The organism is Microbacterium rhizosphaerae (genome assembly GCF_034120055.1).
Lineage (GTDB): Bacteria > Actinomycetota > Actinomycetes > Actinomycetales > Microbacteriaceae > Microbacterium > Microbacterium rhizosphaerae.
On the sequence record NZ_CP139368.1, the window covers coordinates 3,479,536 to 3,535,788 of the forward strand.

Genomic DNA, 56,253 nt, shown 5'->3' on the forward strand with positions numbered 1-56,253 from the left:
GCCGCGCCGATGCCGATCGACGTCGAGTTCGTCGCCGTGCCCTTCGCGGAGGACGAGGCATCCGTGTTGTTCGTCGTCGTCAGCAGCAGAGCGCCCGTCGTCACGATGTGCGCGCCGTCGGCGACGATGGCCGTCGTCCAGGACTTCACCAGGTCGAACGCGATCGCAGCGGCGACCGAGAGAGTCGCTCCGCTCTCGTCCTGCGCCTTGGGCGTGTCCGTGCCGCCGCCCGCGCCGCCCTTCGTCTTGCTCGACGCGTTCTTGAGCTTGTCGTCGGACTTCGTGTTCGCGTCCTTGCCCGTCGTGTCGCCGTTCGTGTCCGGCGCGCCCTGGGCACTCGCCTCGGCGGTCGTCGAGGTCGTCGAGGTGCCGTCGGCGCGCATCGAGATGTCGCCGCCGGCGGTGACGTCGCGGTTGAGCGACGAGTCGGATTCGTGGTCGGCGGAGGTCAGCGCGAACGAGATCGTCGCGGCGAGCGTCGCACCCGAACCAGCGGTCGTCGCGCCCTTGGCCGTGGTCGTCGCCTTCGCCGTCTGGTCGGCGTGGGCGGTCAGTCCGCCGCCGAGCGTCAGCGCGGTGGCTCCGGAGAGGACGGATGCCGTGGTCTTGACGTTGTGGATGGCGATGCTCGCGACGCCCGTGAGCGTCGCGGTGGTGCCGCCGTCGGCGCCACCCGTCGTCTCGGTGGTGGCCTCGTCGGCGCCGGTCGCGGTGAGGGTCAGTGCAGCGATGCCCGCCGGCGCCGCGTCCGCGTCGACATCGGCGTCGACCAGCGTCGTCACCAGCGTCAGGGCGACGGATGCGCCCGCGCCGACAGCACCGGTGCCATCCGACTTGGCCGTGGCCGACGCGTGGCTCTTGGAGCTGCCGCGTGCACTGAGGGCGACGTTCTTGCCGTGGTACTGGCCGGTGCCGCGCAGGTAGGCCTGCGTGGTCGAGTCGATCTTGTTGACGGCGAGGGACCCGGCGATCGTGACGGTTCCCGAGCCCTTCTTGCCGGAGGTGGCGGTGGCGTTGTAGGTCGAGTCCCCGGTCGCGGGGTTGGATGCCGAGATGTCGACGCCGCCGGTCGCGGCGATGTCGGCCGCTTGCGCGAAGGCCTGCGTGAGGGCCGAGATGATGTTGATCGCGATGCCGATGCCGAGCCCGAACCCGGTGCTGCCACCGGTGCCGTCGGTCGTCCCGCCGTCGGCGGTCGTCGCGACGGTGTTGGTGCCGGCCGCGTGGATCTGCACGGCCCCGGCGCTCGAGATGAGGGCGCCGACGATGCGGGCGATCGTGGTGGCCGTGAGGACCGCGACGGCGAGCGCGCCGGCTACGCCGATCGATCCGTCGGACGTGTTCGCCTGCCCGTTGGCACGGCTCGGGTCGTTCGCGTCCTTCTCGTTCTGCGTCGCACCGCCCTTGCCGGCAGTGGCGCCCGGCGTGATCGTCGACGACTGGGTCGCGGTCACGGCGACGGACGACCCGGTGGTCGCCGTCGTGCTGGTGCTGTCGACCGCGGCGGTCGTCGTCTGGTCGAGGTGCAGCACCGCGATGCCGGCACCGCTCGTCGCGTCCTTCGCATCCGCCATCCCGATGAGGGTCGCGGTGTTCGTCGCGAGGATCGACAGTGCCCCACCCGCTGCGATGCGGGCCGTGCCGGCCAGCGTGGCGAGGGCCCCCGCGGTGACGGTGACGATGGCGACGGCGGCGTCGAAGCTGCTCGCGCTGGTGTTGCCCCCGGTCGAGCCGCCTTCATCCTTGCTGCTGTCGGATCCGACGTTCGCCTCGGCATCCACCGTCGAGGTCGCCGATACGGTCGTCGCACCGCTCGAGGTGATGACCGCGTTCCCGTCGACGAGTGCCGAGGCCTCCGAGTCGACGATGGCGAGATCGCCGTACTTCTTGTTCAGAACGAACTTTCCGACCGTCGAGGACGCCGTCAGAGTCGCGTCCCCGTTGGTCGCGGTGATCACGGTGCCTGTGCCCGCGTGAACGCTGGCGTTCGATGTGACGTTCACGGCGTAGGCAGTCGCGTGGCCGGCGTCGGGAGTGACGGATGCCGCGGCATTCAACGTGACCGAATCGGCGGTGAGCGTCGAGCCCGTGACCTCGATGGTGGCGACCGCGCAGTGCGTGACCAGCGACGCCAGGCACGTCAGCGACGGGGCCCCGGTGATGTCCTCGGCGGCCTCGAGGTCGATGGCGCTTGCGGCGATCGTGATGCCCGGGGCGACGGTGATCTCCTCGAAGGAGGCGAAGAGCGCCGCCAGCGCGAGGGTCACGTTCGTCGTGATCGTGAGCTTGTCGTGGCCCTTGCCGCCGAGCAGGCGCAGGTGTGTTCCGGCCGCCGTCGGGCCGTTGAACGACGTCTGCTCGAACGTGGGGCTCGCGTCGGTGGAGCGCAGCCGCAGCTGCGCGCCGTCCGCCTCGAGCACCGCGTTGTCATCGCTGTCGCTGAGGGTGAACTCGACGTCGCCGCCGCTGCCCGTGTCCGTGATGGGCTCGATGTTGGCGTACGTGATCGCCGTCGCGCCGATGTTGAGGACTCCCGAGTGTCCGTCGGCCGGCTGGGACGACAGGCCCGAGCCTCCCTGCGTCTTCAGGGTGTCGAAGCCGTCGGCACCGTCGAACGAGATCGCGATCGCCGGCGCTGCGCCCTCGAACACGATCGTGAGGGTGTCATCGCCGCCGGTGCCCACGACGTCGATGCGCGTCACATCGACGAGGTTCCGGGTCTCGCCGTCGAACGTCGCCGTGCCGTCCGCGTGGACGACGAGCGTCGCGTTCGCGGAGGTCATCTGGATGACCCACGGCGCGGGCGCGGGAGCCGCCGGCGCCGGTGCGCTCGAGTCGACGGGAGCCGGTCCGGGGTCGGCCGGAGCGGGCGCAGGAGCCGGGTCCGACGGAGCAGGGGCGGGCGCGGGAGCCGGGTCCGACGGAGCGGGAGCCGGGTCGGTGGGAGCCGGAGCGGGGTCGGTCGGAGTCGGTGCGGGGTCGCTCGTCACGATCGTCGGATCGCTGGGCGCCGTGGGATCGGTCGGCGCGGCCGACGGGTCCGAGCCGACGTCGAACGGGTGGACGTCCAGGAAGGCGGCCTCGCCGACGACATCGCCGACGGGAGCGCCGTGCGGAGCCGCATCGGCGGCCGGAAGCGAGAGGTCCGGCTGCGCGGCCGCGGGTGCGGCCTGCGCGCTGACGGGGGTCGCGCCGAGAATCGTCGCGGTGTTGGGCGCCATCGCCGTCACGGCGAGCGCCACCGACGTGACCATGGTCACGGCGGCGAACCACCCCGTCCCACGGCCGCGTCCCCACACGGTCCCAGCGTTCAAAGTTCCTCACCCGTCGGTACGAGAATCCGAAAATCCGTACGACGACGCGAGAAGCATCTGACCAGGTCAGCTCCCCCAAGCTTCACGGTCGGCGTCTGCTCATACCCCCAGCGGACGGATGAGCGGAACGATCCGAGGCCGAAGGTAGCCCGCGCGTCACGCGGACGTCAAGGGCTTTCATCAGCGGATCTGGGTGAACACTCAGGAAAGAGCGACATGCCGAACCCGGCATACGGGCTCTGACCGGGGATTTACTGCAGGCCGCTGTAGACGTGCAGGCCCTTGAAGAACATGTTAACAATGGTGAAGTTGAACATGACGGCGGCGAAGCCGACGATCGACAGCCAGGCCGATCGGGTGCCCCGCCAGCCCCGGGTGGCACGGGCGTGGATGTAGCCCGCGTACAGCACCCAGATGACGAAGGTCCACACTTCCTTGGTGTCGAAGCCCCAGTACCGACCCCACGCGTCATTCGCCCAGATCGATCCGGCGATGAGCGTGAAGGTCCAGCCGATGAAGCCGATGATCGCGAAACGGTAGGCGAGCGATTCGAGCGCGTCCGCCCCGGGCAGGGTGCGGAGGAAGCCCGGGCCCGTCTTGACCGGCTTCGCGTCCGGTCCGGCCGCGGACTCCTCGATGATCTTGCGCTCCCGCCGCGCCTGCATGAGCTGCGCGACCGACAGGCCGAACGCGATCGCGAACAGGGCCGTCGACAGCGATGCGACGAACACGTGGATGACGAGCCACACGCTCTTGAGCGGGTCCATCAGCGGGGTGATCGGCACGTAGAAGCCGACCATCGCGCCGCCCATGAGCAGCACGACCAGACCCGTGATGAAAGCGCCGAGGAATCGCAGGTCGTAGCGGATCAGCACGATCAGATACACGAAGACGATCAGCATCGTCCCCGTGAGCGAGAACTCGTACATGTTCGACCACGGGACGCGTCCCGCGGCGATGCCGCGAGTGACATCGGCGCCGATGTGGAAGAGCAGGCCCAGGACGACCAGCGACGTGGCGATGCGGGCCCAGACCGGCCGCGAGCGCTCCGCGATGGGCGCGTGCAGCTCCTTCTCCGCGGCGCGCTCCTCGGCGCGCATGACGGATGCCGCGTCCCCGGAGGCGGTCGTCGAACCGCCGGCGGCGCCCGCGGCGACGAGTTCCCGGGCAGCCTCGCGCTCCGCCGCATCCTTCGCCTCGATCGCGAGCGCCGAGCGCTTCGACAGATCGATCGCGTATGCGATGAAGGCGAGGGCGTAGATCGCGACGGCCGTCCAGACGAGCAGGATCGAGATCGAGTCGAGCGAGGGCATGAGGTCAGTCTACGCCCGGTTTTCCGGGGCTCCGGAGGCGGTGGCGATCGTCCCCGCCGCCTCGGCGCGCAGCGCCTCGGCGTGCCTGTCCGCGACGGTGTCGACGGCCGCGCCGAGAGTCGGGTCCTCGCCGCGTGCGAGCCCCGCATACTCGAGCCGCACGGCTGCTGCATCCGGCCGGGCCTTCACCCACATGCGCCGGCGCGGCACGAACAGGGCGACCACGAGCCCCGCGACCGCGAAGGCGGCGAACAGCAGCACCCAGGGTCCTGCGGCGTCGTGGTGGATCGACAGCGACACGAAGCGCTTCACCGACTGGCTGCCGTCGCTCGAGCCCGCGGGCGACATGTCGTCGAACGTGATCGTGCCCATCCCCTTCGGCAGCGATGCCGTCTTGCCGGGCTCGAGCTCGATCGAGTCGACGCCGGTCTTCCCGCCGGTCAGCTGCGTCATGCCGGTCTGGTCGAGTGCGTAGACCGAGCGGGGCGTGCCGTTGTCGATGCCGAGGTCGCCGCCGTACACGTTGAGGGTCAGCACCGGATTCACGAGCGCGGGATAGGCCGACGTGAACGCCCCGGTGCTCATCTTGACGCTCGTCGGGTAGAAGAAGCCCACGAGCCCGAGCTGCTCGGGCAGACCGTCCGGGATCTTGATGACGCCGAGCGACGTCAGGTTCGCGTCCTGCGGCAGGAACGGGATCGAGTCGTGGAAGACGATGTCGCCCTTCGCGTTGCGCACCGTCACGGTCGGGGCATAGCCGTTTCCGAGCAGGTAGACGCGGTCGCCCGCGAGCTCGAGGGGGTGGTTCACGCGCACCTCGTCGCTGTGCGGCTGGCCGCCCTCCATCTGGGTCGTGACGTGGGCGACGAAGTCGCCGGCCTGCCCCGATCCGGGCTTGCCGTACGGCTGGTACGTGACGTCGAACTTCTTGAGCGACAGCGTGTAGGGGATCAGCGTGTCCGAGTTGACGAAGCGTCCCGGGTTGAACGAGTCGAAGTCGGTGAGTGCGTCGACGAAGGTCTGTCCCTCGACCACGACGCGCTGGCCGGTGTACGTGAGTCCGCCCCCGATGCCGACGGCCAGCAGCACGCCGACGAGGGATGCATGGAACACGAGGTTGCCGGTCTCGCGCAGGTAGCCGCGCTCGGCCGAGACCGAGAACACGCCCCGGCCGTCGTAGCGCTCGACCCGGTAGCCGGCGCGCCGCAGCTGCTGCTGCGCGACGTCGATCGCATGCTCGGCGGCGATCGCGGCATCCGTTCCCGGTGCGAGGTCGACGACCTCCTCGCGGTGATCGGCCAGCCGCGAGAGGCGCGCCGGCGTGCGCGGCGGCCGTGCGCGCAGAGCCTGCCAGTGGTGCCGAGTGCGCGGGATCACGCACCCGATGAGCGAAATGAACAGCAGGATGTAGATCGCCGAGAACCAGGCCGACGTGTACACGTCGAACATCTGCATGTGGTCGAGGATCGGGAAGAGCGTGGGGTTGTCCTGCTTCCACTGCACGACGCCGTTCGGGTCGGCGCTGCGCTGCGGCACGATCGATCCGGGCACCGCGGCGATGGCGAGCAGGAGCAGCAGCACGAGCGCGGTGCGCATGCTCGTGAGCTGACGCCAGCCCCACCGCATCCACCCCGCGAAGCCGAGCTTCGGGGAGGTCACCGAGTCGTCGATCTCGATGCCGTCGATCGCGTCGGACGGCCGGAGCGGGTCGGAGTCGGCGCCCGAGCTCGTCGACGGCTCGTCAGAGCGGAAGCGGGACACTGCCGATCACCCCTTGCAGTTGAGACATGAACGCGGTCCACACGCCGGTCACCATCAGTACGCCGAGGGCGACCAGAAGCGCACCCCCGATGAGGTTGACTGCGCGGATGTGACGGCGCAGGAAGGTCAGCGAGCGGGTCGCCCACCCGAATCCGAGCGCGATGAGGACGAACGGGATGCCGAGCCCCAGCGAGTAGGCGAGACCGAGGAGCGCACCGCGCAGCGGGTCGGCCGCGTTCCACGAGAGGGCCATGATGGCGCCCAGTGTGGGGCCGATGCAGGGGGTCCAGCCGATGCCGAGCGCGAGGCCGAGCAGCGGGGCGCCGACGAGGCCGATCTCGCCCCGCACCTGCGGGTGGACCGTCCGCTGCGCGAACCCGAACAGGCCGATGAACACGAGGCCGAGCACGATCACGGCGACGCCGAGGATGCGCGTGATGATGTCCGAGTACAGCTGGAGGAACTGGCCGACCGTCCCACCCAGGATCGTCATCGAGACGAACACGACCGTGAACCCGGCGATGAACAGCAGCACGCCGAGCAGCAGACGCCGGCGCGCAGGCATCCCCGTCTCGGTCGCCGCGTCCATGGTCCCCGAGCCTGTCGAGGGGCGGGTCTGGACTGCGCCGCCGATGTAGCCCAGGTACCCCGGAACGAGGGGCAGCACGCACGGCGAGAGGAACGAGAGCAGGCCCGCCGCGAGCGCGATCGGCAGGGCGAGCCACAGGGCCCCATCGGCGATGAGGCCGCTGATGTTCACGAATTCTCCGTGAGGACCGTGCTCACGATCGACGTCAGGATCGACGGATCCGGAAGCTCGCCGATGATACGGGCGGCCACGCGCCCGTGCTTGTCGAGCACGATCGTCGTCGGCGTCGCGCTGAGCGGCGTCGCCTGGGAGAAGTCGAACTTCACCTGGCCGTCATCCACCGCGATGATGCTCGGGTACGCGACCTTGTAGGTCTTCGCGAACGACGCGGAGGTCGCGGCCTGATCGCGCGTGTTGACGCCGAGGAACGACACCCTCTTGCCGCTCAGCTCCGTGAGCGCCTTGTCGAGACGCGGCGCCTCCGCGCGGCACGGGCCGCACGCGGCGTACCAGAAGTTGACGACCAGCACGTCGCCGCTGTAGTCGCCGCTGGAGACCCTCTTGCCCTCGTCGGTGGTGCCGGCGAAGACGACGGGCGCCCCGCGGTCCGCCGGTGCGATCTCCTTCGTCTGGAAGTCGCCGGCCACATAGCCCTTGTTGTCGCCGCTCTTGTACTGGGCCGCGAGCGGGTTGTCGGACGTGCACGCGGCCAGACCGCCGACCAGCAGGAGGGCGAGCGCGGCGGATGCCGCGACCCTCGCCCTGCGTGACCCGAACCTGCTCATACCGCCCCCACATCCACGGCACCCGCGGTGACCGCGGGTTCTGCGTAGCCGACCTCGACCCAGTGGTCGGGACCGCCTTCGAAACTCGTGACGCTCGAGAGCGCGCACCGCCTCTTCGCGGGATTGTGCTTGAGCGGCTCGCCGGCGATGGCGAGGTGGGTGATCCAGATGGGCAGCTGATGGGAGACGACGATCACGTCGCCGTGACGGGTGCGGGTCCACGCATCCGCCATCGCCGCGCGCATGCGGGCGACGACTTCGGCGTACGGCTCGCCCCAGCTCGGGACGGACGGCCGCAGGAGGTGATGCCAGTTGAGCGGGTTCGCGACGGCGAGCTTCATGCGCTTGCCCTCGAAGACGTTGGTGGGCTCGATCACCCGGTCGTCGACGACGGGCTCGATGCCGAAGATCTCGACGAAGGGCTCCATGGACTCCCGGGTACGCTGCAGCGGCGAGCAGACGAGAGCTCCGACAGGGCGCTCGAGGCTCTTCATGTAGTCGGCCGTCTGCCGGGCCATCCGTCGTCCCTCGACGCTCAGCCGGAACTCGGCGAGTCGCCCGTAGAGCACGCGGTCGGGGTTGTGGACCTCCCCATGACGCACGAGATGGAGGCGATCGGCGGGCACGACCCCAGTCTACGTGGGAGGGTTCTGTGGGCAGGCTGAGCGTGCACCGGTCCACGTGCTCCGGATGCGGCGGGGATCCCCTGAGCGTTGCCTGACCGGCCGCGTGCCGACGGGTTCCGCGGAGCCCGATCGCGCGCATAATGGCGCAGAGGGGTGCATCCCGAGGGCGCCGTCCCGGCTCGGGAGAGCCGTCGAGGAGAAGAGGTGATCGTCGTGCGGAGAATCGTCGGGTGGCTGACCGCGGTCGTCGGCGTCATCTTCCTCGGCGGAGTGGTCGCCGGGATCGTGCAGACCTCGGCGTCGGCCAATCCGTGCCCGGACGTGCCGCCGACGACGATCGGCGCGATCGACGTCCCCCGTGGGCCGGTGGCCGGCTACTGCCAGTCCGAGCTCGTGAACGCGGCCAAGATCATGACCGCGGCGCGCGACATGGGCATCGGCACGCGCACCCAGACCGTCGGGGTCATGACCGCGATCGGCGAGTCCAAGCTGCGGAACCTCGACTACGGCGACGCGGCGGGGCCCGACAGCCGCGGCGTGTTCCAGCAGCGCGACAACGGCGCGTGGGGCACGCTCTCGCAGCGCATGGACCCCTACATCGCGGCACGCACCTTCTTCACGAAGCTCACGAAGGTCCCGGGCTGGCAGACGATGGATCCGACGGCGCTCGCGCACACCGTTCAGGTGAACCAGGATGCCGGGTACTACAGCCAGTTCTGGAGCCAGGCGCAGCGGATCGTCGCGACGCTGGCGCCGTCCTCGCACTGACACGTCAGGAGCTGAAGCCCCCGTCGCTGTGGATCAGCTGCCCGGTGACCCATTCCGCCTCGTCGGACAGCAGGAAGCGGACGAGCCGCGCCGTGTCGCCCGGCACGCCGAGGCGACCGGTCGGCTGACGGGCGAGGAGGGCCTCGCGGGTCGACGCATCCATCCAGCCGGTGTCGACGGGGCCGGGATCGACGAGGTTCGCGGTGATCGCCTGCGGTCCGAGCTCGACCGCCGCCGCCCGCACGATGCGGTCGAGCGCGCCCTTGCTCGAGCCGTACGGGAGGTTGTGCGCGACGTGATCGCTCGTGAGCGCCACGATGCGGCCCCCGGATGACGGCACCTGCGCCGCGAACGCGCGGATCAGCAGCCACGCGGCACGCACGTTGACCGCGAAGTGCCGGTCGAAGCTCTCGACCGTCGTGTCGGCGATGGATGAGTCCACACTCTCCGAGTGCGAGAGCACGAGCCCGCGCACCGGACCGAGGGAGGCGGAGGCCTCGGCCAGCACCCGGTCGGGCGTCGCCGGGTCCGCGAGGTCGGTCTCGATGCGCAGCCAGCGCGCACCCCGATGTGCGAGCTGAGCCGCGAGGGCGTTCGCGCCTTCCTCGGGGTCCGCACCGAGCGGGACGCGCGTCTCGTACGCGGTCCATGTCGTGAAGGCGACATCCCACCCGTCGTCCGCCAGCGCGAGGGCGATCGCGTTCGCGATGCTGTTGGCGCGTCCGGCTCCGGTCAGGACGACAGCCCTGCGCTCCGCGGTCATCGGCTGCTGCTTCGCCGCGCGGTGGATCGAGCCGACGGGGAGGCTGACGTCATGCCCCCAGTCTGGCGCACGGACGGACTCCCGGCTCGGAGCGTCGAGGCGACCCGGGGGGCCTCTTGACACGTGACCAAATGGTCACCTATCCTGGCGGCAATGGACGACGACGCGGTGTTCAAGGCTCTCGCCGATCCGACCCGCCGCCACCTGCTCGACCGGCTGTTCGAGAAGGGCGGACGCACGCAGACCGAGCTCGAGTCCGACCTGCCGCTCACACGCTTCGGCGTCGCGAAGCACCTCCGGATCCTCGAGGCGGCCGGCCTCGTCGTCGTCCGCAGATCCGGAAGGGAGAAGCTGCACTACCTCAATCCCGTGCCGATCCGCGTCATCCACGACCGCTGGATCGACAAGTACACGGTCGGGCCCGCCTCCGCGCTCTCCGACCTCAGATCACGGCTGGAGGAATCCGAATGAGCAATGATGCGATGAGCATCCACCCCGACGCAGCCCGCGAGGCCGTCCAGGTCTACCAGATCTTCATCAAGGCGACGCCGCAGGCGATCTGGGATGCGATCACCAGACCCGAGTTCACCGCGCAGTACTTCTACGGCTCGCGCGTCGAGACGACCGCGGAGGTCGGCACGCCCTTCCGCTACCGCGCCCCGGACGGCGAGACGCTGTGGGGCGACGAGACCGTCTTCGAGTCGGATCCGCCGCGCCGGCTCGTCGTCGGCTGGCGGTCGCTGTACGACGAGCAGGCGGCGGCCGAGCCGGCGAGCCGCATCACGTGGGAGATCGAACCCCAGGACGGCGGGTTCTGCCTCCTGACCGCGACGCACGACCATCTCGAGCAGTCGCCGATCACCGCGCACAACGTCGCCGGGGCGGGCTGGATGATGGTGCTCAGCGGCCTCAAGTCCGTCCTCGAGACCGGCAGCGGACTGGCCGCCTGAAGGACGAGCGATGGATGCCGCGGGCACCGGCCCGCGGCATCCCGATCACTCCCGAGACGTCACGCCGACCGCAGCCCGGCGAAGAACGCGCGGATGTCGCCGGCGACCAGGTCGGGCCGCTCGAGGGCGGCGAAGTGGCCACCCTCCTCGAAGCGGCTCCAGTGGACGATGTCGTCGTTGTCCCGCTCGGCGAAGACGCGGATGGTCTGGAAGTCGTCCGCGAAGACGGCGACACCGGTGGGCGCGTGGTTCACCTGCGGCTCGGCGCCCGACCGCGCGTTGTCGAAGTAGCTGCGGCTCATGCCGGCCGCGGCGTTGGCGAACCAGTTCACCGAGACTTCGAGCAGGATCTTCTCCGGCGGCACGAGCGACGTCCCGTTGCCGAACGAGTTGAACAGCTCGCTGTACGCGAGAAGCCCCACCGGCGAGTCGCTCAGGCCGACGGCCACCGTCTGCGGCCGCGAGGCGTTCATCGTGTTATAGCCCCCGACCGACTGGAACCACTGCATGTGCTCGAGTCCGGCGTAGTCCTGCGGAGTCAGGCGCTCGAACTCGGCCGGGTCGCCCGACGGGAACGAGAACAGCTGCAGGACGTGCAGGCCGAGGAAGCCCTCGGGGTGCAGCAGCCCGAGTTCGCGGGCGACCATCGCGCCGTTGTCCGAGCCGTGGATGCCGTAGCGGTCGTACCCGAGCCCGCGCATCAGGGTGTCATAGGCCTGCGCCACGCGCCCCGTGGTCCATCCGCCGTCTGCCACCGGCTGGGAGAACCCGTAGCCAGGGGCATCGGGGATGACGACGTCGAACGCGTCCTCGGCGCGGCCGCCGTGCGCGACGGGATCGACGAGCCGGTCGATGACGTCGAGATAGTCCACCGACGAGCCCGGATACGTGTGGGCGAGCAGGAGGGGCGTCGCTTCGGGGTGGGCGGAGCGGACGTGGATGAAGTGGACCGGGCCGACCGCCCGTCGGCTCGCCCTCCTCGGCCTGCTGCAGACGGGTCGCGAGCGCTCCGGACGCGAGCTCGCCGAGCGGCTGGGCGTCACCGCGCGCACGATCCGCACCGATGTCGACCGGCTGCGCGAACTGGGCTATCCCGTGCACGGACTCCGCGGCAACGTCGGCGGGTACCGGCTCGGCGCGGGCGGAACGCTGCCCCCGCTCCTCCTGGACGACGAGGAGGCCGTCGCGGTCACGATCGGCCTGCAGGTCGCCGCCGGCATCGCCGGCATCGAGGACACCGGAGCACGCGCGCTCGCGAAGATCGAGCAGGTGCTCCCGGCCCACCTGCGCCCGATCGTCGACGCGCTCGGCTCGACCATCGATCGCGGGCAGGAGAACACCGGCACCGACGCTCCCGACCCGCAGGTCGATGCGGAGGTGCTGCGTGAGGTGGCCGCCGCGATCCGCGACGTCGAGTGGCTGCGCTTCGACTACGCCGACGTGCCGCGTCTCGTCGAGCCCTACCGCCTTCTCAGCTGGCAGCGGCGCTGGCACCTGGTCGCCCGAAATCCGCGGGACGACTCATGGGGCACGTACCGGGTGGACTGGATGTCGCTGCGGATGCCGACCCGCCGCAGGTTCTCGCCTCAGCCCCTCCCCGGCGGCGACTACACGGCGTTCGCCATGCGTACCATCGCCGCGAGCGGGTGGGCCGTGCACGCGCGGCTGCGGATCGACGCATCCGCCCAGACCGTGCTCGACCGCATCAACCCGAGCGTCGGCGTCGTCGAGCCCATCGACTCCGAGACGTGCGTGCTCGTCACCGGGGCGGACAGCCTCGACACCGTCGCCGCGTACATCGGGATGCTGATGATGGACTTCACCGTCGAGTCCCCGCCCGAGCTCGTCCCCCGACTGCAGGTGCTCTCGGAGCGGTATGCGAGAGCGGTCGCCGCATCCGCCGTCACCTGATGGCACGAGCCCGGGTCACGGCATCCCGCCGCCGCAAAGGGCCGCAAGCCCACACCGTAGACTGTTCCCTCGTGAGTCAACGCGTCCTCGTCAAGCAGCTGCAGGCCCGGGAAGACGGTGCCGTCTCGGTGTCCGGATGGGTCGAGACCGTCCGCGACCAGAAGAAGGTGCAGTTCGTCATCCTGCGCGACGAGACCGGCGCCGTGCAGCTCGTGAACCCTGCGACGCGTCCCGCCGCCGACGACGCCGCGGTCGCTGAGTCTGTCGAAGCGTCGGCGGCCCTCGCCCTCACGGACCTCATCTCGAACCTGACCACGGGCACGTTCCTGACGGCGACCGGCACTCTCAAGCACGACGAGCGCGTGAAGCTCGGCGGCGTCGAGATCAAGATCGACGACCTCGCCGTCGCCGGCGCCGCTCCCGCCGAGCTGCCCATCGCGGCCGACAGCAGCCTCGACAAGCGCATGGACTACCGCGTCGTCGACCTCCGCCAGCGCCGCAACAACCTCATCTTCCGCGTGCAGACGACGCTCGAACACGCGATGCGCACCTACTGGGTCGAGCGCGACTACATCGAGATCCACACGCCGAAGCTCATGTCGAGCCCGTCGGAGTCGCGCGCCGAGCTCTTCCAGCTCGAGTACTTCGGCGACCAGACGGCCTACCTCGCGCAGAGCCCGCAGCACTTCAAGCAGATGGCGCAGGCGGCGGGCTTCGGCAAGATCTTCGAGATCGCCGACGCGTTCCGCGCGGATCCCTCGTTCACGAGCCGCCACGCGACCGAGTTCACCTCGATCGATGCCGAGATCAGCTGGATCGACTCGCACGACGACGTCGCGAAGATGCAGGAGGAGCTCCTGCAGGTCGCCTTCACCGCTGTGAAGGACAAGCACGGCGCCGAGATCGAGGAGCTCTTCGGTATCGAGGTCGTCGTGCCCTCGATCCCCTTCCCGCGCATCCCGCTCGCCGAGGCTCGCGAGATCGTCGCGCGGCGCGGCTACGAGATCCCGCGCACCGACGGCGACCTCGACCCCGAGGGCGAGCGCCAGGTGTCCGCGTACGTCGAGGAGACGTACGGCCACCAGTTCGTCTTCGTGACCGACTACCACCCCGAGATCCGGCCGTACTACCACATGCGCGATCCCGAGACCGGGCTCACGAAGAGCTACGACCTGCTGTTCAAGGGCGTGGAGATCACGACAGGCGCACAGCGTGAGCACCGCGTCGAGGTGCTCGAGGAGCAGGCGATCGAGAAGGGCCTCGACCCCGCGGGCATCGAGCACTACGTCGACTTCTTCCGCTTCGGCGCTCCCCCGCACGGCGGCTTCGGGATGGGCCTCGCGCGCCTGCTGATGCTGATGCTCGGCGAGTCCTCGATCCGCGAGGTCACGTTCCTCTTCAGGGGCCCCACGCGCCTCGCACCCTGATCTCCGAGGACGCCCTCGCCGAAGGGTCCCTTCCGCCTGTCCCGGTCGATCGCTAGCGTGAGCGTCGGTGCGCGCACCGACGCATCGCAGCGACGAAGGGAAGAGCATGGCCGGTAAGTTCGAACTCTGGGTCGACAAGGGCGGCGACTGGCGTTTCAACCTGAAGGCGAGCAACGGCCAGGTGATCGCCACCAGCCAGGGCTACTCCTCGAAAGCCAGCGCCGTCAACGGCATCGAGTCGGTCAAGGCCAACGCGCCCGGAGCCGAGGTCGTCGAGATCGAGAAATAGGTTTCACAACGAACGGCCCCCGTCCTCGGGGGCCGTTCTCGTGTGCGACGGTCAGAGCTCGAAGTCGACGGCGACCCGGTCGCTGACCACGCTGCGAACGTACGCGACGACCTCCTGATGGACCGGATGCGTCTGATACGCGTCGAGGGCCTGGGCATCCTCGAAGTCGGCGACCAGGGCGACGTCCCAGTTGCCGTCGATCACGTTCGGACCGACGCTGAGCGCGCCGATCGAGGGGACCACTCCCACGAGCGCGCGCAGTCGATCCGAGATCTCGCGGGCGTGCGCGTCGCGGGTCTCCGGGTCGGATGCCGCGACCTTCCACGCGACGACGTGCCTCAGGGCCATGATGCCTCCTTCGGGGCGGAGAGGCGCGGGGCCTCCTCGAGCGCGGTGCGCAGGCGTGCCGCATCCAGTCGCCAGTGCGCGTGCAGGCGGTCGTCGATCAGGACGACCGGGATCTTCTCCCACCACAGGTCGTAGAGGGCGGGGTCGTCGAGGATCGACGTCTCGACGATCTCGACGTCGGCTTCCTCGGGAAGCTCCGCGACGACCTGCTCGACGATCTCGTGCGCGACATCGCAGAGGTGGCAGTCGGGTTTGCCGATCAGGGTGAGGGTCGTCACCGGTCCATCCTACGAGCGGCTCCGGGCTTCGGGTCAGTGCTCGACGGCGTAGCCGGCCTCGATCCACGCCCGCGTGCCGCCGTCGACGTTCACGGCCTCGTGACCGCGCGCCTCCAGCACCTGAGCGACGCGTGCCGAGCGGCCGCCGATCTCGCAGATGACGTCGAACTCGCCCTCGGGCAGCAAGTGCAGCTGCTCGCCCAGCGTGGACATCGGCAGGTTGACGGCGCCGGGGACGTGTCCGGCGCGGAACTCGTGCTCCTCGCGAACGTCGACGAGGGGGATGTCGGCGCGCTCACGCCGCTGCTGAACGGTGATCGACTTCATGGGTTCCTCCGGGATGCGAGTGGGAAACACGAAGCGCCCATCCGGACGGACAGGCGCTTGTGTCGGAGCCGCTTACTTCTTGTTGCGGCGCTGGTGGCGAGTCTTGCGAAGCAGCTTGCGGTGCTTCTTCTTCGCCATGCGCTTGCGGCGCTTCTTGATGACAGAACCCACGGAAAACCTCACAATGTCGGGGTCTGGACGCGACATCGGACGCGTCCGGGATCGGGCAAAGGAAAAAAATGCCTCGGACCAGTCTAGCCGACGTCGGCCCCGGCCTCAGCCGACATCGGCGATGGGCCGTTGGAGGGCCTCCGTGACGGCGGCCTCCGGCACCCGGTAGCTCCGCCCGAAGCGCACCGCGGGCAGCTCGCCCGCATGGATGAGGCGGTACACCGTCATCTTCGAGACGCGCATGAGCTCGGCGACTTCGGCGACCGTCAGAAAGCGCACGTCCGGCAGCTCGGCCATTGGTCCTCCGCGTATCCCCAGGCGATGTATCTCCATACTGTAGGGCCCGCGCGGGACGGGTGTAAACCCATGTGGCTTCTGTGATTGCCGTGACTATGCGCGCCCGCGCTCCTTGGCCTCGCGCTGCCGTGCGCGCTCGCGGGCCTCCCTCAGGCCGGCCCGCTCCTCGCGGCGTGCCGCGCGCAGCAGCTTCTCGGCCTCGCGCACCTTCTTCTGCGACTCGCGGTACCTCTTGTCGGCCAGCACCTCGGGCGCCTCGGGGGGCGGCGGCGGCTTCGGGGGGACGTACGTCCCTGCCGCGAGTGCATCCAGGTGCGCGGCGATGCCGTCCACGATGACGCCGAGCCCGAACCGGAAGGGATCCGTGCCGGACGACAGCACCCCGGCCGCGACCGCACGGTGCAGCGACGGGTACGCGTCGGCGGTGACGAGCCGGGCGAGCAGGTCGTCTTCGGCGTGGCTCACCTCGTCCAGATCGCGACCGGATGCCGCGGCCCGGCGGGACATCCCCGCGATCACGGTCGCATTCCAGTGCGCGTAGCCGGTGAGGAGCAGCGTGAGCGAGAGGCGGGCGTCGTCGTCGAGAGGCGTGCCGTCGAAGACCTGGATGCCGGCATCCATCCACGCGGCGGAATTCGGGGTCGCGGTGACCCCGGTGATCGGGATCTCGATGACCCACGTGTGGGCGAGGTAGGAGCGCATGAGCGCGTCGTGGAACGCGACGACCCGCTCCCGCCACCCCTCCCCCTCGATCGCCGGCGGAGCGCCGATGGCGGACTCCTGCATCAGCAGGATCAGGTCGTCCTTCGCGCTGATGTAGCGGTAGAGCGACATCGGCGTGTAGCCGAGGCGCGCGGCGACCGCGGCCATCGAGACGGCCCCGAGACCGTCGGCGTCGGCGAGCTCGACCGCCGCGTCCACGATGCCCTCCACGCTCATCTCGCGCTTGGGCCCGCGCTGCGGACTCGCAGCGACCCCCCACGCGAGGGCGATCCCGCGCGGAAGGTCGTCGGCATCGGACTCGGTCATGCTCGCCATCCTAGGGTTGTGTACGTCGTAAACAGTATGTTACCGTCATAAACAGTTTCGGTCGTATACAGAAAGGATGCCGAGATGACTCCCGCCATCGACGTGCGAGATCTGCATGTCTCCTACGGTGCGAACACCGTGCTCTCCGGACTCGACCTCACGGTCGCCCCCGGTGAGGTGTTCGCCCTCCTCGGCCCGAACGGGGCCGGCAAGACCACCACGATCTCCGTGCTCACGACGCTCTCGGCACCGACGGCCGGTTCCGCGACGGTCGCGGGCTTCGACGTCGCGACGGATGCGGTCGAGGTGCAGCGGCGCATCGCCCTCACCGGCCAGAGCGCGGCGGTCGACGACATGCTGACCGCCACCGAGAACCTCGTGATGCTCGGCCGCCTCTCGGGCCTCTCTCCGCGCGAGGCACGCGAGCGCGCCGGCGCGCTGCTCGAGCAGTTCTCGCTGACCGATGCCGCATCGCGGCGCGTCAAGACGTTCTCCGGCGGGATGCGGCGGCGCCTCGACCTGGCGCTCAGCTTCGTCGTGGTGCCCGAGGTGCTCTTCCTGGACGAGCCCACGACCGGCGTCGACCCGCGCAGCCGCCTCGAGCTGTGGGACGTGATCCGCGGGCTGGCCGACCTCGGCACCACGGTGTTCCTCACCACGCAGTACCTGGAGGAGGCCGACCTCCTCGCCGATCGCGTGGCGATCCTCGACGGCGGCCGGATCGTCGAGACGGGGACGCCCGCGCAGCTCAAGGCCCGGGTCGGCTCCGACACCCTCGTGCTGCTCGGCGCCGACGGCAAGCCCGTCGAGGAGTTCCCCACCGACGGCACGGTCGCGGACCTCCGCCGCGCCCTCGACGCGATCGACGCGCGGGATGCGGGCGCCTCCGTGGCGCTGCGCCGACCCACGCTCGACGATGTCTTCCTCGCCCTGACCGACACGCAGGCCCAGAGGGCCGACCGCATCCCGCAGGAGATCGCATGACCGCCGCAGTCGTCCCCGCCCCCGTCCCCGCATCCCTCACCCGGGCTCTGCCACGCCCGCGTCTGCGAGGTGTGACGGCGGAGCGCGTGTTCGTCCGGCGCAGCCTCACGCAGTGCCTGCGCGACACCGAGTCGCTGAGCATGTCGATCATGCTGCCCGTGATGCTCATGCTGCTGTTCACCTACGTGTTCGGCGGCGCCCTCGAGTCCGACGGCAGCTACGTCGACTACGTCGTGCCCGGCATCATCCTGCTGTGCGCCGGCTTCGGCGCCGCGACGACCGCCACCTACGTCGCGCAGGACATGACGACGGGCATCATCGACCGCTTCCGCACGATGCCGCTGCGCGCCGGAGCCGTGCTCACCGGGCACGTCGTCGCGAGCCTGGCGAGAAACCTGGTCGCCACCGCGGTGGTCATCGGGGTCGCTCTGCTCGTCGGCTTCCGCCCGACCGCGAACCTCTGGGAGTGGATCGCGGCCGCGGGCATGATCGTGCTCTACATCCTCGCCATCACGTACCTCTTCGCCGCGATCGGCCTCGCGGCCGGCAGCCCGGAGGCAGCGAGCGGATACGGGTTCATCCTGCTGTTCCTGCCCTACCTGTCGAGCGCGTTCGTGCCTGTGGACACGATGCCGTCGTGGCTGCAGTGGGTGGCGCAGAACCAGCCCATCACGCCGATCATCGAGACGCTCCGGGGACTGCTCATGGGCACGCACCTGGGCACCGAGCCGCTGTGGGCGATCGGCTGGACGGTGCTGATCATCGCCGTCTCGGCCGTGTGGGGCGCGTGGCTGTTCGGCAGGCGCCGCACGCACTGAGCGGCGCTGCCGACCGCCGGCTACGGTCGGCCGGGCAGCTTGCGGAAGGCGGACGCCACAGCGTGCTTCGCCGACGCGGCGGCCCGGCCGACCACTTCCGCGGCGTGCGCGGCCGGCTCGGGCAGGGTCGAGTCGAGCGCCGCGGCGACGACCTCCGCCTCGTCGACCACGAACGGCATCAGCCAGTCGTCCACCTCGTCGAGGGGTCCGGGCACGAGGCTGTACAGGCGGTGCTGGCCCTCCTCGCGCACCGACACGAGCTCGGCCTCGCGCAGCACCTTCAGATGCTTCGAGACCGTCGGCTGGCTGACCCCGAGTTCGAGCACGATGTGCGACACGCTCGTGCCGTCGTCGCCGGCGTTCGCACGTTCGAGAAGGTAGCGCAGGATGTCGCGCCGCGTACCGTCTGCGATCACGTCGAAGATGTCGGCCATGTGCTCAGACTAGCCGCGCACCCATCCGAGTACCATGACGGCGTGGCGCGTCCGGACAGCAGCGGGGCTCGGGGCGGGCGGCCCCGGCGCTGGGTCGTCACGGCCGGCGCCGGCATCCGGGATCTCGCCACGTCGTCTCCCTCGCGCTTCGCCGTGATCGTCTTCGCGCTCCTGATCGGAGTGTTCACCGTGCTGTTCTCGCTGCCGATCTCGGCGGCGGATCACCAGGTCACGCCGTTCGCGGATGCGCTGTTCACGGCCGTCTCGACGATCTGCGTGACGGGCCTGTCGACCGTCGACATGTACACGCACTGGTCGCCGTTCGGGCACGTCGTCACCTACATCGGCGTGAACGTCGGCGCCATGGGCGTCCTGACCCTCGCCTCGATCCTGGGTCTCGTCATCTCGAAGCGCCTCGGGCTGCGCGCCAAGCTCATCGCGGCCGGCGACACCAACCCGATGCGCGCGCACGGCGGTCCGGTCAACGAGGGTCAGGCCGTTCGGCTCGGCGAGGTCGGCCAGCTGCTGGTCACCGTCGCGCTGTCGACGCTCGTGATCGAGGCCGCCCTCACGGCCCTGCTGTATCCCGCGCTGCTCGTCGCCGGCGTCGATCCGATCGACTCGCTGTGGCAGGCGCCGTACTACGCCGCGATGGCCTTCACCAACACGGGCTTCACGCCGAACAGCGCAGGCCTCGCGCCGTACATCGACCAGTACTTCCTGCTGTCCGTGCTCATGATCGGCGTGTTCCTCGGACAGCTGGGCTTCCCCGTCATCCTCACCCTCTACCGGCGGCGCTGGCGCACCCGGCTGTGGTCGCTGCACGCGAAGCTCACGATCATCACGACGACGCTGCTGTTCGTCGCAGGCGGGCTCGCCTTCCTCGGGCTGGAGTACGACAACCCGGCGACCTTCGGTCCCATGAACCCGGTCGAGGCGGCGTTCCAGGCCTTCTTCCTGTCGGCCATGACGCGCTCGGGCGGCTTCTCGACGATCGACATCGGCCAGCTGCACGGCTCGTCGCTCGTCGTCGGATCGATGCTCATGTTCATCGGCGGCGGCTCGGCCTCGACGGCCGGCGGCATCAAGGTGACGACCTTCGCCGTGCTGGCGCTCGCCGTGTGGTCGGAGGCGAAGGGGCGGCCGTCCGTGCAGGCGTTCGGTCGCCGCATCCCGAGCGACGTCCAGCGCGTGGGTCTCTCCGTCGTCGCGTGGGGCGCCACGATCGTCGCCGTCTCGACGATCACGATCGCGCAGATCACGCAGGCGCCCATCCAGGACGTGATCTTCGACGTCATCTCCGGCTTCGGCACCGTCGGACTGTCGACCGGCCTCACGGCGAACATGCCCGATCTCGCCGTCTACGTCCTGGCCGCCACGATGTTCGCGGGGCGCGTTGGTACAGTGACACTCGCTGCGGCCGTGGCCGCGTCGAACCGAGCGCAGCTCTACTCGCTGCCCGTGGAAAGGCCGATCGTTGGTTGACCGTCTGCGCAGTGACGCGCCCGTCCTGGTGATCGGGCTCGGCCGCTTCGGCGCCGCGTGCGCGGGAGAGCTCGACCGCCTCGACCGCGAGGTGCTGGCGATCGACGACAGCCTCGAGCTCGTGCAGAAGTGGTCGGAGCGGGTGACCCACGCGGTGCAGGCCGACGCGCGCAACGTCGAGGCGCTCAAGCAGATCGGCGCCCAGGACTTCGAGGTCGCCGTCGTCGCGGTCGGCTCGATGATCGAGGCATCCATCCTCATCACGGCCAACCTGGTCGACCTGCGGGTGCCGCAGATCTGGGCGAAGGCGGTCAGCCAGTCGCACGGCAAGATCCTCGCGCGCATCGGCGCGAACCACGTCATCTACCCGGAACGCGAGGCGGGCGAGCGTGTCGCGCACCTGGTGAGCGGACGGATGCTGGACTTCATCCGGTTCGACGACGACTTCGCCCTCGCCAAGATGTATCCGCCGAAGTTCCTCCGCGGCGTGGGCCTCGGCCAGTCCGGCGTGCGCTCGAAGTACAACGTCACGATCGTCGGCGTGAAGAGCCCGGGCAGACCGTTCCGCTACGCGGAGGCCGACACGGTCGTGACCAACCACGACCTCATCATCGTGTCGGGCACCAACAGCGACATCGAGCGCTTCGCCGATCTCGACCGCTGACGGCCGGCCTCAGCCGCCGGCGGCCAGCTCCTTCGCGCGGGCCAGCGCCGCATCCGTCGCCTTCGCGAACACAGCGTCGAGCGTCGCCTCCTGCAGCACCGCGATGGCACGCTCCGTCGTGCCCTTCGGGCTCGTGACGCGGCGGCGCAGCTCCGCGGGGTCCTCCCCCGTCGCCTCGAGCAGGTAGGCGGCGCCGATGAAGGTCTGCTCCACCATCGTGCGCGCCTCCGAGGGCGCGAAGCCCTTGCCGATCGCGGCCTTCGTGAGCTCCTCCATGAGCAGGTAGACGTACGCGGGGCCCGAGCCCGAGATCGTCGAGAGGGCGTCGATCTGCGCCTCGGGCACCTCGACGACCGTCCCCACGGTCTCGAAGAGCCGCCGCACGAGCGCGACATCGTCCGCGGACGCCGTCGACCCGGCCGCGAGCCCGGTCACGGCGCGTCCGACGAGGGCCGGCGTGTTCGGCATCGACCGCAGCACCGGGATGCCCTCGCCGAGGATCCCCTCGAACGTCGCGATCGTCACGCCCGCGGCGATGCTCACGACGACCGTTCCCGGACGCAGGCGGGGCGCGATCTCGCGCAAGAGGTCGGGCACCATGACCGGCTTCACCCCGATGAGAACGACATCGGCGGATGCCGCGGCATCCCCGTTGGCACCCGGATCCGACTCGAGCGCCACGCTCGTGACCCCGTCCAGGCCGGAGAGGCCGTCGGCCTTGGCGGCCGTGCGGTTGGTCACGGTGACTCCGCCGCCGAGTCCGGAGGCGACGATCCCCTGGAGGATGGCGCCGCCCATCGAGCCGGCACCGAGGATCGCGACGGGAGGGAGGGTGTCTGCGGGCATGCCCGACATCCTACGGCGGGGGCGACAGAGGGATGCCGCGGCTTCCCTAGACTCGTTCCATGAGTGCTTCCGGCGGCGGCAAGGCGATCCTGGCAGCGTTCCTCGCGAACATCGGCATCGCGGTGGCGAAGATCATCGCGTGGCTCCTCTCCGGCTCCGCCGCGATGATGGCCGAGGCCATCCACTCGCTCGCGGACAGCGGCAACCAGGTGCTGCTCATGTTCGGCGGGCGCCGCTCGCGTCGTGCGGCCGACCGCGAGCACCCGTTCGGCTACGGCCGCGAGCGCTACATCTACGCGTTCCTCGTGTCGATCATCCTGTTCTCGGTCGGCGGTCTGTTCTCGATCTACGAAGGCATCGACAAGATCATCCACCCCCACTCGCTGGAGAACTGGTGGATCCCGATCGCGGTGCTCGTCGTCGCGATCATCCTCGAGTCGTTCTCGCTGCGCACGGCCGTGAAGGAATCCAACACGCATCGCGCCGACGGCGAGTCGTGGTTCGCGTTCATCCGCCACGCGAAGGCGCCGGAGCTGCCCGTCGTGCTGCTCGAGGACGTCGCCGCCCTCACCGGCCTCGTCTTCGCCTTCCTCGGCGTCGGGCTCACCGTCATCACCGGCAACTCGCTGTTCGACGCCCTCGGCACGCTCTTCATCGGCGCGCTGCTGGTTCTCGTCGCGATCGTCCTCGGCATCGAGACGAAGAGCCTGCTGGTCGGCGAGGGCGCCGGCGAGCAGGACCGCGCCCGCATCGAGGACGCCATCCTCGTCGGCGACGAGGTGCACAAGCTCATCCACATGAAGACGCTCTACCTGGGCCCCGACGAGTTGATGGTGGCCGCGAAGCTCGGCTTCGCCGCCGACCGCAGCCTCAGCGCGGTCGCTGCGGACATCGACGCGGCGGAGGCGCGCATCCGTGAAGCCGTCCCGGCCGCTCGTGTGATCTACCTCGAGCCGGACGTCTACCGTCCGGGCCTGGATCCCACCCCCTCGACCGACGCCTTCGTCGTGAAATCGGAGAACTGAGAGCCGATGGAGCACTGCCTGTTCACCGAGCCGCAGCAGGGATTCCGATACGACGAGCAGCTGGCTTTCGCGCGGGCGGGCGAGGATGCCGGGTTCCACGGCTTCTTCCGCTCCGACCACTACATGCGCATGGGTCCGGGCGACCCGCATCCGGGGCCCACCGATGCGTGGACGACGCTGGCGGGGCTCGCGCGCGAGACGTCGCGCATCCGCCTGGGCACGCTCGTCTCGTCGGTGACCTACCGGGTGCCGGGGATCCTCGCGATCCAGGTCGCGCAGGTCGACGCCATGTCCGGCGGTCGCGCCGAGCTGGGCCTGGGCACCGGCTGGTTCGAGCAGGAGCACCGGGCGTACGGCATCCCGTTCCCGTCGAGGCGGTTCGACATCCTCGAGGAGCAGCTGGCGATCGTCACCGGGCTGTGGGGCGCCGAGGGCACTTTCTCGTTCGAGGGCGAGCACTACACGCTCGAGGACTCCCCTGCGCTGCCCAAGCCCGTGCAGGAGCGCGTGCCGGTGATCGTCGGCGGCAACGGTCCGCAGCGGACTCCGGCCCTCGCTGCGCGCTACGCGACCGAGTACAACATCGGATTCCAGCCCGAGGAGGTCATCGCCGCGGCGTTCGACCGCGTGCGGGCCGCCTGCGCGGCGATCGGACGCGATCCCGAGACGCTCAAGCTCTCGGTCGCGCTGCCGACGCTCGCGGCGCCGGACGAGGCGATCCTGACGCGTCGTGCGGGCGCGCTGGGGAGGCCGCTCGACTCCTTCCGCAACGGCGTCAACATCGCCGGCGACGCCGACGTGATCCGCGAGAAGGTCGCGCGACTGGAGGCGCTCGGCGCACAGCGGGTGTACTTCCAGCTCATGGATGTCCGTGACCTCGAGCAGGTCGCCTACCTCGGCGAGGCGCTCGCCGGCTGAGCCCGGGTGGTCGCCCGCTGAACCCGGCGGCGGTCATCGGCGGTCGGTGAAGAACTCCTGCAGGAGCCTGGTCGCGGCCTCTTCGGCGACGCCGCCGACGACCTCGGCCCGATACGGCAGCCGGCGATCGCGGACCACGTCGTAGACGGAGCCGGCGGCGCCGGCCTTGTCGTCCCACGCGCCGAACACGAGCCGTGAGATGCGGGCCTGCAGGAGCGCACCCGCGCACATGAGGCAGGGTTCGAGCGTGACCACGAGCGTGCAGCCCTCGAGGTTCCAGGTGCCGAGGGATGCCGCGGCCTCCCGCAGCGCGACGACCTCCGCGTGCGCCGTGGGGTCGCCGGTGACCTCGCGCACGTTGCGACCCTCGCCGACGACGGCGCCGGCGGCATCCAGCACCACGGCGCCCACCGGCACATCCCCTGAGGCGCCGGCGTCGCGCGCGAGGGCGAGGGCGCGATCCATGGCAGTGGAATCGGTCACCATGCTCCGACCGTAGCGCCGATACCCTGTGCGTATGCGCGTCCACATCGCCGACCACCCCCTCATCACCCACAAGCTCACGGTGCTGCGCGACCAGCGCACGCCGTCGCCGGTGTTCCGCCAGCTCACCGAGGAGCTCGTGACCCTGCTCGCCTACGAGGCGACACGCAACGTGCGGGTCACGCCGGTGGACATCCAGACGCCCGTGACCGCGACGACCGGCGTGCGCATCGGGGAACCGCGGCCGCTGGTCGTCCCTATCCTGCGGGCGGGACTCGGGATGCTCGAGGGCATGGTCAAGCTCCTCCCGACCGCGGAGGTCGGCTTCCTCGGGATGGTGCGCAACGAGGAGACGCTCGAGCCGTCGACGTACGCGGAGCGCCTGCCCGACGATCTCAGCGACCGCCAGTGCTTCGTGCTCGACCCGATGCTGGCCACCGGCGGATCGCTCGGCGCCGCCATCGATTTCCTCTTCAAGCGAGGCGCTCAGGATGTCACGGCCATCTGCATCCTCGGCGCGCCCGAGGGTATCGCCGCCATCGAGCGGCAGGTCGGCGACCGCGACGTGACGCTCGTCCTGGGCGCTCGCGACGAGCGCCTCAACGAGAAGGGCTACATCGTGCCCGGGCTCGGCGACGCAGGCGACCGTCTCTACGGCACCGTCTGAGGCGGGGGCTGCAGCACCGGCGCGATCGGCACGGTCGCAACGGGCGCCGGCCGGTCGGCGAGCACGGCGATCGGCGTCGGCGGTCGGCCGTTGAACCGGGACGACGTGACGCTGGTGTACGCCCCCATCACCGGGCTGACGAGCAGGTCGCCGGGTGCGAGTTCCGGCAGGTCGAGCTCGCGACCGATGACGTCGGACGAGTCGCAGGTGGGCCCGGCGACGGTCGCGATCATGCGCGCTCCCGCGTCCCGAGCCGCGAGGTCGCGCACGGCGAACACCGGCGGGTGGACATCCTCGGTGAGCACGTTGGAGTACGAGCCGTACAGCCCGTCGTCCACGTAGTACCAGCGGCCGTCGGGCCGGTCGGCGACCCCGACGACGCTCGTGACGAGCGTCATGGCCTCGGCGACCATGATCCGCCCGGGTTCCGCGATGATGTCGAGCTCGTGGGCGCGGGGCTCGAGCAGCGGGCGGATGGCGGCGGCCACCTCCTCCAGTGTCGCGACCGGCGCGTCGTAGGCCACGGGGAACCCGCCGCCGATGTCGAGCACGTCGAAGCGCACCGGCAGGGCGCGCTCGAGCTCGTCCATCAGGTCGAGCGTCTGCGCCACGGCGCCGGCGAACCGCCGGGCGTCATCGAGCTGGCTGCCGACATGGAAGCTGAAGCCGGCGATCGGCACGCCGACTGTGAGCGCATGCTCGACGAGAGCGCGGGCCGCGGACGGCGCGACCCCGAACTTGCTCGACAGGTCGCTGCCCGCGTGCGGGCTGCGGTACGCGAGCCGGACCAGCAGCCGCACACCCTCGGCTCCGCGGAACTTCTCGAGCTCGCACACGCTGTCGACGACGAAGGTGCGGATGCCGGCATCCATCGCCCGTTCGATCTCCTCGGGCTTCTTGACCGGATGCGTGTCGATGATCTGCCCCGGCTCGACGCCGCGGGCCAGCACGCCGGCGAGCTCCTCGCTCGTGGCGATGTCGAATCCGCCGCCCTCGTCGCTCAGGGCGTCGATGACCGCGGGATGCGCGAGCGCCTTGACCGCGTAGTGGAAGCGCACGAACGGCAGGGCGGCACGCAGCCGGCGGTGCTGGAGGCGCACGCGCTGCGGATCCAGGACGAGCAGCGGCGTGCCGAACTCGGTGAGGGCCTGGGCCGACCTGTGGAGGACGGCGGCCGCCTCACGCCGGCGCACGGCGAGCAGGCACTCGTGGCCGTTCACGATGCCGCCTCCGCGGCGGGCGATGTGCGCATCGCGTCTCCTCTGATCGCGCCGACTCGCGGCGATATCGAGGAGAGTGGATGCGCGCACCCTCTGATACGGGTCAGGGAGTGGCGCGGCGGCCGGTCTCCTGCTCCCAGAACTCGAGCTGCTGCGTGAGCGCCTTCGCCAGCTCGAACACCTGCTCGGGCGGGATGCGGATGCGGCTCACGACCCGCGCCGGGACGACGGCGACCCGTTCGCCGTCGCTCGTGTCCTGCTCCCGCGGCGGCTGGGCCAGCGTGACGAAGTCCATCACGAAGACCGCAGGCGTGTGCCACACGTTCGCGAAGTCGGCGTAGTTCCCCGCCACCACCTCCGGCGGGAGGTCGATCTCGAACTGCGGGGGAAGCTCGTCTGGCATGGCCGCTCCTCGGGGCTGCGCTGCACGTGACCCAACGCCAATTCGGATCGTCGGTCTCGAGAGTCTACGCGGGAAGGGTGACGCCGAGGTGGAGCGATGTCGCGGCCTCCGCGGCCCCCGTGGCGTCCTCGTCGACGAGTCTCGCGAACCCGCTCAGGCGTGCCACGCCGTCGGGTGTGCGCGGCAGGTCGTCGAGGATCCCGGGCGCGTACACGACGTAGGCCGTGTGCTTCGCGCGTGAGATCGCGACGTTGATGCGATTGCGAAGGAGCAGGAACTCGAGGCCGCGCGGCGCATCCCGCCCGCTCGAGGCGGCGAGCGAGAGGATCGCGACCGCCGCCTCCTGTCCCTGGAATCGGTCGACCGTGCCGACCGGCACATCGCCGAATCCGGCGGCGGCGAGAGCCTGCTCCACGAGCACCTGCTGAGCGTTGTACGGCGTGACGACGATCACGTCGCTCGAGGCCAGCGGCCGCGGCGGCAACGCGCCGTCATCGGAGACGTCCGTCCAGGCGCGCCCGACGACCGAGCGCACGAGCTCGACGACGACGGCCGCCTCCTCCGGCGACGCGGTGGAGTTGCCGTGGTGGCGCACCGGCACCGGAATCACGCCCGGCTCGATGCCCTCGAGGCTCCGCAGGGCGGTGCACGGGTGCGCCTCGAGCTCGCCGTCGTATGACAGGCGCGACACGGCTTCGGCGACGGCGGGATGCATGCGGCGCGACTGCGGGAGGAAGAATCCTTCGTCCGGCGCGACCACGTCGGCGCCGTCCATCACCCAGCCGAGCGCCGACGTGTCGACGGGGGCCGGATGCGTCCCCTGGCTGACCTGTGGCAGCTGCTGCGGGTCTCCGAGCAGGAGCAGTCGCTTCGCGGCGAGCGAGACCGCGATCGTCGAGGCCAGCGAGAACTGCCCGGCCTCGTCGATCACGAGGAGGTCGAGACTTCCCCGCGGGATGCGACCCTCGTGCGCGAAGTCCCAGGCGGTGCCGCCGACGACGAACCCCGTCGCCGCACGCTCTTCGGCGAAGGCGCGGATGCCGTTCTTCTGCAGAGGGGTGAACGACAGCGGTGCGTCCCCCTCGGCCCGCGCCGATTTCGGCGCCTTGCCGACGAGCCCCGCGTCGAGGCCCGCCGCCACCACGCGGTCGAGGAGGTTCTCGACCACGGCGTGCGACTGCGCGACGACGCCGATGCGGTACTGCCGCTCGGCGACGAGCCGCGCGATCACGTGCGAGCCGACGTAGGTCTTGCCCGTGCCGGGAGGACCCTGCACCGGCAGGTAGCTGTGGTCGAGGTCGGCGACGGCCTCGACGATCGCATCGACTCCGGCCGTGCCGCCGTCGTACGCCGTGGCGCGGAAGCCGCCGCTTCGGGTTCGCGGAGGCCGGCGCAGGAGGATGTCGGTCGCCGGGTCGAACGGCAGCGCGGGCGCGGACTGGATGAGCGTGTCCGCCCACGCGTCGATGGCCTTCTGCTGGTTGAGCGCCTGGGGCGGGGCCGCGGGTGCGAGGGCGACGGGAAGGTCGCTCCACGTCTCGCCGTCGACGGCGAACTCCTCGACGACCGCCCCGTCGTCGAGCTCCTCGACCACGGTGACGCCGTGTGCCGCGTGGATCCAGCGGGGCGACGCATCCACGAAGAACGGCGCAGGAAGCTCGTAGACCGCGAACGGATTCACCCCCTCGCGCAGCTGCGTGCCCGGTGCGAGCTCGCCGCGCAGCTCGACGATCCGTCGCAGCGCGCGCGACCGGCCCTCGTCAGGAACGTGCCAGTCGGTCACCACGCGGCTGCGCGCCGCGTCCACGGCGAGCGTGTCGCGCGTCTCCTCCCACACCGACAGCGGCTCGCGGAGGCGCTGGAAGTGGCTCGCCCAGAACGTCTTCGCCTCGCGCGGGTAGTAGTCGATCGCGGCGGCCGCAAGCTTCAGCGCCTGCGCCTCGCGCTCATCCGCCGACAGCGCCATGGTCTCGAGGAAGCCGGCGTGCGGCGACGGCTCGTACACGCGCTCGGCCGCATCGACGTCTCCGGCGGGACGCAGGCCCGCCTCGCGGGCGCGATCGACGAGCCAGTCGCGCAGACGGCGGGTCGAGACGCAGTCGTAGCGGTTGTAGTCGGCCAGGTCGTCGAGGATCACCTGGGCCGCCGCATCCTGCCCGTTCTCGCCCAGAGCGCGCGCCTCGACGTAGCGCTCGATCGACACATCGCCCTTCTGGACGTCGCTCGTGCGCACCTCGTCGCCCATGTAGAGCGGCTCGAGCTTCTTGATCGAGTACGAACGCGATCCGACGCGCAGCGCGCGACGCACCACCGGGTAGAGGTCGACGAAGACCCCCTCGCGCAGCAGCCGGTCGATGTCGCGCTCGCACACCCCGTGCCGGGCGGCCATCGCCACCAGGTGTGCCGTCTCGTACGGCGCGTAGTGGTAGATGTGCATGCCGGGATGCTGCTGCCGCCGCAGATTCACGATCTCGACGAAGGTCTCGAGCGCCGTCTTCTCGTCGGCGAACGTGTGCGCCCACAGCGCCGTGTACTGCTCACGCATGTCGACCCACCCGAAGAGGTAGTCGATGCCCCACACCGCGGGGTCGCTCTCGGTGTAGAGCGGGTCGCCCTCGAAGTCGAAGAAGATGTCGCCGTGGTCGGGACGCGGCAGCGCGCCCAGGGCCTGCGGCAGCACGACCTCGTACGTGGGGGCGATCGCATCGGTCGCCTCGGACCGCAGCTGCAGGCGCGCCTGCGTCCGGAGCATCGCGAACGTGTCGGGGTTCATGCGCTCGGGTCCGGCGGGAGCGTCCGCGAGCGCGTCGATCGTCGTGATGCCCGCGTCGCGCAGGCGCGCGCGCTGCACCGGGCGCATGCCCGCCACGAGCAGGAGGTCACGGGATGCCTCGACCTCCGCCTCGCACGTCGCGCAGCGTCCGCACGCGACGACGCCCAGCTCGCCGCGCTCGTCGGCCCACGCGATCGGCGGGTAGTGCGCACCGAGGTCGATGCGGCGATCCGCGATGAGGGCGCGCAGACGGGCGCGCCGCAGCCGGAAGGTCGGCAGCAGGTCGTCGACCTCGTGGACGCTCGTGGTGCCGTCGCCGAGGAGGAGCTCGACCCTGTCGGCGCGTGGCACGCCGAGGCGATCGAGCTGGTCGACGTAGGCCGCGAGCTGCATCAGCGCCGTCACCCGCGCATGACGGGCGAGCTTGGAATCCTGGACCACCCACCGCGGCCCGGTCTGCGAGCCCGCCCCGGTCCCTGAGCCCGCCCCGGTCTGCGAGCCCGTCCCGGTCCCTGAGCCCACCCCGGTCCCTGAGCCCACCCCGGTCCCTGAGCCCACCCCGGTCCCTGAGCCCGTCGAAGGGTCGCGCACGAGGAAGTCGGCGAAGCCGACGAACTCCGGTGTCGCGAACGCCGCCTGGTAGACGACGGCGGCATCGGAGGCGAGCGCCGCATCCGTCAGACGCACCGCGAGGTCGAGGGCCTCGGCATCCGACGAGCGCGTCTGCGGGATCTCGATCACGCGGTCGCCGAACTCGGTCTCGTAGCGGGCGAGCACCCGCCGCTCGTGCGCGTCGCCGAGACGGCCGGCGCGGGCGAGCGTCGCATCCTCCGGATCCTCCACCGGGGCGACGCGCCCGAGCTTCGCGTCGATCGCGCGCAGCCAAGCGAACTCGCACTCCGCGGCGGCCTTGAGGTCGCTCGCGCTCCACACGATCCGGCGGTCGGCCTCGATGTATCTCACGCTTCGACAGTATCCGGGGTGGCGGACACGGTCGCCGCGCGGCGGTGCCCGGCGGGGCGTCCGGCGGGAATGCCAGACTGGACGGATGAGCCTCGCGTACGAGAGCGCCTACCGGCACGGGTTCGCCCGCGTCGCGGCCTGCACGATCCCCGTCGCGATCGCGGACCCCGCGACGAACGCCGACGCCGTGCTCGCGGTCGCGCGGGAGTGCGATGCGGATGCCGTGGCCGTCGCCGTGTTCCCGGAGCTGTGCCTGACCGGCTACTCGATCGAGGACCTCTTCCTGCAGGACGTCGTGATCGATGCCACGGTGGCCGCGATCGAGCGCCTGGTCGTCGCATCCACGGAACTGCTTCCGGTGCTCGTGGTCGGCGCCCCGCTGCGACATCGCAATCGCCTGTACAACTGCGCGGTCGTCATCCATCGCGGCGAGATCCTCGGCGTCGCGCCGAAGTCGTACCTGCCCACCTACCGGGAGTTCTACGAGCGGCGCTGGTTCGCGCCAGGAGACGACCTGGCGGGCGACGACATCACGATCGGCGAGCGGCAGGCGCCGTTCGGCCCCGACCTCCTGTTCCGTGCGCGGGATGTCCCGGGGCTCGTCGTCCACGTCGAGGTGTGCGAGGACATGTGGGTCCCGGTTCCGCCGTCCTCAACTGCGGCTCTCGCGGGCGCCACCGTGCTCGTGAACATCTCCGGCAGCCCCATCACGATCGCACGCGCCGACGACCGCGCCCTCCTGTGCCGCGCGCAGTCGCTTCGCGCGAACGCCGCCTATGTCTACGCGGCGGCGGGCCTCGGCGAATCGACGAACGACGTCTCGTGGGACGGCCAGACCATGGTCTTCGAGGCCGGCCGGCTGCTCGCCGAGTCGGAGCGCTTCCCCGACGGCCCGCGCCGCTCGGTCGCGGACGTGGATCTCGACCTGCTGCGGCAGGAGCGCATCCGCACGGGAACCTTCGACGACAACCGCCGCACGATCCGTCCCGAGACCCGCACCGTGCACTTCCGCCTCGACCCGCCCACGGGCGACGTCGGACTGCGGCGGCGCCTCGACCGGTTCCCGTTCGTGCCCGACGACCCGGCCCGTCTCGCGCAGGACTGCTACGAGGCGTTCAACATCCAGGTCTCGGGACTCCTGCAGCGCATGCGCGCGATCGGCAACCCGAAGCCCGTCATCGGAGTGTCCGGCGGCCTCGACTCGACCCACGCGCTGCTGGTCGTCGCCCGCGCGATGGACCGCCTCGGCCGGCCGCGCAGCGACATCCTGGCGTACACGATGCCCGGCTTCGCGACCTCGTCGCACACGAAGTCGAACGCCATCGCCCTGGCCGAGGCCATGGGAGCGACCATCGAGACGATCGACATCACGGAGCCGGCGACCGCGATCCTGCACGGCATCCACCATCCGTACGCCGGCGGCGAACCGGTGTACGACGTGACGTTCGAGAACGTGCAGGCCGGCGTGCGAACCGACCTGCTGTTCCGCCTGGCGAACCAGAACGGCGGGATCGTCATCGGCACGTCCGATCTCTCCGAGCTCGCGCTCGGGTGGGCGACCTACGGCGTCGGCGACCACATGAGCCACTACGGTGTGAACGCCGGCGTGCCGAAGACGCTGATCCAGCACATCATCCGGTGGGTCGTCGCGCATCGCGAGGGCGTCTCGGACGAGGCCGCCGCCGTGCTGCAGTCGGTGCTCGACACGGAGATCAGCCCCGAGCTCGTGCCCCCGGGTCCGGACGGCGCCGTGCAGTCCACGGAGCAGTCGATCGGTCCGTACGCACTGCACGACTTCACGCTGTTCCACGTGCTGCGCCGGGGCTACCGGCCGTCGAAGATCGCCTTCCTCGCCGAGCACGCGTGGCGGGATGCCACCTCCGGCGACTGGCCCCCCGGCTACCCGGAGAAGGACCACCGCGCGTACGACCGCGCCGAGATCGTCGAGTGGATGCGGGTCTTCCTCCGCCGCTTCTTCGGCTTCGCGCAGTTCAAGCGCTCAGCCGTGCCGAACGCCCCGAAGGTGTCGCCGGCCGGCTCGCTGTCGCCACGCGGCGACTGGCGTGCGCCCTCGGACGGCAACGCGCGGGCCTGGCTGGCCGAGCTCGACGGCATTCCCGCCGACGTCCCGACCGTCTGACCGGTAGCCGCTCGGCGCGGACCGCGCAAGACCCCGGGCGGCGACGGCGCGCGGGTGCAAGACTGGCCGCATGGCGCGGAGTGCGACGGTCGTCGGCAGCGGCCCCAACGGACTGGCCGCAGCGGTCGCCCTCGCCCGCGCCGGATACCGGGTGCGGGTGCTCGAGGCGCAGCAGACCGCAGGCGGCGGCGTGCTCACCAAGGGTCTGACGCTCCCCGGATTCCGGCACGACGTGTGCTCCGCCGTGCACCCCGCGGCGCACAGCTCGCCCTTCTTCCGCGCCTTCGGTCTCGACCGCATCGAGTGGATCCGGCCGGAGATATCGTTCGCACATCCGCTCGACGACGGCCGGGCGGCCATCGCGTGGCGCGACCTCGACCGCACCGCCGACGGCCTCGGCGCGGACGGCAGGGCATGGCGCTCCGTGATGCGCCCCCTGAACCGCGACCTCGAGGGAGTCGTCGATTTCACGGGCCATCAGCTGCTGCGGATGCCCCGGCATCCCCTCACGGCCGCGAGATTCGGGATGCGGGCACTCGAAGTGGGCACCCCCGCCATCCGGGGGACGTTCCGCACCGAAGAGGGCGCGGCCCTGTACGCCGGCGTGGCCGCGCACGCGAATACCCGACTGATCTCGCTGGCGGCCTCGGGAGCGGCGCTGCTGCTCCTCGCGCACGCCCACTCGACAGGCTGGCCGTACCCCCGCGGCGGCGCGCAGGCGATCGCCGACGCGCTGATCGCCGACCTGCGCGCACACGGCGGCGACGTCGAGACCGGCCGGGATGTGCGCTCGCTCGCCGAGGTGAGAGACGACCTCGTCCTGCTCGACACCTCGCCGCGACTCCTGCTCACCGACCCCGACCTGCCCTCCGACTACGCACGGTCGCTCAGCCGGTACCGCTACGGCCCGGCCGTCGCCAAGGTCGACTTCGCCCTGGACGGGCCGGTGCCGTGGTCGAATCCGGAGGTGGCGGCATCCCCCACCGTGCACGTCGGAGGCACGCTCGACGAGATCGAGGCGAGCGAGAGCGCGGTCGCCCACGGCCGCGTGACCGGGCAGCCGTACGTGCTCGTCGTGCAGCCATCCGTGCTGGACCCGACGCGCGCACCCGAGGGCTCGGCGACGCTGTGGGCGTACATCCACGTGCCGCTGAACTCCCGGCTCGACCCGACGGAGCTCGTACTGACGCAGCTGGAGCGGTTCGCGCCCGGCATCCGCGACCGGGTGATCGCGGTGCACGCGACGTCCGCGGCGGACCGCGCGCAGCGCAATCCCGGAGAGATCGGCGGCGACATCCTCGGCGGGTCGTTCACCCTCGCCCAGGCGCTGCGCCGTCCGGTCGTCTCGCGCACCCCGTGGCGCACCCCCCTGCCCGGCGTCTACCTGGCGTCGGCGTCCACGCCCCCCGGACCCGGCGTGAACGGACTCGCCGGCTGGCACGCGGCACGGCAGGCGCTGCACGACGCGGGCATCAAGGTCGAGCTCGGGGACCTCTTCGGGTGACGTCATGGACGGTTTCGCGGCAGTCGACTTCGGGTTCTCGCGCGAGGTGCTGCAGCGCGGCATCGCGGTGCTCTACATCGTCGCGTTCGTGTCGTCGTGGAACCAGTTCCCGGCGCTCCTGGGCGAGAAGGGTCTGCTGCCGGCGCCGCGCCTGCTGAGCTGGGTGCACTCCCGCACACGCGCCGGGAGGATCCTGAACCCCACCCTCTTCCGCTTCGTCCGGTTCACCGACCGCCGCCTGCGCGCGCTGTGCGCGGCCGGGGTGGTCATCGCGGCGGCGCTGGCTCTCGGCATCCCTCAGCTCGGACCCGCCTGGGTGCCGATGCTGTGCTTCCTCGCCATCTACCTCGGGTACATGTCGATCGTCTCGATCGGGCAGACGTTCTACGGCTTCGGCTGGGAGATGCTGCTGCTCGAGGCGGGATTCCTCGCCGCGTTCCTCGGCGGCCGCGAGCAGGCGCCGCCGACCGTGGTGATCGTGCTGTTCTGGTGGCTCGTCTTCCGGCTGGAGTTCGGCGCCGGGATGATCAAGATCCGCGGGGGCAGGGAATGGCGCGACCTCACGGCGCTCACCTACCATCACGAGACGCAGCCGATGCCCGGTCCCCTCAGCCGGCAGGCGCACCTGCTGCCGCGGTGGTTCCACCAGGGCGAGGTGCTCGGAAACCACGTCGCGCAGCTCGTCGTGCCGTGGTTCCTGTTCGCGCCGATCCTCGGCCTGGTGGTGCCGGGACCGTGGCCCGCGATCGTCGGGGATGTCGCCGCAGCCATCGTCATCGCCACCCAGCTGTGGCTCATCGTCACGGGCAACTTCGCGTGGCTGAACTGGACGACGGTCGTCCTCGCGTTCTCGGCCGTGTCGGCGCCGGTGCCGTTCTTCCGATCCGCGGGCGCGCTGCCGATCTGGTGGATCGTGGTGACCTCCGCGGTCTTCCTGCTGTACGCGGTGCTCAGCTGGTGGCCCGCGCGGAACCTGCTGTCGCGCCGGCAGCTCATGAACGCCAGCTTCAACCGCTGGCAGCTGGCCAACGCGTACGGCGCCTTCGGCACGGTCACGAAGGAGCGCGTCGAGATCGTCGTCGAGGGGACGCTCGACAGCGATCCGGATGCCGCGACCTGGGTCGAGTACGACTTCAAGGGCAAGCCCGGGGATGTGCGCCGCCTCCCGCCGCAGGTCGCCCCTTACCACCTGCGGCTGGACTGGCTCATGTGGTTCCTGCCGCTCGGCGGCTGGCGTCGGCTCGACGAGCCCTGGTTCGAGGCCTTCCTCGGCGCCCTGCTGGCGGCCGATGCGCCGACCCTCAGACTGCTCGCGCGGGATCCGTTCCACGGCGAGCGGCCGCAGCTCGTCCGCGCCGTCGCCTACCGGTATCGATTCACGACGCACGCCGAGTACCGTCGCGACCGGGTGCGGTGGGACCGCACGCGCCTAGGCACGGTGGTCGGGCCGGCGCGGCTGCGCTGACCCGGTTCAGGCCGGAGTCACGAAGCCCACTGGGAGGCGGCCCACGTGATCGCCGCGAGATGCCCCTGGCCGATCAGCGACGGGTGGAAGTAGTCGCGCGTGGAGATGTCGGACGACGTGAACGGGTAGTTGTAGACCGTGTTGGCGTCGAAGCGGCAGTTCGCGACCGCGGCGCACTCGGCGGCGAGGGCGGCGTTGTACGCCACGACCTGCGCCTCCACGGCATTGCGGCGGGCCACGTCTGCGGCTGCCGTGCTCGTCGGGTTGGCGAGCATCGACTTGCACGTGCCGAACAGCGCCCACCAGAAGCGGGCGGTCGCGTTGTTCTTGCTGAGGTTGTACATCCGCAGCAGGCTCGGAACGCTGGCGACGAAGATCTGCGGGTGCGCCGCGCTGTTCGCCAGCGTCGCGAGGGCGTTGTGGACGTTGGCCTGATAGGTCGCCGTCGGCGTCATGCCGGCGACGGTCGACGTGCACGCGTCGTTCGCGCCCATCTCGATCGTGACGTACTGCGCGCCCTGGCTCACCGCTTTGGCCGCCTGGCCGGGAAGCTGGGCGGACGCATTGCCCGACACCGCGTCGTTGTAGCCGACGAGCGCCGCGTTCCTCGCCTTCAGCCGCACGTAATGCGACTGCACCGATGCGGTGGTGCCGGTGGACCAGCTGTTGGCGGGACACGACGTCAGCGCGCTGCACGTCATGGCTGCCTGCGTGATGGAGTCGCCGAGCGCGGCCATCGTCGAGGGCGGCGGTGCGGTCGTCACCGTCGCGGAGGCGGACGAGGCCGCGAAGAGCGTCCCCGCCGCGAGGGCGGTGGCGGCGGTGAACGAAGCGACGACTCGCAAGATGCGCATGATGACTCCCCAGTGAGCGATGCGGACTGCGCCGCACAATACACCCGTGTATCGGCCGGCGACAGAGGGGATGCGAGCGTCCGTGCCGCCCGATCAGCCGGGGATGGCGACGCCTTGCAGGATGCGGCTCGGCCCCTGGGGCGTGGCCTCGACCTGCAGCTGCGCCGGGATCTGCTCCTTCATCGTCTCGACGTGGCTGATGATGCCGACCGTCCGGCCGCCCTGGCGCAGCTCGTCGAGGGTGCGCATCGCGAGGTCGAGGGTCTCGGTGTCGAGGGAGCCGAAGCCCTCGTCGATGAAGAGCGTGTCGAGACGGATGCCGCCGGCATTCGCGGTGACCGCCTCCGCGAGCCCCAGGGCGAGGGCGAGCGAGGCGAGGAACGTCTCGCCTCCCGACAGCGACTGCGGCGACCGCGCGTGCCCCGTGAACGAGTCCATGACCTCGAGCCCGAGGCCGGACGCCGTGCGCCGGCGGGCGAGCGCGTCGGTGTGCTGCAGCCGGTACCGTCCCGCCGACATCTCCGCGAGCCGCAGGTTGGCGCGCTCGACGATCTCCTCGAGCTCGGCGGCGAGCACGAACGTCTCGAGCGTCATGAGGTGCGTGTTCGGCGGACGACCGGCGACCGTGTGCGCCAGCCGCTGCACCACGGTGTGCCGCTCGGCGAGGTCGGCGGTGGCCGCGTGCGCGGCGTCCGCCCGCTGCACGAGATCGGTGAGCGCTGCCGCCGTCTGCTTCGCCTCGGCGGCCGCCGCGACGGCGAGATTCCACGCCTCGCGCGCATCCGCCACGGCCTGCGCGGACGCCGGCTCGTCGAGCTCGGAGCCGTCGTCGGCGGCGAGATCGAGCTCGAGCTGCAGCAGCCGCTCCTTCTCGGACGCGAGGGCGATCTCGTGGGCGCGGATGCGGGCGGCCAGGGCCGCTCGCACGGCCTCGTCGAGCAGCGCGGCCCGCACGGCGGCGGCCCGCTCCTGCGCGTCGGCACCGGAGCCGCCGAAGACGGATGCGTCGATCCGCCCGTCGCGCTCACGCGATGCGGCGGCGAGCTCGGCGGTCGCGAGCGCCCGCGCATCGAGCGCGGCGATGAGGGCGCGAGCCGCATCCCGCTCCGCCGTCGCGGCCGCGATCCGCTCGGAGACGCTCGGGGCGTCGCCGCGCGCGTCCTGCACCGTCTGCTCGGCGTGCTGCGCCCGCGACCGCGCAGTCGCCGCCTGCGCCGTCGCCTCGGTCATCAGCCGTGCGGCCTCCGCCCGCTCCGCCTCCGCCGCGGCGTCGCGCGTGACCAGGTCGGCGCGCTCGAGGACGAGGCGATCCCGCAGTTCTCGTGCCGCAACGGCGGCCTGGAGCGCCTGGATCCGGTCGGCCCGACGCAGCTCGAGCGCGGCGATCGGCTCGCCGCCCGCTCGCGCCGAGGCCTCGGCATGAGCCGCACGAGCCTCGCGCGCCGCCGTCGCGGCGACGCCCTCGGCGCGGGCCGCGGCATCCCTCGCCTCCTCGGCGCCGGCGATCTCGGCGTCGGTGACGGGCTCGGCGCCGGCCACCGGCACGGCAGGCTGCGGATGCTCGGGCGATCCGCACACCGCGCACGGCTCGCCGGCGACGAGGGCGCCGGCGAGCTCGGCCGCGTGCCCGGCGAGCCTGCGGCGCAGGAGGGCGGCGAGCGCCGCGGCGGCGCTCTGGGTCGCCTCGATGCGGGTCGTGTACGACCGCTCGGCCGCGAGCAGTGCGGTCGCGAGCGACTCGGCCTCCCGCGCAGCCGTCAGCCGCGCCTCGAGCTCGGCGAGGGCGGCCTCGGTCGGAGCCACTCCCGCGGCCGTCTCGGCGAGCCGGGCGATGCCGGCGTCGAGCTCGGCAAGGCGAGCCGGTACGGCGGCACGCCGCTCGTCGATCGCCGCGATGAGCGTCTCGCCTGCCGCGACCGCCTCGGCTGCCGCTCGTGCGTCCGCCCGGATGTCGTCGAGCTCGCGCTCCACTCCGAGCGCGGCGTCCCACAGGGCGATCCGACCCGTCAGCAGATCGGCGTGCGTACGGAGCCCGTCGGTGTCGGCGGTATTCAGCCCATCCGCCTCGACTCCCGCAGCGGCTTCCCAGACGCGGGATGCCTCGGCCAGCGCCGCCTCGGCGGCGCCGTGGGCGCGATCTGCCCGCCCGACGGCGGCGAGCACATCGCGCAGCTCCTCGGCGCGGTCGGCCCGTTCGAGCACGGACCGGTCAGCTGCGATCGCGGGCCCCTGCTCCTCGATCGACGCGAGCGCGGTGCGCGACCGATCGCGAGCGGCGCGCGACTGCAGCCGCAGTTGCAGGGCGGCGTGCGCAGCCGAGGCCCGTTCGAACGCCGCGCCGGCGGCATCCCGCGCGTGTGCGGCCGTCTCGGCGCGGTACGCCCCGCGAGCCACCGCCCGCAGCACGAGGTCCAGGCGCTCGGCCGGATCGGCGGGCGTCGACTCGTCGCCGTCCGAAGGCGGATCGCCGAGGCCCCGATCCGCGACGAGCCCCTCCACCTGATCCAGGAGCATGCCCACGAGAGCGCCGCCCTCGCCGAGCGCGCGCTCCGCGGCGCGGCGACGGTCCTCCAGCGCCTGCTGGTACTGCTCGTAGCGGCGCGTGCCGAAGAGGGTGCGCAGCAGAGTCTGCCGCTCGTCGTTCTTGGCCAGGAGGAACTGCTGGAACCGCCCCTGCGCCAGGAGGATGACCTGCAGGAACTGGTCACGGGTGAGGCCGAGGATCTCGTCCAGCGCGAGGCCCACGTCGCGCGGACCGGAGGCCCGCGTCATCCACTCCCCGCCGCCCCACTCGTCGAGTCGGGCGCGCTGTCCCTCGGTCGTGACGCCTTCGCCGCGGCGCTTCGGCCTCTGGTACTCCGGCGAGCGGGACACGCGCCACCGACCGCTCGCGACCTCGAAGTCGAGCACGACCTCGCTGGGGTCGTCGGGGTCGCAGTGGTCGCTGCGCAGGCGCTTGTCGCCGTCGGCGTACCGCGGCACCGACCCGTAGAGCGCGAAGCACACGCCGTCGAGGACGCTCGACTTCCCGGCGCCGGTGCGGCCGGTCAGCAGGAACAGGCCGTCGTCCGCGAACGCGTCGAAGTCGACGGTCTGACGCTCGCGGAAAGGCCCGAAGCCCTCGAGTTCGACGCGATGCAGCTTCACGCCGACGCCTCCGCGACCACGCGCTCATCGATGATCTCGCGGATGAGCTCGCGCTCGGCATCCGTGGCACCCTCGCCCGCTCGCACATGCTCGAGGAACGCCTCGACCAGGTCGGCATCGCTGCGGGCGCGGCTCACCCGCTCGGCGTACGAAGAGCGGCCGTCGGACGCCCGCGCCGGCGGCGTATGCGCGACCATCGCGCAGAACGGGAAGCGCTTCTGCAGCGCGCGCATGGGCTCGAGACGCGGCGTCGCATCCGTGTACTCCGCGGCCACCCACGCGGTCTCGTACTCGGCGTAGGCCGGGTCGGAGAGCAGGGCGTCGAAGGTGTCGTGCAGCGTCTTCAGCGGCCGCGGGACGGGAAGCTCGAGCCACTCCGCGGCCGCGAGGCCGGCGGCATCCAGCGTCACGAGCCACGACCCGCGCGGCTTGGACTGCTCGCCGAAGCTGTAGTGCAGCGGCGCGCCGGCGTACCGGACGCGTTCGGACAGCTGCTGCCGCCCGTGGATGTGTCCGAGGGCGACGTAGTCCGGTCCGTCGAAGACGCTCAGCGGGACGACATCCAGCGTGCCCTGGCGGATCTCGCGCTCGACGCCCGGGGTCGCCTCGACGCCCGCGGCGAAGCAGTGCGCGATCGCGACCGAGCGACCGGCGCGCGAGGCGAGGTCGGCGCGCACGAGTCCCATGGCGTGTGCCATCGTCTGCGCCTGCGTGCGCAGGCCTGCGTCGGGCCACACGCTCCGCACGATCGCGGGCTCGAGATACGGGATGCCGTAGAACCTGACCGGGCCGTCGGCATCCGAGATCTCGATCGCCTCGCCCACCGCACGGGCGTCGGTCAGGACGTGGATGCCGTCCCGCAGCAGCCTCGCCTGGAACCCGAGCCGCGCGGCGGAGTCGTGGTTGCCACTGGTCACGATGACGTGCGCGCCGGCGTCGCGCAGGGCCGCGAGGGTGTCGGTCAGGAGCGTGTAGCAGGCGGGCGCCGGAGCGGCCGAGTCGAAGACGTCGCCCGCGACGAGCACGACGTCGACGTCGTGCTGCCGGACCTGCGCCGTGAGCGCCTCGAGCACGCCGCGCAGCGCATCGAGCGTCGCGTGGCCGTGGAAGGTCCGCCCGATGTGCCAGTCGCCGGTATGCAGGATCCGCATGTGATCCACGGTATGGGCGGTGTCCGACATCGCCCCGGCGACAGGCGGGGAACCGCGAGAGCGCTACGCCTGGGCGGCCACCGGTCGCGGCGCGTAGCGGCCCGAGCGCTCCGCGCGGGCGCGCGCCTTCGCGGCCTCCTCCTCGCGGTTCTTCGGCGGTGCGACGGCCACGAGATCCTCGAGCAGATGGTGGGTCACATGCGCGATCTCGGCCACGGCGTGGTCGAAGGCGGCCTGGTTGGCCTTGGAGGGCTTGGTCGTCCCGGCGATCTTGCGGACGTACTGCAGAGCCGCCGCGTGGACCTCGTCATCGGTCGCTGCCGGCTCGAAATTGTGGAGTGTGTGGATGTTGCGGCACATGCGTCGAGGCTACGCTCGCGGCGGGCTGAAGGGGGCCTTGGAAGACCCTGGGAATGTCCGACCCCCCTCGTAGCTTGAGATACAGCAGATCACGCAAGATCCAGGGAGACATGATGTTCGAGCTGTACGGGGTCGACGTCCGATTCCACCGCGAGTCAGAGATCCGCGACCACGATTTCCACATCGCCGAGCAGCGCGCGCTGCGCCTCGTGCCGGAGATCGTCCGGCGCATGCACACGTGCGCCGGCGTCGTTCGCAGCGCGCTGCGCGCGAGCGAAGGTGCCTGGGCACGTCCCATCGGCATCAACTCCGGTCGCGCCCGTCGCTCCGTGATGTCGTAGGGCGCGGGAGGCTACGCCGTCCGGCGTTCGTGCAGGATGCCCGCCCGCTCCGGGTGGGCGTCGAACCAGTCGGAGACGTACCAGCACATGGGGATGATCTCGCGGTCGCCTGCCTCTTCGAGGTGGGCGACCGCGCGTTCCACCAGCTCACCGGCGTACCCGTGTCCGCGGAAGGTCGGGATGGTGAACGCGCGAGTCATGACGACGGTTCGCCCGTCGTCCCGGTAGTCGAGCACGCTGACCAGGTCGTCCCCGTCGTGCAGCGTGTAGCGCGACGCATCCTTCTCGTCCGTGAATCGAAACGGTGCCACGGCGTCAGACTAACCCGGCGCCGACGGCCCGCGGGCCGTTCACACCGGGAGCGCAGGTTCCAGTGAGCGGGTTCGGATGAGCTCGGCGTACCAGCGCGCGCTGTCCTTCGGCAGCCGCTCGAGCGTGTCGAAATCCACCCGCACGATGCCGAACCGCTTCGCGTAGCCATAGCCCCACTCGAAGTTGTCGAGCAGCGACCACACGAAGTATCCGCGCAGATCGACGCCGGCCTCCATCGCGGCGTGCGCCGCCGCGAAGTGCCGCCGCAGATAGTCGACGCGCAGCTCGTCGTGAACCTTGCCGTCCGCGGACACGTCGTCGTCGAAGGCCGCGCCGTTCTCGGTCACCATGAGAGTCTGCTCGGGAAACTGCTCCTTCAGAGAGACCAGCAACTCGGTGAGCCCTTCGGGTGCGATGTTCCACCCCATCGCCGTGTACGGCCCCGGCTGCTCGACGAACTCGACGACCGAGTCGCTGCCCGGCCAGGCCGTGCCGCCGGCGGCTTTGTGCCCATCGGCGTGCTGCATCTCGCCCGTGCCGTCCCACAGCCGGACGGTGGCCGTCGAGTAGTAGTTCACCCCCAGCACGTCGAGCGGCTGCCGGATGTCGCGCAGGTCGCCGTCCTCGACGAAGCCCCAGTCGGTGACGGATGCCGTGTCGGCGATGAGGTCCGCGGGATAGGCGCCGCGCAGCATCGGTCCGGTGAAGGCGCGGTTGGCCAGCGCGTCGATGCGGCGCACCGCATCCTCCGATCCCTCGCCGGCCCCGCGCAGCACGTGGAAGTTGAGCGTGACCGACACGTCCGCATCCGACGCGGCGCGCAGCGCCTGCACCGCACGACCGTGCGCGAGGTTGAGGTGGTGCACCGCCGCGAGTGCGGCCGCCGGCTCGGTGCGCCCGGGGGCGTGGCCGCCCTGGCCGTAGCCGAGGTAGGCCGAGCACCACGGCTCGTTGAGCGTGCCCCACATCGCGACGCGATCGCCGAGCGCCTCGGCGACGATCCGGGCGTAATCGGCGAACGCCGCCACGGTCCCCCGGGACGCCCAGCCGCCCTCGTCCTCCAGGACCTGCGGGAGGTCCCAGTGGTAGAGGGTCGCGACCGGCGCGATGCCGCGCTCGAGCATCCCATCGACCAGACGGGAGTAGAAGTCGAGCCCTGCCTGATTCACGGCGCCGCGCCCGGTCGGCACGATGCGCGGCCACGCGATCGAGAAGCGGTAGGCCTGGAGGCCGAGCCCGGCCATGAGGTCGATGTCGCTCTCCCACCGGTGGTAGTGGTCGCAGGCGATGTCGCCGGTGTCGCCGTTCCACGTCTTGCCGGGCGTGTGCGAGAACGTGTCCCAGATCGACGGGCCGCGCCCGTCGGCACCGGCCGCGCCCTCCACCTGATAGGCGGCCGTGGCCGATCCGAACAGGAACGATTCCGGGAACCTCATCCGGTGACCTCCGCACGGTCGATGTCGAACGTCTCCACGCGTCCGTCCGGCGTGGTCACCGTCACGGTAGCGGTGCCGGTGCCGCCGCGGAAGACCCGCATCCGGAGCCCGTCCAGGTAGTCGTAGTCGGGACGGTCGTCGCGCGCACCCCACGGGAGCACGGCTCCGGGGCGCGCATACAGGGGCAGCGAGTCGAACCCGTGCCGCTCCGTGCGCCATGCACCGCCGGTGACGACCTCACCGCTCAGCAGATGCGTCCACTCCCCCGCGGGCAGGTAGAACGACACGTCCCCGGTGGCCGAGAAGACCGGCGCGACCAGCAGGTCGGGGCCGAGCATGTACTGGCGGTCGAGGTGTCCGGTGGCCGGGTCATCCGGGAACTCCAGCACCATGGGCCGCATCAGCGGGATGCCGGTCCGGGATGCCTCGATCCCCTGCTGGTACAGGTACGGCATGAGCCGCATCTTCAGGTGCGTGAAGACGCGGGTGACCTCCACGGCCTCCTCGTCGAACTGCCACGGCACGCGGTACGACTGCGATCCGTGGAATCGGCTGTGGCTGGAGAGCAGGCCGAAGGCCGTCCACCGCTTGTACACACCGGCATCCGGGGTCCCCTCGAAGCCGCCGATGTCGTGGCTCCAGTGCGCGAACCCGCTGAGGGCGAGCGAGAGCCCGCCGCGCAGCGTCTCGGCCATGGACGGGAAGGTGGATGTCGAGTCCCCGCCCCAGTGCACCGGCATGGTCTGGCCGCCCGCCGTCGCCGAGCGCGCGAACAGCACGGCGTCGCCCTCGCCGCGGGCGTCGACCAGCACGTCGTGCACCGCCCGGTTGTAGAGCTGGGCGTACAGGTTGTGCATGCGAGCGGGGTCGGAGCCGTCGGCCCACACGACGTCGGTCGGGATCCGCTCGCCGAAGTCGGTCTTGAAGCAGTCCACGCCCTGGTCGAGGAGAGCCCGCAGCTGCGACTGGTACCACGCGGCGGCATCCGGGTTCGTGAAGTCGACGAGCCCCATGCCGGCCTGCCAGAGGTCCCACTGCCACACCGATCCGTCAGCGCGCTTCACGAGGAAGCCCTGCTCTGCCGCCCGGGCGAACAGCGGCGAGCGCTGCGCGATGTACGGGTTGATCCACACGCACACCCGAAGGTCCTTGGCGTGCAGGCGCGCCAGCATGCCGTCCGGGTCCGGGAAGACCCGCGGATCCCACTCGAAGTCGCACCAGTTGAACTCGCGCATCCAGAAGCAATCGAAGTGGAACACCGAGACCGGGAGCTCGCGGCGGGCCATCTCGTCGATGAACGACGTGACGGTCGCCTCGTCGTAGTCCGTCGTGAACGAGGTGGAGAGCCAGAGCCCGTACGACCACGCGGGGACGACCGGCGGCCGGCCGGTGAGCGCCGTGTAGCGCGACAGGACGTCCTTCGGCGTCGGTCCGGCGATGACGAAGTACTCCAGCACCTCGCCCGGCACCGAGAACTGCACGCGCTCGACGGCCTCGGATCCCACCTCGAACGAGACATGGCCCGGGTCGTTCACGAGCACGCCGTACCCGCGGGACGAGAGGTAGAACGGCACGCTTTTGTACGCCTGCTCGCTCGAGGTGCCGCCGTCCGCGTTCCAGATCTCGATGCTCTGGCCGTTCTTGACGAGCGGACCGAAGCGCTCGCCGAGCCCGTAGACGAGCTCGCCGACACCGAGATCCAGCTGCTCGTGGATGAACGTCGATTCCCGCGGGATGCCGTTGTCCGCGCGGTCGTTGCCGATCACGCCGTGGTCCACCGCGGCGTCGGGGTCGAGCCGCAGATAGCCCGCTGCGCGGGGGCCGCTGCCGGTGATCCGCTCACCGTCGACCTCGAACGACAGGTCCCAGGGAGCGCCGTCCGCGATCCGCGCCGTGAGGGGCCCGGTGCTCAGCATCCCACCGCCCTCCGTGAGGGATGCCGACCCGACCGGCCCCTCGTCGGCGACGGCGAAGCCGCCGTGCCAGGCACGGCCCTCGTGGTGCGCGATGCGCACCCGCACGACCCCCTCCACAGGCGACGACAGCGTCACGGTCAGGACCGGTCGGTTGAGGGTGTCGCCCCGGCCGCGGATGACGGCGGTGGGCGCGGTCACGCGGAGTACGGCATCCGTCGCCTCGACGTCGTGCGCCTCCTGCGCGTAGAGCGCCGTCACGCCCGGGCGGACCTGCCAGTATCCATCGGTGAACTTCATTACTTGACTGCTCCTGCGGTGATGCCGCGCGTGAGGGTGCGCTGGAAGATGAGGAAGAACAGCAGGGTCGGGATGACGCCGAGGAGCGCGGACGCGCTCGTCGTGGTGACGTCCATCAGCCGGTCGCCCTGCAGCACGCTGATCGCGACGGGGACGGTCTGGTTCGCGTTGGAGACCAGGAAGGTCAGTGGGATCAAGAACTCGTTCCACGTCCAGATGAAGAAGAAGATGAGCAGCACCGACAGCGTCGGACGGCTGATCGGGAAGATCACGCGCCACAGCGTCTGCCAGCGGCTCGCGCCGTCGATCGCCGCGGCCTCGAGCACCTCCTTCGGGAATGTGCCGTACACGCTCGAGAGCAGGTAGGTGCCGAAGGCGGCCTGGATGACGGTGAACACGATGATCACCGACCACACGTTGTTGTACAGACCGACCGCCTTGAACATGTAGTACAGGGGGTACAGCAGCGCCTCCTGCGGCAGCAGGTTCGCGAGGAGGAAGAGGAGCACGACCCACGTGCGGCCGCGCACGCGGCCGATCCCGATCGCGAAGGCGTTCAGCACCGACAGCAGCACCGCGAGGACCGCGACGGCGCCCGAGATGAACACCGAGTTCCACACCTTCTCGGGGAAGTTCACGCGCTCCCAGAACTTCTGGATGCCCTCGAAGTACAGGTGCGTGGGCGGCACGAGCGGGCCGCTCGCCGCGTACTCCGCCGGCGACTTGAACGAGTTGATGAGGATCAGGTAGAACGGCGCGACGATCACGACGCCGGCGGCGATCGCGAACAGGAGCATGAGCCAGTCGATCGTCCGGCGCTTGCCGCTCGCCCCGCCGGGACGCGGGCGGCGGATCTTCACGGGGGCCGCGACCGGCGGGGCGGTCCGTTCCACGGTGGCGGTGGCGGTCATCGCTGGCCCTCCCTCTCCTTGCGTTCTGCGTGGTTCTGCGCGACGACGAACAGGATCGCGACGGCCGCGATCACGATCGTGAGCGCCGTGGCGATGGTCGCGCCGTATCCGACCTGCTGCGCCTGGAAGAACTCGCTGTAGGCGTAGTACGCCGGCACGATCGTCGACGTGCCGGGGCCGCCGCGCGTCAGCACGTAGACCGGCCCGAAGACCTTCAGCGCGGCGATCGTGCAGGTCAGGGCGACGACGAAGATCTCGGGCCGGATGCTCGTCACCGTGATGGCGCGGAAACGCTGCCACCAGTTCGCGCCGTCGATCTCGGAGGCCTCGTACAGCTCGGGGTCGACCCGCTGCAGGGCGGCCATGAAGACGACGATGGGGTAGCCGATCTGCACCCACACCATGACGGCCATGATCGAGGGGAGCGCCGTCTGCGGGTTGCCGAGCCAGTCATGCGCGAGGAACCCGAGCCCGATGTTCTCGAGCATCGTGTTGAGGGCGCCGTCCTCCGGCCGCAGGATCCAGCCGATCACGATGCCGGCGATCGCCGCGGGCAGCAGCTGGGGCAGGTAGTACGTCGCGCGGAGGAAGCTCGCGGTGCGGCCGCCGAACCTGCGCCCGACGAGGTCGAACAGCAGGGCGGCCAGGATGAGGCCGATCACCGTCGGGATGATCACCATCGCGACGATCATCCACACGCTGTTCTGGAACGACGTCCAGAACTTCTCGTCCGCGAGCAGGTGCTGCCAGTTCTTCAAGCCGATCCAGCGAGGCGGACGGATGCCGCGCCACATCGTGAAGGTCAGGTAGACGTTCCACGCGAGCGGGACGATCACGATGAGCGTCAGCAGCACGAAGCCGGGAAGGAGGTACAGCCAGTAGCCGCGTGCGCCGTGACGGCCGCGGTGCGGGATGAGAGGCTCGTCGGCCGTTCGTGCGGCGCGTGCCGGGCGCCGCTCGCGGCGCACGAAGGGGACGGTGGTCATGTCGGTTCCTTGCGTCGATTCCTGTGTCGTGGGCCGTCCGGGGCGGGGTGAGGAGCACCCGCCCCGGACGGAGTCGTCACTTCAGGGTGGAGACGTACGACTCGTACTCGTCGCCGAGCGACTTCTGCACCTGGGCCGGCGTCGAGGTGCCGTTCACGAGGTTCTGGAACTGCGCGACGAGGGTGTCGTAGAAGGTCGGCGTGGGCCAGTCGGGGTAGAACGACAGGCCGTCCTGCTTCGTGATGTCGGTGAACGCGGAGATGAGCTCCTTGCTCTTGGCATCCGTGATGTCCGACGCGTCGGCCGCGACGGGAACGCCGCCGTTGTTGCCGATGACCGCCTGGATCTGCGGGCTCATCGTGACGTCGATGAACTTCTCCGCGAGGTCCTTGTTCTTCGAGTTCTCGGGGACGACCCAGAGGTTGCCCGACGAGCCGAGGCTCAGGGTGCTGCCCGGGAAGGGGAAGATGCCCCAGTCGTAGCCCTTGATCTCGTTGACGAAGCGGCCGTACCACCAGCTGCCGGAGACGAACATCGGGTACTTGCCCGCGATGAACGCCGTCCCGGCGTCCTCGGCCTTCATGCCGGCGACGTCCTTGGAGATGTAGCCCTTCTGCTCGTACTCCTTGAGCGTGTCGGTGGCGTACGAGATAGCCTCGCCCTTCCAGTCGACGGGCTTCTTGTACAGCTGGTAGTCGTTCACGAACTTCCGGTCGGCCTTGCTCAGGGCGAGCTGGTACCAGAGCTGTCCGAGCGGATACTCGGCTCCGGCCTCCGCGAGCGGCGTGACGCCCTTGGCGACGAACGCATCCATGACCTTGACGAAGTCGTCGTACGTCTTCGGGACCTCCAGTCCCGCATCCTGGAACATCTTCTTGTTGTAGTAGACGGTGACGAATTCGCCGTAGTTGGGGACGCCGTACCAGTCGCCGGAGCCCATGATGCCGTTCTCGTCGTACTTCGCCGTCGTCTGCAGCGACGGCGCGAGCTTCTTGTCCCACCCGTACTTCTTGACGGCGTCGTCGAGGTTCGCGAGCAGCCCCTGGCTGGCGAGCAGGCCCGCCGTGGCGTTGCCCTTGTTGTACTCGAGGATGTCGGGCGCCTGGTCGGAGTTCAGCACCTGGCTCGCCGTGGAGCGGATCTGCTCGAAGCCCTTGGCCTCGAAGCGGACCTTGGCGCCGGTCTCCTTCTCGAACGTCTTGATGGCCTGGTCCCACGCCTTGCCCATGGCGCCGTCGGCGCTCTCGTAGTGCCACAGCGTGAGGGTGCGGCCTTTGCCGCTCGTCGGCTCGGTGTCGCTCGCGTTCGCTCCGCCGGAGCAGGCGGCCAGCGCCACCGCTGCGACCGCGAGGGTGGCCGCGGCGAGGAGGCGCCGCTTCCTGGGGTGTTGCTGTGCCATCGTCGGCACTCCTTTCTGTTCCCGTCGGAACGGGGTGTTCAGGTGGGGGATGTGAAGTTGTCGAAGCGCTTCGATAAGCGTCGTGGCGAAACGCTTCCCGGGGCGGTTCGGATCAGCCCCCGGGCGGAGCTGCGACCGAGCCGCGGTCGAGGTAGTGCGGGGGGAGGAGGTGCAGGCCCGGCTGCTGAGCACCCTCCTCGACAGCTGCGAGCGCCAGCTCGACGGCGAGGTCGCAGGACTCCTGGGCGACGAGCGGGACGCTGTCGATCGGGGTCGGCAGCGTGTCGGGATCGAGCGAGTTCGCCAGCGCGATGATCGACACATTCGCCGGGACCCGCAGTCCGTGGCGTCCCAGCTCGTCCATGACCGTCGTGAGCACCTCGGCCGGCGAGTGCACCGCGATGGCGGTGACGCCGGAGGCGACGAGGTCGCGCACGATGCTGCGCACCCGCGCAAGGTCGGGCGTCTCGACGCCGCTCGCCCGGAAGGCGTGCGCGAGGCCTCGCTCCTCGGCGCGCCGGGCGTAGGCGGACCGGACGCGCGGCGGGAAGTTGGACTTCTCGTATCCGACGGCGGGGAAGCCGATGAGCGCGATCGAGCCGTGGCCGGCGTCCGCGAATCGATCGACGGCGAGGGATGCCGCGGCCTCGAAGTCGAGGTCGACGCAGACGAGTCCCTCGCGGTCGTCGGGAACGCCGATGAACACCGTCGGCAGGTCGATCTGTCGCGCGATCCCGACCCGCTCGTCGTCGGGCGCGACGTCGAGGACGAGCACGCCGTCGACGAGGCCGCTGGACGCGACGCGGCGCATGCCCGCGGACGCCTCCTCCTCCGTCAGCAGGAGGATGTCGTATTCGCTGCGCCGCGCGGCGATCGAGGTCGCGAGCACGAAGGCCATGTGCGTCGGCGCGTGCGTGTCGGGACGGAACGGCTCGGTGAGCGCGAAGATGTTCGTCCGCCGCCCCGCGAGCATGCGGGCGCCGGCGTTGGGCCGGTAATCGAGGTCGCGCACGGCGGCCTCGACGCGCTGACGCGTCGCGACAGACACCGGCCGCTTGCCGCTGAGGGCATACGACACGGTGCTGATGGAGACGCCGGCGGCCTTGGCCACCTCGTCGATCTTCGCCATCGGACTCCCTTGTCATTCCGCCGGATGTAGCTGTCGAAGCGCTTAGACGGAAACGCTTCGACACGAAGATAGATCAGGTTCCGGCGAAGCGCAAGCGATTTGTGGGACCAGCCAACAATTTCCCTCGACGGGCCATCCCGCGCACGATTTGCGCGGGATGTGGACGAATATGACGTCATCGTCATACTTCGTCATGGACACTCGACGTCTCCGTGTGCTATTTGACGCTCGCCGTCATGATCCGTCATAATCGGCTCCATGACTGACAACGCACGCCATCTGTCCGCCTGGGAGGCGAACGGGGCTGCCGGCTGCATGATGGCCGGCCGTGTTGTCATGTGCTGTCGAATGTGCAGCTGAGACGGTGACCACCGCCGGGCTCCCGCGCCGCGTCTGACCTGACGCTTCGAGCTACTCGGCGCCGAGCCCCCGAGACACCGGGATCCCGCGCTTACCCGCGCGCCCGCGTTGCCTCGCACCCGCCCTCGATTCCGATACCTCGAGGGCCGCGCTCACAGCACGCGAACCCGACAATCGGGTTCCGCCCTTAAGGACAGCACTCCAATGACTACCGTTCTCGACGCTCCCGTCCGCACCGCGACATCGCCCGCTCCCGCCAATCCGGCGGAGGGCCTGCGCGCCTACGCCGCCCTGACCGCTGCGACACAGGGACCCACCGCCGCCCAGCAGCTCGCCGCCGCACGCGCCGCTGCCGCTCAGGAGGCTGCCGCTCCGGCCGCTCCCCGCGCCGGCCGCACCCTCCCCGCGGGCACCGCCCCGCGCGGCTTCGCCCTCTACGTCGGCATCGACGAGGCCAAGGCCGCGGCATCCGGTGTCTCCCTCGGCGTCCTCGTCGACGCCCTGCGCCGTACGCTCGCCGAGCTCGCGCCCGCGGCCGAGACCTACGCGACGGTCGCCCTCGCCCCGGCCGGCGCCGGCGGACGCGACGTCGACGTCGTCCGCCTCGCCCTGCACGAGCCGAGCGCCGTGGCCCGCACGAAGCCCGAGCCGGAGCCGGAGATCGAGACCTCCCCTGGCGTCATCGTCGACATCTCGCGCAAGCGCGTCGTGATCGACGGCGAGTCGGCCGCCTTCACCTTCAAGGAGTTCGAGCTCCTGCAGTACCTGGTGCTGCGCGAGGGTCGCACGATCGAGCGGGCCGAGCTCGTTTCGTCGCTGTGGCAGGGCTCGACCGACGACGACGCTCCGGGCGAGCGCACCATCGACGTGCACGTGCGGCGCCTGCGCGCCAAGCTCGGCCGCTACGAGGACATCGTCCGCACCGTGCGCGGTGTCGGCTACCGCTTCGACCGGCACGCGGACGTCGTCATCCGCTACGGTCACGGCACGCCGTCGCCGGACCGCTTCTGACCTGCCGCCCTCCCCTTCGGGCCGGGCACGTCCGGTCCGGTCGCGTGTCGCGGCGCGCGCGTAGGGTGAGGGCATGACGTCGACACTCCCGCCGCGCGTGCCGCGACCGCTCGGCGCGCGGAGGGATGCGGTCGTCGTTCCGGCCGGGAAGCCCGTCGAGACGGGGTACCGGCCGACGGGACCCGTGGATGTGCGCAGCACGCTGCTGGCCCATCGACGAGGGCCCGGCGATCCGACGATGCTGGAGGATGCCGGCATCATCTGGCGCGCCGCACGGACTCCGGGCGGCATCGCCACGCTCGCGATCACGATGTCGAGCAGCTCGGTCCGCGCCGTCGCCTGGGGACCCGGGGCCGAGTGGACGATCGCTCAGGTGCCGGCGCTGTGCGGCGCCGACGACGATGCGACGGGCTTCGACGCGTCGCTGCATCCCCTGATCGCCGAGGCCCACCGCCGCAATCCGGGCCTGCGGATCGGGCGCACCGACCTCCTCTTCGACGCCCTCGCCGGCTCGATCATGGAGCAGAAGGTGACCGGGCTGCAGGCGTTCGGCGCGTGGCGGCGCATCCTGCAGTGGTGCGGCGAGCGCGCACCAGGACCGACGCCGCGTCCGATGTTCGCACCCCCGCCGATCGACGGCTGGCGCAGCATCCCCTCCTGGACCTGGCACCGCGCCGGGCTGGAACCGCCGCAGTCCCGCACGATCGTGGCCGCCGCCTCGCGCGGGCGGTCCATCGAGCGCGCGATGGCCGGAGTCACGGACGGCGACGATCGCGACCGCATCCTCACCAGCCTGCAGGGCGTCGGGCTGTGGACGGCTGCGGAGACGCGCATCCGTGCCTATGGCGACCCGGACGCGGTGAGCGTCGGCGACTACCATCTCGCCCACGAGGTCGGCTACGCGTTGACCGGATCGCGCACGGACGACGACGGGATGCTGGCGCTCCTGGCGCCCTGGGCGGGCCAGCGTCAACGGGTCATCCGCCTCATCGGGCGTGCCGGAGCGCGCGAGGCGCGACGCGGGCCGCGCCTGCATCCCGAGGATCACCGCAGCCGCTGAGCGCCGGAATCCGTCCCGTCACACGCCCCGTTGCGCATGTCGGAACCCCTCGGCACACTGGGCCATGCGCCCGTCGTACGGGTGCACCCTCCGACACTCAAGGAGCACTTCCGTGGCCATCCTCAACCCCTACCTCTCATTCAAGAACAACGCCCGCGAGGCGATGGAGTTCTACCAGTCGGTGTTCGGCGGCACGCTCGACGTGTCGACGTTCGGCGACATCCCCGGCATGGCCGAGGACCCGGCCGAGGCCGACCTCGTGATGCACTCGCAGCTCACAACGAGCGACGGCTTCACGATCATGGGCTCCGACACGCCAGACCGCATGCCCTACAGCGCGCCCGCGGGCGTGACGATGTCGATCAGCGGCGACGAGGAGTCGAAGCTCGAGGGCTTCTGGAACGCTCTCGCCGACGGTGGCCAGATCACGATGCCTCTGGACACCCCGCCCTGGGGCGGCAAGTTCGGCATGCTCGTCGACCGCTTCGGCGTGCCGTGGATGGTGAACGTCAACGCCGCGCCCGCGGCGTGAGCAGTGCCTGAGCGGCGTGGGCCGGGGTCTGGATAGTCTCGTCGTATGACGTACTCTCCGGGCTCCGGGCCCTCGCCGACCGGTTGGCCGCGCGGGCGCAAGCAGTGGATCTTCGGCACGATCGTGCTCATCGGCCTCGGAGCGCTCGTCGGGTTGCTGCTCGGGAACATCTGGATCGGGCTGCTGCTGGCCGCCGTCGTGTCGATCGGCTGGATCATGGCCTACGAGTCGTCGCGCGGCCGCAACGTCGGCATGCACGAGCACGGCGACGACGGCGACGACAACGGCGCGCGGCTGTGACGGCTCTCCGCATCGCCGTGGCCGGCGGTCGCGGCGAGATGGGCGGGCTCGTCTCGGCGATCGCGGCAGCGCGCGGGCACGAGGTCGTCTCGCTCAGCCGACGCGACGGCGTGGATCTGTTGACCGGCGCGGGTGCCGCGGAGGCCCTGGCGGGCGTCGACACGGTGGTCGACGTGCTCAACGGCGCGGGCACCGGCACGACCGAGGGGTCGCGGACCTTCTTCGGCACCACCACGAAGACGCTCCTGGCCGCCGAGAAGGCCGCTGGCGTCCGGCACCACCTCGCGATGTCGATCGTCGGCATCGACCGGGCGCCCTACGACCACTACGCGGGCAAGGTCCTGCAGGAACAGCTGATCGCCGACGGCGATGTGCCGTGGACGATCCAGCGCTCGACGCAGTGGCACTCGTTCCCGCGCTACATCTACCCCCGGCTGAAGATGGGGCCGATCCGGGTCGCCCCGCGCGCGCGCATGCAACCGGTCGATCCGGCGGAGGTGGCCGAGCGGCTCGTGGATGCGGTCGAGCACGGACCAGCGGGCCGCGCGACCGATCTCGGCGGTCCCGAGGAGTTGAACCTCGCCGACATGGTGCGCATCTACGCGCGCGCGATCGGCGACCGAGGGTGGATGCCGACCGTCTCGCAGCCCGGCGACATCGGCCGCGCCGCGCGCAGCGGCGTGCTGCTGCCGGGCCCGGACGCCGACCTCGGCACGCGAACCTACACCGAGTGGATCGCGGCGGTCGTCGCGCGCTGACGCCGGCTCACGACATCCATCGCGCCGCCGTCTGCAGCGGAAAGCGCAGCAGATCGCGGTAGGCGAGCTCGGCCGCGCCGACGAGCAGCCGGTCGACGCCGAGCATCGCGGGACGGATCTCGAGGTCCTCGCCGTTCGCCGGCATGGACTGGGCGCGCACCTGTTCGAGCAGGTCGCCGGGAGCCTCGGTGGCCAGCGTCGAGAGGAATCCGCCGAGCACGACGACGGACGGGTTGAGCACGTTGACGGCGTTCCCGAGCGCGTGGGCGAGGATACGCGACTGCCGCGCCAGCTCGGCCGCGACGGCGGGATCGTCGGAGGCGGCGATCGCCGCAGCCAGAGCGGGCTCGTCGACATGGGAGATGCCGAGCATCGCGAGGACGCGGTCGCGATTGACCTCGTCCTCGAGCACGCCGCCGGGAGCGCGGCGGTCGTCGTGCTCGCCCATGCCGGGGCGGTTCTGGCCGAACTCGCCCGCGTATCCCGCGGCGCCGGAGACCGGCATCCCGTGCACGATCAGTCCGCCGCCGATACCGCTCGCGCTGTCGAGGTACACCACGTCGTCGACGCCGCGGGCGGCGCCGTAGAGGTGCTCGGCGAGGGCGCCGAGACTCGCGTCGTTGCCGACATGGGCCGCCAGTCCGCTCGCTGCGGCGACGAGGTCGCGCAGCGGCGCGTCCCGCCAGCCGAGGTGCGGCGCCTGGCGTACGAGACCGTCCGCGGCCCGCACGAGTCCAGGCACCGCGATGCCGACCCCGACGATCCGGTGCCCGACGAGCTCGTCGGAGGCCCAGCTGCGCACCCGCTCGCCGATGAGGTCGGCGGTCGCCTGCGGGCTGAGCGGGCCGTCCACGGCGATGCGCTCGCGCACGGCGACGGTCTGGTCGAGCCGGATCGCGCCGAGGGTGATCGCATCCACCTCCGTGTTCGCCGCGATCGCGACGACCGTGGGGTTCACGGAGGCCATCGGCGAGGGGCGACCGACGCGCTTGGTGGGCTCGGGCGCGCTCTCGTCCACGAGCCCGAGGTCGAGCAGCTCTGCCACGAGGCTCGCCGTCGTCGAGCGGTTCAGACCGGTGCGCTCGGTGAGCGCGGCGCGCGATTGCGGACCGTCGAGGTGCACGATCTGCAGCACCCGGCCGAGGTTCGCCTCGCGCGCACCCAGCGCCGCATCCATCGTCCCCGTCATCCCCTCACTGTATCGAGATGCTGTACGACCGCACCATATATGTTGTATGCTTCAACAAATACTATTCGACGAGGAACAGGAAGACCATGCCCATCCCCATGCCCACACGCGACGACAAGTTCTCCTTCGGCCTCTGGACCATCGGCTACAACGGCGCCGACCCCTTCGGCGGCCCGACCCGCCCGCCGCTCGACGTCGTGCACGCGGTCGAGAAGCTCTCCGAGCTCGGCGCATACGGACTCACCTTCCACGACGACGACCTCTTCGCATTCGGATCGACGGATGCCGAGCGCCAGACGCAGATCGACCGGCTCAAGGGTGCGCTCGCCGACACCGGCCTCATCGTGCCGATGGTGACCACGAACCTCTTCTCCCCGCCGGTGTTCAAGGACGGCGGCTTCACCTCCAACGACCGTCAGGTGCGCCGCTTCGCGCTGCGCAAGGTCCTGCGCAACCTCGACCTCGCCGCCGAGCTCGGCGCCAAGACCTTCGTCATGTGGGGCGGCCGCGAGGGCGCAGAGTACGACGCGGCCAAGGACATCCGCGCCGCGCTCGAGCGCTACCGCGAGGCCGTGAACCTCCTCGGCCAGTACGTGACCGACAAGGGCTACGACATCCGCTTCGCGATCGAGCCGAAGCCGAACGAGCCCCGCGGCGACATCCTGCTGCCGACCGTGGGTCACGCCCTCGCCTTCATCGACTCGCTCGAGCGTCCCGAGCTGGTCGGACTGAACCCCGAGGTCGGCCACGAGCAGATGGCCGGTCTGAACTTCGCCGCCGGCATCGCCCAGGCGCTGTACCACGACAAGCTCTTCCACATCGACCTCAACGGACAGCGCGGCATCAAGTACGACCAGGACCTCGTGTTCGGCCACGGCGACCTGCACAACGCGTTCGCGCTCGTCGACCTGCTCGAGAACGGCGGCCCGGACGGCGGCCAGGCCTACACCGGCCCGCGCCACTTCGACTACAAGCCGTCGCGCACCGAGGACGAGAGCGGCGTGTGGGACTCCGCCGCCGCGAACATGCGGATGTACCTGCTGCTGAAGGAGCGCGCACAGGCCTT

The 56,253-nt window shown here is 70.7% G+C and carries 55 protein-coding genes (2 of these 55 cut by a window edge); 23 read left to right on the forward strand and 32 right to left on the reverse strand.

The features are described 5' to 3' along the window. The 6 genes from SM116_RS15755 to SM116_RS15780 form a co-directional block, all read right to left on the reverse strand. Positions 1–3,299, reverse strand: partial view of a hypothetical protein gene (locus SM116_RS15755; protein WP_320941914.1) — the start only. 28,282 nt of this gene lie to the left of the window's left edge; only the first 3,299 of its 31,581 coding nucleotides appear in the window; the start codon lies at positions 3,297–3,299; its stop codon lies beyond the left edge, outside the window. 266 nt (positions 3,300–3,565) lie between these two features. Further along, positions 3,566–4,627 (reverse strand): c-type cytochrome biogenesis protein CcsB, encoded by a 1,062-nt coding sequence (ccsB, locus tag SM116_RS15760; RefSeq protein WP_320941915.1) that lies wholly within the window; start codon positions 4,625–4,627, stop codon positions 3,566–3,568. A gap of 9 nt (positions 4,628–4,636) precedes the next feature. Next, a complete protein-coding gene (gene resB, locus SM116_RS15765) occupies positions 4,637–6,388 on the reverse strand; it encodes a cytochrome c biogenesis protein ResB (protein ID WP_320941916.1) in 1,752 nt (583 codons plus the stop codon). Then, complete coding sequence (locus tag SM116_RS15770; RefSeq protein WP_320941917.1) at positions 6,369–7,148, reverse strand: cytochrome c biogenesis CcdA family protein; 780 nt, start codon at positions 7,146–7,148, stop codon at positions 6,369–6,371. The genes resB and SM116_RS15770 overlap by 20 nt, the downstream gene beginning before the upstream one ends. Beyond that, positions 7,145–7,762 (reverse strand): TlpA family protein disulfide reductase, encoded by a 618-nt coding sequence (locus SM116_RS15775; RefSeq protein WP_320941918.1) that lies wholly within the window; start codon positions 7,760–7,762, stop codon positions 7,145–7,147. Before SM116_RS15775 ends, SM116_RS15770 begins: the two co-directional genes overlap by 4 nt. Then, on the reverse strand, positions 7,759–8,388 hold the full coding sequence (locus SM116_RS15780; protein ID WP_320941919.1) for a histidine phosphatase family protein: 630 nt from the start codon (positions 8,386–8,388) through the stop codon (positions 7,759–7,761). The genes SM116_RS15775 and SM116_RS15780 overlap by 4 nt, the downstream gene beginning before the upstream one ends. 213 nt (positions 8,389–8,601) lie before the next feature. Between SM116_RS15780 and SM116_RS15785 the strand changes: the two genes are divergently transcribed. Next, positions 8,602–9,156: a hypothetical protein gene (locus tag SM116_RS15785; protein WP_320941920.1), complete on the forward strand. Its 555-nt coding sequence runs from the start codon at positions 8,602–8,604 to the stop codon at positions 9,154–9,156. A 4-nt stretch (positions 9,157–9,160) separates the two neighbouring features. On the opposite strand, the gene SM116_RS15790 is transcribed toward SM116_RS15785, so the two are convergent. After that, positions 9,161–9,919, reverse strand: coding sequence for an SDR family oxidoreductase (locus tag SM116_RS15790; protein WP_320941921.1), 759 nt, complete (start codon positions 9,917–9,919; stop codon positions 9,161–9,163). Between the two features lie 153 nt (positions 9,920–10,072). On the opposite strand from SM116_RS15790, the gene SM116_RS15795 reads away from it, so the two are divergent. Both SM116_RS15795 and SM116_RS15800 read left to right on the forward strand, forming a co-directional pair. Further along, positions 10,073–10,390 (forward strand): ArsR/SmtB family transcription factor, encoded by a 318-nt coding sequence (locus tag SM116_RS15795; RefSeq protein ID WP_320941922.1) that lies wholly within the window; start codon positions 10,073–10,075, stop codon positions 10,388–10,390. Next, positions 10,387–10,869, forward strand: coding sequence for an SRPBCC family protein (locus SM116_RS15800; RefSeq protein WP_320941923.1), 483 nt, complete (start codon positions 10,387–10,389; stop codon positions 10,867–10,869). Before SM116_RS15795 ends, SM116_RS15800 begins: the two co-directional genes overlap by 4 nt. 59 nt (positions 10,870–10,928) lie before the next feature. Here the strand turns inward: SM116_RS15800 and SM116_RS15805 are convergent, their stop codons facing one another. After that, a complete protein-coding gene (locus SM116_RS15805; RefSeq protein ID WP_425563204.1) occupies positions 10,929–11,741 on the reverse strand; it encodes an alpha/beta fold hydrolase in 813 nt (270 codons plus the stop codon). A gap of 67 nt (positions 11,742–11,808) precedes the next feature. Here SM116_RS15805 and SM116_RS15810 point away from each other — a divergent pair, with 67 nt between their 5' ends. The 3 genes from SM116_RS15810 to SM116_RS15820 all read left to right on the forward strand — a co-directional run bounded on the left by SM116_RS15810 (position 11,809) and on the right by SM116_RS15820 (position 14,496). Further along, positions 11,809–12,780, forward strand: coding sequence for a helix-turn-helix transcriptional regulator (locus SM116_RS15810; RefSeq protein ID WP_320941924.1), 972 nt, complete (start codon positions 11,809–11,811; stop codon positions 12,778–12,780). A 71-nt stretch (positions 12,781–12,851) separates the two neighbouring features. Then, on the forward strand, positions 12,852–14,207 hold the full coding sequence (gene aspS / locus SM116_RS15815) for an aspartate--tRNA(Asn) ligase (RefSeq protein WP_320941925.1): 1,356 nt from the start codon (positions 12,852–12,854) through the stop codon (positions 14,205–14,207). Between the two features lie 67 nt (positions 14,208–14,274). After that, positions 14,275–14,496 carry a YegP family protein gene (locus SM116_RS15820; protein ID WP_320941926.1) on the forward strand — a complete coding sequence of 74 codons (222 nt, stop codon included), beginning with the start codon at positions 14,275–14,277 and terminating at the stop codon, positions 14,494–14,496. Positions 14,497–14,547: 51 nt separating this feature from the next. Here the strand turns inward: SM116_RS15820 and SM116_RS15825 are convergent, their stop codons facing one another. From SM116_RS15825 to SM116_RS15850, 6 genes are all read right to left on the reverse strand, one after another. Then, positions 14,548–14,844: a Dabb family protein gene (locus SM116_RS15825; protein ID WP_320941927.1), complete on the reverse strand. Its 297-nt coding sequence runs from the start codon at positions 14,842–14,844 to the stop codon at positions 14,548–14,550. Further along, positions 14,835–15,122, reverse strand: coding sequence for a glutaredoxin family protein (locus SM116_RS15830; protein WP_320941928.1), 288 nt, complete (start codon positions 15,120–15,122; stop codon positions 14,835–14,837). Before SM116_RS15830 ends, SM116_RS15825 begins: the two co-directional genes overlap by 10 nt. 33 nt (positions 15,123–15,155) lie before the next feature. After that, positions 15,156–15,449: a rhodanese-like domain-containing protein gene (locus SM116_RS15835; RefSeq protein ID WP_320941929.1), complete on the reverse strand. Its 294-nt coding sequence runs from the start codon at positions 15,447–15,449 to the stop codon at positions 15,156–15,158. A gap of 72 nt (positions 15,450–15,521) precedes the next feature. Then, on the reverse strand, positions 15,522–15,620 hold the full coding sequence (locus SM116_RS15840) for a 30S ribosomal protein bS22 (RefSeq protein WP_003792170.1): 99 nt from the start codon (positions 15,618–15,620) through the stop codon (positions 15,522–15,524). 105 nt (positions 15,621–15,725) lie between these two features. Beyond that, positions 15,726–15,917 carry a helix-turn-helix domain-containing protein gene (locus SM116_RS15845; RefSeq protein ID WP_320941930.1) on the reverse strand — a complete coding sequence of 64 codons (192 nt, stop codon included), beginning with the start codon at positions 15,915–15,917 and terminating at the stop codon, positions 15,726–15,728. A 93-nt stretch (positions 15,918–16,010) separates the two neighbouring features. Then, positions 16,011–16,946 (reverse strand): TetR/AcrR family transcriptional regulator, encoded by a 936-nt coding sequence (locus SM116_RS15850; protein WP_320941931.1) that lies wholly within the window; start codon positions 16,944–16,946, stop codon positions 16,011–16,013. A gap of 84 nt (positions 16,947–17,030) precedes the next feature. Between SM116_RS15850 and SM116_RS15855 the strand changes: the two genes are divergently transcribed. Together SM116_RS15855 and SM116_RS15860 are read left to right on the forward strand one after the other, a co-directional pair. Further along, positions 17,031–17,930, forward strand: a complete 900-nt coding sequence (locus tag SM116_RS15855) for an ATP-binding cassette domain-containing protein (protein ID WP_320941932.1) — start codon at positions 17,031–17,033, stop codon at positions 17,928–17,930. Next, complete coding sequence (locus SM116_RS15860) at positions 17,927–18,748, forward strand: ABC transporter permease (RefSeq protein WP_320941933.1); 822 nt, start codon at positions 17,927–17,929, stop codon at positions 18,746–18,748. The genes SM116_RS15855 and SM116_RS15860 overlap by 4 nt, the downstream gene beginning before the upstream one ends. 20 nt (positions 18,749–18,768) lie before the next feature. Here the strand turns inward: SM116_RS15860 and SM116_RS15865 are convergent, their stop codons facing one another. Beyond that, positions 18,769–19,182: an ArsR/SmtB family transcription factor gene (locus tag SM116_RS15865; protein WP_320941934.1), complete on the reverse strand. Its 414-nt coding sequence runs from the start codon at positions 19,180–19,182 to the stop codon at positions 18,769–18,771. Between the two features lie 114 nt (positions 19,183–19,296). Between SM116_RS15865 and SM116_RS15870 the strand changes: the two genes are divergently transcribed. Together SM116_RS15870 and SM116_RS15875 are read left to right on the forward strand one after the other, a co-directional pair. Continuing rightward, complete coding sequence (locus SM116_RS15870) at positions 19,297–20,667, forward strand: TrkH family potassium uptake protein (RefSeq protein ID WP_320944197.1); 1,371 nt, start codon at positions 19,297–19,299, stop codon at positions 20,665–20,667. Then, entirely contained in the window at positions 20,660–21,331 is a 672-nt protein-coding gene (locus SM116_RS15875; RefSeq protein WP_320941935.1) for a potassium channel family protein, read from the forward strand. Before SM116_RS15870 ends, SM116_RS15875 begins: the two co-directional genes overlap by 8 nt. A 9-nt stretch (positions 21,332–21,340) precedes the next feature. Here the strand turns inward: SM116_RS15875 and proC are convergent, their stop codons facing one another. Further along, a complete protein-coding gene (gene proC / locus SM116_RS15880; protein WP_320941936.1) occupies positions 21,341–22,177 on the reverse strand; it encodes a pyrroline-5-carboxylate reductase in 837 nt (278 codons plus the stop codon). 59 nt (positions 22,178–22,236) lie between these two features. On the opposite strand from proC, the gene SM116_RS15885 reads away from it, so the two are divergent. Both SM116_RS15885 and SM116_RS15890 read left to right on the forward strand, forming a co-directional pair. Further along, positions 22,237–23,202: a cation diffusion facilitator family transporter gene (locus SM116_RS15885; protein ID WP_320941937.1), complete on the forward strand. Its 966-nt coding sequence runs from the start codon at positions 22,237–22,239 to the stop codon at positions 23,200–23,202. A gap of 6 nt (positions 23,203–23,208) precedes the next feature. Continuing rightward, the gene (locus SM116_RS15890; RefSeq protein WP_320941938.1) at positions 23,209–24,120 is read left to right on the forward strand and encodes an LLM class F420-dependent oxidoreductase; all 912 of its coding nucleotides are present in this window, start codon (positions 23,209–23,211) and stop codon (positions 24,118–24,120) included. Between the two features lie 33 nt (positions 24,121–24,153). Here SM116_RS15890 and SM116_RS15895 read toward each other — a convergent pair whose 3' ends face one another. Next, on the reverse strand, positions 24,154–24,606 hold the full coding sequence (locus SM116_RS15895; protein ID WP_320941939.1) for a nucleoside deaminase: 453 nt from the start codon (positions 24,604–24,606) through the stop codon (positions 24,154–24,156). A 31-nt stretch (positions 24,607–24,637) separates the two neighbouring features. Here SM116_RS15895 and upp point away from each other — a divergent pair, with 31 nt between their 5' ends. Then, positions 24,638–25,270 carry a uracil phosphoribosyltransferase gene (gene upp / locus SM116_RS15900; RefSeq protein ID WP_320941940.1) on the forward strand — a complete coding sequence of 211 codons (633 nt, stop codon included), beginning with the start codon at positions 24,638–24,640 and terminating at the stop codon, positions 25,268–25,270. Here upp and SM116_RS15905 read toward each other — a convergent pair. The 3 genes from SM116_RS15905 to SM116_RS15915 all read right to left on the reverse strand — a co-directional run bounded on the left by SM116_RS15905 (position 25,255) and on the right by SM116_RS15915 (position 30,629). Beyond that, positions 25,255–26,580, reverse strand: coding sequence for a type III PLP-dependent enzyme (locus SM116_RS15905; RefSeq protein WP_320941941.1), 1,326 nt, complete (start codon positions 26,578–26,580; stop codon positions 25,255–25,257). The genes upp and SM116_RS15905 overlap by 16 nt on opposite strands. Before the next feature lie 13 nt (positions 26,581–26,593). Next, the gene (locus SM116_RS15910; RefSeq protein WP_320941942.1) at positions 26,594–26,893 is read right to left on the reverse strand and encodes a DUF3467 domain-containing protein; all 300 of its coding nucleotides are present in this window, start codon (positions 26,891–26,893) and stop codon (positions 26,594–26,596) included. A 64-nt stretch (positions 26,894–26,957) separates the two neighbouring features. Beyond that, positions 26,958–30,629, reverse strand: a complete 3,672-nt coding sequence (locus SM116_RS15915; RefSeq protein WP_320941943.1) for a TM0106 family RecB-like putative nuclease — start codon at positions 30,627–30,629, stop codon at positions 26,958–26,960. A gap of 85 nt (positions 30,630–30,714) precedes the next feature. On the opposite strand from SM116_RS15915, the gene SM116_RS15920 reads away from it, so the two are divergent. The 3 genes from SM116_RS15920 (at position 30,715) to SM116_RS15930 (ending at position 35,738) form a co-directional block, all read left to right on the forward strand. Further along, positions 30,715–32,769: an NAD(+) synthase gene (locus SM116_RS15920; RefSeq protein ID WP_320941944.1), complete on the forward strand. Its 2,055-nt coding sequence runs from the start codon at positions 30,715–30,717 to the stop codon at positions 32,767–32,769. A 70-nt stretch (positions 32,770–32,839) separates the two neighbouring features. Further along, positions 32,840–34,273, forward strand: coding sequence for a phytoene desaturase family protein (locus SM116_RS15925; RefSeq protein ID WP_320941945.1), 1,434 nt, complete (start codon positions 32,840–32,842; stop codon positions 34,271–34,273). A gap of 4 nt (positions 34,274–34,277) precedes the next feature. Continuing rightward, the gene (locus tag SM116_RS15930) at positions 34,278–35,738 is read left to right on the forward strand and encodes a lipase maturation factor family protein (RefSeq protein WP_320941946.1); all 1,461 of its coding nucleotides are present in this window, start codon (positions 34,278–34,280) and stop codon (positions 35,736–35,738) included. A 17-nt stretch (positions 35,739–35,755) separates the two neighbouring features. Here the strand turns inward: SM116_RS15930 and SM116_RS15935 are convergent, their stop codons facing one another. From SM116_RS15935 to SM116_RS15950, 4 genes are all read right to left on the reverse strand, one after another. Then, a complete protein-coding gene (locus SM116_RS15935; RefSeq protein WP_320941947.1) occupies positions 35,756–36,592 on the reverse strand; it encodes an SGNH/GDSL hydrolase family protein in 837 nt (278 codons plus the stop codon). Positions 36,593–36,685: 93 nt separating this feature from the next. Beyond that, positions 36,686–39,739, reverse strand: a complete 3,054-nt coding sequence (locus SM116_RS15940; RefSeq protein ID WP_320941948.1) for an SMC family ATPase — start codon at positions 39,737–39,739, stop codon at positions 36,686–36,688. Next, entirely contained in the window at positions 39,736–40,890 is a 1,155-nt protein-coding gene (locus tag SM116_RS15945; protein ID WP_320941949.1) for an exonuclease SbcCD subunit D, read from the reverse strand. Before SM116_RS15945 ends, SM116_RS15940 begins: the two co-directional genes overlap by 4 nt. 63 nt (positions 40,891–40,953) lie before the next feature. Beyond that, a complete protein-coding gene (locus SM116_RS15950) occupies positions 40,954–41,250 on the reverse strand; it encodes a DUF2277 domain-containing protein (protein WP_320941950.1) in 297 nt (98 codons plus the stop codon). 110 nt (positions 41,251–41,360) lie between these two features. Here SM116_RS15950 and SM116_RS15955 point away from each other — a divergent pair, with 110 nt between their 5' ends. Then, complete coding sequence (locus SM116_RS15955; protein ID WP_320941951.1) at positions 41,361–41,591, forward strand: hypothetical protein; 231 nt, start codon at positions 41,361–41,363, stop codon at positions 41,589–41,591. An 11-nt stretch (positions 41,592–41,602) separates the two neighbouring features. On the opposite strand, the gene SM116_RS15960 is transcribed toward SM116_RS15955, so the two are convergent. The 7 genes from SM116_RS15960 to SM116_RS15990 form a co-directional block, all read right to left on the reverse strand. After that, the gene (locus SM116_RS15960) at positions 41,603–41,902 is read right to left on the reverse strand and encodes a GNAT family N-acetyltransferase (protein WP_320941952.1); all 300 of its coding nucleotides are present in this window, start codon (positions 41,900–41,902) and stop codon (positions 41,603–41,605) included. A gap of 39 nt (positions 41,903–41,941) precedes the next feature. Continuing rightward, complete coding sequence (locus SM116_RS15965) at positions 41,942–43,339, reverse strand: GH1 family beta-glucosidase (RefSeq protein WP_320941953.1); 1,398 nt, start codon at positions 43,337–43,339, stop codon at positions 41,942–41,944. After that, positions 43,336–45,552, reverse strand: a complete 2,217-nt coding sequence (gene yicI / locus SM116_RS15970) for an alpha-xylosidase (protein ID WP_320941954.1) — start codon at positions 45,550–45,552, stop codon at positions 43,336–43,338. The genes SM116_RS15965 and yicI overlap by 4 nt, the downstream gene beginning before the upstream one ends. Then, positions 45,552–46,463 carry a carbohydrate ABC transporter permease gene (locus SM116_RS15975; RefSeq protein WP_320941955.1) on the reverse strand — a complete coding sequence of 304 codons (912 nt, stop codon included), beginning with the start codon at positions 46,461–46,463 and terminating at the stop codon, positions 45,552–45,554. The genes yicI and SM116_RS15975 overlap by 1 nt, the downstream gene beginning before the upstream one ends. Beyond that, positions 46,460–47,449, reverse strand: a complete 990-nt coding sequence (locus SM116_RS15980; RefSeq protein WP_320941956.1) for a carbohydrate ABC transporter permease — start codon at positions 47,447–47,449, stop codon at positions 46,460–46,462. The genes SM116_RS15975 and SM116_RS15980 overlap by 4 nt, the downstream gene beginning before the upstream one ends. Before the next feature lie 76 nt (positions 47,450–47,525). Continuing rightward, a complete protein-coding gene (locus SM116_RS15985; RefSeq protein WP_320941957.1) occupies positions 47,526–48,848 on the reverse strand; it encodes an ABC transporter substrate-binding protein in 1,323 nt (440 codons plus the stop codon). Positions 48,849–48,960: 112 nt separating this feature from the next. After that, on the reverse strand, positions 48,961–49,977 hold the full coding sequence (locus SM116_RS15990; RefSeq protein WP_320941958.1) for a LacI family DNA-binding transcriptional regulator: 1,017 nt from the start codon (positions 49,975–49,977) through the stop codon (positions 48,961–48,963). 564 nt (positions 49,978–50,541) lie between these two features. On the opposite strand from SM116_RS15990, the gene SM116_RS15995 reads away from it, so the two are divergent. From SM116_RS15995 to SM116_RS16015, 5 genes are all read left to right on the forward strand, one after another. Continuing rightward, positions 50,542–51,348 (forward strand): winged helix-turn-helix domain-containing protein, encoded by an 807-nt coding sequence (locus tag SM116_RS15995; RefSeq protein WP_320941959.1) that lies wholly within the window; start codon positions 50,542–50,544, stop codon positions 51,346–51,348. A 73-nt stretch (positions 51,349–51,421) separates the two neighbouring features. After that, positions 51,422–52,408: a DNA-3-methyladenine glycosylase family protein gene (locus SM116_RS16000; RefSeq protein ID WP_320941960.1), complete on the forward strand. Its 987-nt coding sequence runs from the start codon at positions 51,422–51,424 to the stop codon at positions 52,406–52,408. 112 nt (positions 52,409–52,520) lie between these two features. After that, a complete protein-coding gene (locus SM116_RS16005; protein WP_320941961.1) occupies positions 52,521–52,940 on the forward strand; it encodes a VOC family protein in 420 nt (139 codons plus the stop codon). Between the two features lie 45 nt (positions 52,941–52,985). Beyond that, a complete protein-coding gene (locus tag SM116_RS16010) occupies positions 52,986–53,240 on the forward strand; it encodes a hypothetical protein (protein WP_320941962.1) in 255 nt (84 codons plus the stop codon). Then, positions 53,237–53,998: an SDR family oxidoreductase gene (locus tag SM116_RS16015; protein WP_320941963.1), complete on the forward strand. Its 762-nt coding sequence runs from the start codon at positions 53,237–53,239 to the stop codon at positions 53,996–53,998. The genes SM116_RS16010 and SM116_RS16015 overlap by 4 nt, the downstream gene beginning before the upstream one ends. 7 nt (positions 53,999–54,005) lie before the next feature. On the opposite strand, the gene SM116_RS16020 is transcribed toward SM116_RS16015, so the two are convergent. Next, a complete protein-coding gene (locus SM116_RS16020) occupies positions 54,006–55,187 on the reverse strand; it encodes an ROK family transcriptional regulator (RefSeq protein ID WP_320941964.1) in 1,182 nt (393 codons plus the stop codon). A gap of 86 nt (positions 55,188–55,273) precedes the next feature. On the opposite strand from SM116_RS16020, the gene xylA reads away from it, so the two are divergent. Next, positions 55,274–56,253 carry the 5' portion of a xylose isomerase gene (gene xylA, locus SM116_RS16025; protein WP_320941965.1) on the forward strand. Its footprint extends 214 nt past the window's final position, so only the first 980 of its 1,194 coding nucleotides appear in the window; its start codon is at positions 55,274–55,276; its stop codon lies off the right edge, out of view.

Excerpts from the sequence above, each read along its gene's own strand:
- ccsB (WP_320941915.1), bottom strand. The coding sequence starts at position 4,627 with ATGCCCTCGCTCGACTCGATCTCGATCCTGCTCGTCTGGACGGCCGTC.
- SM116_RS15775 (WP_320941918.1), bottom strand. The coding sequence starts at position 7,762 with ATGAGCAGGTTCGGGTCACGCAGGGCGAGGGTCGCGGCATCCGCCGCG.
- SM116_RS15790 (WP_320941921.1), bottom strand. The coding sequence starts at position 9,919 with ATGACCGCGGAGCGCAGGGCTGTCGTCCTGACCGGAGCCGGACGCGCC.
- SM116_RS15795 (WP_320941922.1), top strand. The coding sequence starts at position 10,073 with ATGGACGACGACGCGGTGTTCAAGGCTCTCGCCGATCCGACCCGCCGC.
- SM116_RS15800 (WP_320941923.1), top strand. The coding sequence starts at position 10,387 with ATGAGCAATGATGCGATGAGCATCCACCCCGACGCAGCCCGCGAGGCC.
- SM116_RS15810 (WP_320941924.1), top strand. The coding sequence starts at position 11,809 with ATGAAGTGGACCGGGCCGACCGCCCGTCGGCTCGCCCTCCTCGGCCTG.
- SM116_RS15825 (WP_320941927.1), bottom strand. The coding sequence starts at position 14,844 with ATGGCCCTGAGGCACGTCGTCGCGTGGAAGGTCGCGGCATCCGACCCG.
- SM116_RS15835 (WP_320941929.1), bottom strand. The coding sequence starts at position 15,449 with ATGAAGTCGATCACCGTTCAGCAGCGGCGTGAGCGCGCCGACATCCCC.
- SM116_RS15845 (WP_320941930.1), bottom strand. The coding sequence starts at position 15,917 with ATGGCCGAGCTGCCGGACGTGCGCTTTCTGACGGTCGCCGAAGTCGCC.
- SM116_RS15850 (WP_320941931.1), bottom strand. The coding sequence starts at position 16,946 with ATGACCGAGTCCGATGCCGACGACCTTCCGCGCGGGATCGCCCTCGCG.
- SM116_RS15855 (WP_320941932.1), top strand. The coding sequence starts at position 17,031 with ATGACTCCCGCCATCGACGTGCGAGATCTGCATGTCTCCTACGGTGCG.
- SM116_RS15860 (WP_320941933.1), top strand. The coding sequence starts at position 17,927 with ATGACCGCCGCAGTCGTCCCCGCCCCCGTCCCCGCATCCCTCACCCGG.
- SM116_RS15865 (WP_320941934.1), bottom strand. The coding sequence starts at position 19,182 with ATGGCCGACATCTTCGACGTGATCGCAGACGGTACGCGGCGCGACATC.
- proC (WP_320941936.1), bottom strand. The coding sequence starts at position 22,177 with ATGCCCGCAGACACCCTCCCTCCCGTCGCGATCCTCGGTGCCGGCTCG.
- SM116_RS15885 (WP_320941937.1), top strand. The coding sequence starts at position 22,237 with ATGAGTGCTTCCGGCGGCGGCAAGGCGATCCTGGCAGCGTTCCTCGCG.
- SM116_RS15890 (WP_320941938.1), top strand. The coding sequence starts at position 23,209 with ATGGAGCACTGCCTGTTCACCGAGCCGCAGCAGGGATTCCGATACGAC.
- SM116_RS15895 (WP_320941939.1), bottom strand. The coding sequence starts at position 24,606 with ATGGTGACCGATTCCACTGCCATGGATCGCGCCCTCGCCCTCGCGCGC.
- upp (WP_320941940.1), top strand. The coding sequence starts at position 24,638 with ATGCGCGTCCACATCGCCGACCACCCCCTCATCACCCACAAGCTCACG.
- SM116_RS15910 (WP_320941942.1), bottom strand. The coding sequence starts at position 26,893 with ATGCCAGACGAGCTTCCCCCGCAGTTCGAGATCGACCTCCCGCCGGAG.
- SM116_RS15920 (WP_320941944.1), top strand. The coding sequence starts at position 30,715 with ATGAGCCTCGCGTACGAGAGCGCCTACCGGCACGGGTTCGCCCGCGTC.
- SM116_RS15925 (WP_320941945.1), top strand. The coding sequence starts at position 32,840 with ATGGCGCGGAGTGCGACGGTCGTCGGCAGCGGCCCCAACGGACTGGCC.
- SM116_RS15930 (WP_320941946.1), top strand. The coding sequence starts at position 34,278 with ATGGACGGTTTCGCGGCAGTCGACTTCGGGTTCTCGCGCGAGGTGCTG.
- SM116_RS15935 (WP_320941947.1), bottom strand. The coding sequence starts at position 36,592 with ATGCGCATCTTGCGAGTCGTCGCTTCGTTCACCGCCGCCACCGCCCTC.
- SM116_RS15945 (WP_320941949.1), bottom strand. The coding sequence starts at position 40,890 with ATGCGGATCCTGCATACCGGCGACTGGCACATCGGGCGGACCTTCCAC.
- SM116_RS15950 (WP_320941950.1), bottom strand. The coding sequence starts at position 41,250 with ATGTGCCGCAACATCCACACACTCCACAATTTCGAGCCGGCAGCGACC.
- SM116_RS15955 (WP_320941951.1), top strand. The coding sequence starts at position 41,361 with ATGATGTTCGAGCTGTACGGGGTCGACGTCCGATTCCACCGCGAGTCA.
- SM116_RS15965 (WP_320941953.1), bottom strand. The coding sequence starts at position 43,339 with ATGAGGTTCCCGGAATCGTTCCTGTTCGGATCGGCCACGGCCGCCTAT.
- yicI (WP_320941954.1), bottom strand. The coding sequence starts at position 45,552 with ATGAAGTTCACCGATGGATACTGGCAGGTCCGCCCGGGCGTGACGGCG.
- SM116_RS15975 (WP_320941955.1), bottom strand. The coding sequence starts at position 46,463 with ATGACCGCCACCGCCACCGTGGAACGGACCGCCCCGCCGGTCGCGGCC.
- SM116_RS15980 (WP_320941956.1), bottom strand. The coding sequence starts at position 47,449 with ATGACCACCGTCCCCTTCGTGCGCCGCGAGCGGCGCCCGGCACGCGCC.
- SM116_RS15985 (WP_320941957.1), bottom strand. The coding sequence starts at position 48,848 with ATGGCACAGCAACACCCCAGGAAGCGGCGCCTCCTCGCCGCGGCCACC.
- SM116_RS15990 (WP_320941958.1), bottom strand. The coding sequence starts at position 49,977 with ATGGCGAAGATCGACGAGGTGGCCAAGGCCGCCGGCGTCTCCATCAGC.
- SM116_RS15995 (WP_320941959.1), top strand. The coding sequence starts at position 50,542 with ATGACTACCGTTCTCGACGCTCCCGTCCGCACCGCGACATCGCCCGCT.
- SM116_RS16000 (WP_320941960.1), top strand. The coding sequence starts at position 51,422 with ATGACGTCGACACTCCCGCCGCGCGTGCCGCGACCGCTCGGCGCGCGG.
- SM116_RS16010 (WP_320941962.1), top strand. The coding sequence starts at position 52,986 with ATGACGTACTCTCCGGGCTCCGGGCCCTCGCCGACCGGTTGGCCGCGC.
- SM116_RS16020 (WP_320941964.1), bottom strand. The coding sequence starts at position 55,187 with ATGACGGGGACGATGGATGCGGCGCTGGGTGCGCGCGAGGCGAACCTC.